The sequence below is a fragment of the Chryseobacterium takakiae genome, assembly GCF_900129385.1.
In the GTDB taxonomy this organism is placed as follows: domain Bacteria; phylum Bacteroidota; class Bacteroidia; order Flavobacteriales; family Weeksellaceae; genus Chryseobacterium; species Chryseobacterium takakiae.
This window is the reverse complement of the sequence record NZ_FQVO01000014.1, coordinates 1-57,671: the sequence shown is the minus strand read 5'-3', so window position 1 is coordinate 57,671 and position 57,671 is coordinate 1. Positions and strand designations below refer to the sequence as shown.

50 protein-coding genes and 1 tRNA gene (1 of these 51 running past the window's edge) are annotated in these 57,671 nt (G+C 37.2%); 24 read left to right on the top strand and 27 right to left on the bottom strand.

All coding sequences use genetic code 11. The features are described from left to right. A protein-coding gene (gene dnaG / locus BUA76_RS15995) for a DNA primase (RefSeq protein ID WP_072885798.1) crosses the window boundary here: on the bottom strand, nt 1–188 show its start. The gene continues 1,792 nt to the left of window position 1, outside the view; only the first 188 of its 1,980 coding nucleotides appear in the window; it begins with the start codon at nt 186–188; the stop codon falls past the left edge of the window. 124 nt (nt 189–312) lie between these two features. On the opposite strand from dnaG, the gene BUA76_RS15990 reads away from it, so the two are divergent. The 9 genes from BUA76_RS15990 (at nt 313) to BUA76_RS15950 (ending at nt 8,549) form a co-directional block, all read left to right on the top strand. After that, nucleotides 313–927, top strand: coding sequence for a transglycosylase domain-containing protein (locus BUA76_RS15990; RefSeq protein WP_072885797.1), 615 nt, complete (start codon nt 313–315; stop codon nt 925–927). Nucleotides 928–1,033: 106 nt separating this feature from the next. Then, the gene (gene tsaE / locus BUA76_RS15985; protein WP_072885796.1) at nt 1,034–1,441 is read left to right on the top strand and encodes a tRNA (adenosine(37)-N6)-threonylcarbamoyltransferase complex ATPase subunit type 1 TsaE; all 408 of its coding nucleotides are present in this window, start codon (nt 1,034–1,036) and stop codon (nt 1,439–1,441) included. Nucleotides 1,442–1,510: 69 nt separating this feature from the next. Next, a complete protein-coding gene (locus BUA76_RS15980) occupies nt 1,511–2,704 on the top strand; it encodes an alanine dehydrogenase (RefSeq protein WP_072885795.1) in 1,194 nt (397 codons plus the stop codon). After that, on the top strand, nt 2,704–3,075 hold the full coding sequence (locus BUA76_RS15975) for a hypothetical protein (protein ID WP_072885794.1): 372 nt from the start codon (nt 2,704–2,706) through the stop codon (nt 3,073–3,075). The genes BUA76_RS15980 and BUA76_RS15975 overlap by 1 nt, the downstream gene beginning before the upstream one ends. A gap of 22 nt (nt 3,076–3,097) precedes the next feature. Further along, entirely contained in the window at nt 3,098–3,592 is a 495-nt protein-coding gene (locus BUA76_RS15970; RefSeq protein ID WP_072885793.1) for a hypothetical protein, read from the top strand. Between the two features lie 6 nt (nt 3,593–3,598). Continuing rightward, the gene (locus tag BUA76_RS15965; protein ID WP_083573250.1) at nt 3,599–4,369 is read left to right on the top strand and encodes a histidine kinase; all 771 of its coding nucleotides are present in this window, start codon (nt 3,599–3,601) and stop codon (nt 4,367–4,369) included. Continuing rightward, the gene (locus tag BUA76_RS15960) at nt 4,347–5,054 is read left to right on the top strand and encodes a LytR/AlgR family response regulator transcription factor (RefSeq protein WP_072885792.1); all 708 of its coding nucleotides are present in this window, start codon (nt 4,347–4,349) and stop codon (nt 5,052–5,054) included. The genes BUA76_RS15965 and BUA76_RS15960 overlap by 23 nt, the downstream gene beginning before the upstream one ends. A gap of 93 nt (nt 5,055–5,147) precedes the next feature. Further along, nucleotides 5,148–7,427 carry a cation:proton antiporter gene (locus BUA76_RS15955; protein WP_072885791.1) on the top strand — a complete coding sequence of 760 codons (2,280 nt, stop codon included), beginning with the start codon at nt 5,148–5,150 and terminating at the stop codon, nt 7,425–7,427. Between the two features lie 276 nt (nt 7,428–7,703). Further along, nucleotides 7,704–8,549 carry a prephenate dehydrogenase gene (locus BUA76_RS15950; protein WP_072885790.1) on the top strand — a complete coding sequence of 282 codons (846 nt, stop codon included), beginning with the start codon at nt 7,704–7,706 and terminating at the stop codon, nt 8,547–8,549. 144 nt (nt 8,550–8,693) lie between these two features. Here the strand turns inward: BUA76_RS15950 and BUA76_RS15945 are convergent, their stop codons facing one another. From BUA76_RS15945 to BUA76_RS15910, 8 genes are all read right to left on the bottom strand, one after another. After that, complete coding sequence (locus BUA76_RS15945; protein WP_072885789.1) at nt 8,694–10,112, bottom strand: L-serine ammonia-lyase; 1,419 nt, start codon at nt 10,110–10,112, stop codon at nt 8,694–8,696. 224 nt (nt 10,113–10,336) lie between these two features. Next, nucleotides 10,337–11,680, bottom strand: coding sequence for an ammonium transporter (locus tag BUA76_RS15940; RefSeq protein WP_072885788.1), 1,344 nt, complete (start codon nt 11,678–11,680; stop codon nt 10,337–10,339). Nucleotides 11,681–11,789: 109 nt separating this feature from the next. Continuing rightward, nucleotides 11,790–12,431: an alpha/beta hydrolase gene (locus BUA76_RS15935; protein WP_072885787.1), complete on the bottom strand. Its 642-nt coding sequence runs from the start codon at nt 12,429–12,431 to the stop codon at nt 11,790–11,792. A gap of 51 nt (nt 12,432–12,482) precedes the next feature. Further along, entirely contained in the window at nt 12,483–13,265 is a 783-nt protein-coding gene (locus BUA76_RS15930) for a hypothetical protein (protein WP_072885786.1), read from the bottom strand. 259 nt (nt 13,266–13,524) lie between these two features. Further along, entirely contained in the window at nt 13,525–14,160 is a 636-nt protein-coding gene (locus BUA76_RS15925; protein ID WP_072885785.1) for a YceI family protein, read from the bottom strand. A 78-nt stretch (nt 14,161–14,238) separates the two neighbouring features. Further along, nucleotides 14,239–14,805 (bottom strand): YceI family protein, encoded by a 567-nt coding sequence (locus BUA76_RS15920; RefSeq protein WP_072885784.1) that lies wholly within the window; start codon nt 14,803–14,805, stop codon nt 14,239–14,241. Nucleotides 14,806–14,942: 137 nt separating this feature from the next. Continuing rightward, nucleotides 14,943–15,992: a glucokinase gene (locus BUA76_RS15915; RefSeq protein ID WP_072885783.1), complete on the bottom strand. Its 1,050-nt coding sequence runs from the start codon at nt 15,990–15,992 to the stop codon at nt 14,943–14,945. Nucleotides 15,993–16,106: 114 nt separating this feature from the next. After that, entirely contained in the window at nt 16,107–16,670 is a 564-nt protein-coding gene (locus BUA76_RS15910; protein WP_072885782.1) for a hypothetical protein, read from the bottom strand. A 238-nt stretch (nt 16,671–16,908) separates the two neighbouring features. Between BUA76_RS15910 and BUA76_RS15905 the strand changes: the two genes are divergently transcribed. Both BUA76_RS15905 and BUA76_RS15900 read left to right on the top strand, forming a co-directional pair. Beyond that, nucleotides 16,909–18,285 (top strand): DUF1800 domain-containing protein, encoded by a 1,377-nt coding sequence (locus BUA76_RS15905; RefSeq protein ID WP_072885821.1) that lies wholly within the window; start codon nt 16,909–16,911, stop codon nt 18,283–18,285. A gap of 39 nt (nt 18,286–18,324) precedes the next feature. Continuing rightward, nucleotides 18,325–19,509, top strand: coding sequence for a DUF1501 domain-containing protein (locus tag BUA76_RS15900; protein WP_072885781.1), 1,185 nt, complete (start codon nt 18,325–18,327; stop codon nt 19,507–19,509). Between the two features lie 52 nt (nt 19,510–19,561). Here the strand turns inward: BUA76_RS15900 and BUA76_RS19305 are convergent, their stop codons facing one another. The 4 genes from BUA76_RS19305 to BUA76_RS15880 all read right to left on the bottom strand — a co-directional run bounded on the left by BUA76_RS19305 (nt 19,562) and on the right by BUA76_RS15880 (nt 21,593). Continuing rightward, nucleotides 19,562–19,702, bottom strand: a complete 141-nt coding sequence (locus tag BUA76_RS19305; RefSeq protein ID WP_178337351.1) for a hypothetical protein — start codon at nt 19,700–19,702, stop codon at nt 19,562–19,564. 54 nt (nt 19,703–19,756) lie between these two features. Then, a complete protein-coding gene (locus BUA76_RS15890; protein WP_072885779.1) occupies nt 19,757–20,776 on the bottom strand; it encodes a helix-turn-helix transcriptional regulator in 1,020 nt (339 codons plus the stop codon). Nucleotides 20,777–20,879: 103 nt separating this feature from the next. Further along, nucleotides 20,880–21,155 carry a hypothetical protein gene (locus BUA76_RS15885; protein WP_228408499.1) on the bottom strand — a complete coding sequence of 92 codons (276 nt, stop codon included), beginning with the start codon at nt 21,153–21,155 and terminating at the stop codon, nt 20,880–20,882. Between the two features lie 108 nt (nt 21,156–21,263). Continuing rightward, nucleotides 21,264–21,593 (bottom strand): HopJ type III effector protein, encoded by a 330-nt coding sequence (locus tag BUA76_RS15880; RefSeq protein ID WP_072885777.1) that lies wholly within the window; start codon nt 21,591–21,593, stop codon nt 21,264–21,266. 97 nt (nt 21,594–21,690) lie between these two features. On the opposite strand from BUA76_RS15880, the gene BUA76_RS15875 reads away from it, so the two are divergent. The 8 genes from BUA76_RS15875 to BUA76_RS15850 all read left to right on the top strand — a co-directional run bounded on the left by BUA76_RS15875 (nt 21,691) and on the right by BUA76_RS15850 (nt 28,995). After that, the gene (locus BUA76_RS15875) at nt 21,691–23,073 is read left to right on the top strand and encodes an RtcB family protein (RefSeq protein WP_072885776.1); all 1,383 of its coding nucleotides are present in this window, start codon (nt 21,691–21,693) and stop codon (nt 23,071–23,073) included. 341 nt (nt 23,074–23,414) lie between these two features. Continuing rightward, nucleotides 23,415–23,524, top strand: a tRNA-OTHER gene (locus BUA76_RS19300). A gap of 167 nt (nt 23,525–23,691) precedes the next feature. After that, nucleotides 23,692–25,443, top strand: coding sequence for a hypothetical protein (locus BUA76_RS15870; protein WP_072885775.1), 1,752 nt, complete (start codon nt 23,692–23,694; stop codon nt 25,441–25,443). A 289-nt stretch (nt 25,444–25,732) separates the two neighbouring features. Next, complete coding sequence (locus BUA76_RS15865) at nt 25,733–26,482, top strand: nucleotidyltransferase domain-containing protein (protein ID WP_072885774.1); 750 nt, start codon at nt 25,733–25,735, stop codon at nt 26,480–26,482. 12 nt (nt 26,483–26,494) lie between these two features. Next, nucleotides 26,495–27,136, top strand: coding sequence for a hypothetical protein (locus BUA76_RS15860; protein WP_072885773.1), 642 nt, complete (start codon nt 26,495–26,497; stop codon nt 27,134–27,136). A gap of 22 nt (nt 27,137–27,158) precedes the next feature. Further along, nucleotides 27,159–27,332, top strand: a complete 174-nt coding sequence (locus BUA76_RS19295; RefSeq protein WP_178337350.1) for a hypothetical protein — start codon at nt 27,159–27,161, stop codon at nt 27,330–27,332. Nucleotides 27,333–27,428: 96 nt separating this feature from the next. Further along, a complete protein-coding gene (locus BUA76_RS15855) occupies nt 27,429–27,860 on the top strand; it encodes an ATP-grasp domain-containing protein (protein WP_083573249.1) in 432 nt (143 codons plus the stop codon). Nucleotides 27,861–27,909: 49 nt separating this feature from the next. Next, entirely contained in the window at nt 27,910–28,995 is a 1,086-nt protein-coding gene (locus BUA76_RS15850) for a nucleotidyltransferase domain-containing protein (RefSeq protein WP_072885771.1), read from the top strand. Between the two features lie 81 nt (nt 28,996–29,076). Here the strand turns inward: BUA76_RS15850 and BUA76_RS15845 are convergent, their stop codons facing one another. The 8 genes from BUA76_RS15845 to BUA76_RS15810 form a co-directional block, all read right to left on the bottom strand. Next, nucleotides 29,077–31,449 (bottom strand): choice-of-anchor L domain-containing protein, encoded by a 2,373-nt coding sequence (locus BUA76_RS15845; RefSeq protein ID WP_072885770.1) that lies wholly within the window; start codon nt 31,447–31,449, stop codon nt 29,077–29,079. 119 nt (nt 31,450–31,568) lie between these two features. Beyond that, nucleotides 31,569–35,150, bottom strand: a complete 3,582-nt coding sequence (locus BUA76_RS15840; protein ID WP_072885769.1) for a choice-of-anchor L domain-containing protein — start codon at nt 35,148–35,150, stop codon at nt 31,569–31,571. Between the two features lie 183 nt (nt 35,151–35,333). Next, the gene (locus BUA76_RS15835) at nt 35,334–37,709 is read right to left on the bottom strand and encodes a choice-of-anchor L domain-containing protein (protein WP_072885768.1); all 2,376 of its coding nucleotides are present in this window, start codon (nt 37,707–37,709) and stop codon (nt 35,334–35,336) included. A gap of 192 nt (nt 37,710–37,901) precedes the next feature. Next, nucleotides 37,902–38,432 (bottom strand): DUF1003 domain-containing protein, encoded by a 531-nt coding sequence (locus BUA76_RS15830; RefSeq protein WP_072885767.1) that lies wholly within the window; start codon nt 38,430–38,432, stop codon nt 37,902–37,904. Between the two features lie 12 nt (nt 38,433–38,444). Next, complete coding sequence (locus BUA76_RS15825; protein ID WP_072885820.1) at nt 38,445–39,215, bottom strand: TIGR02757 family protein; 771 nt, start codon at nt 39,213–39,215, stop codon at nt 38,445–38,447. A gap of 8 nt (nt 39,216–39,223) precedes the next feature. Further along, nucleotides 39,224–40,138 (bottom strand): ribonuclease Z, encoded by a 915-nt coding sequence (locus tag BUA76_RS15820; RefSeq protein WP_072885766.1) that lies wholly within the window; start codon nt 40,136–40,138, stop codon nt 39,224–39,226. A gap of 196 nt (nt 40,139–40,334) precedes the next feature. After that, nucleotides 40,335–40,904, bottom strand: a complete 570-nt coding sequence (gene rdgB / locus BUA76_RS15815) for an RdgB/HAM1 family non-canonical purine NTP pyrophosphatase (protein ID WP_228408498.1) — start codon at nt 40,902–40,904, stop codon at nt 40,335–40,337. A 257-nt stretch (nt 40,905–41,161) separates the two neighbouring features. Next, nucleotides 41,162–41,992 (bottom strand): CPBP family intramembrane glutamic endopeptidase, encoded by an 831-nt coding sequence (locus BUA76_RS15810; RefSeq protein WP_072885764.1) that lies wholly within the window; start codon nt 41,990–41,992, stop codon nt 41,162–41,164. Between the two features lie 175 nt (nt 41,993–42,167). Here BUA76_RS15810 and BUA76_RS15805 point away from each other — a divergent pair, with 175 nt between their 5' ends. Together BUA76_RS15805 and BUA76_RS15800 are read left to right on the top strand one after the other, a co-directional pair. Continuing rightward, nucleotides 42,168–43,763 (top strand): peptide chain release factor 3, encoded by a 1,596-nt coding sequence (locus BUA76_RS15805; RefSeq protein ID WP_072885819.1) that lies wholly within the window; start codon nt 42,168–42,170, stop codon nt 43,761–43,763. Between the two features lie 559 nt (nt 43,764–44,322). Continuing rightward, complete coding sequence (locus BUA76_RS15800) at nt 44,323–45,240, top strand: DUF4349 domain-containing protein (RefSeq protein WP_072885763.1); 918 nt, start codon at nt 44,323–44,325, stop codon at nt 45,238–45,240. Nucleotides 45,241–45,477: 237 nt separating this feature from the next. Here BUA76_RS15800 and BUA76_RS15795 read toward each other — a convergent pair whose 3' ends face one another. Beyond that, nucleotides 45,478–46,617, bottom strand: a complete 1,140-nt coding sequence (locus BUA76_RS15795) for an acyl-CoA dehydrogenase (RefSeq protein WP_072885762.1) — start codon at nt 46,615–46,617, stop codon at nt 45,478–45,480. A 276-nt stretch (nt 46,618–46,893) separates the two neighbouring features. Between BUA76_RS15795 and BUA76_RS15790 the strand changes: the two genes are divergently transcribed. Beyond that, on the top strand, nt 46,894–48,672 hold the full coding sequence (locus tag BUA76_RS15790; RefSeq protein ID WP_072885761.1) for an AMP-dependent synthetase/ligase: 1,779 nt from the start codon (nt 46,894–46,896) through the stop codon (nt 48,670–48,672). Between the two features lie 128 nt (nt 48,673–48,800). On the opposite strand, the gene BUA76_RS15785 is transcribed toward BUA76_RS15790, so the two are convergent. From BUA76_RS15785 to BUA76_RS15775, 3 genes are all read right to left on the bottom strand, one after another. Further along, nucleotides 48,801–49,652, bottom strand: coding sequence for a GLPGLI family protein (locus BUA76_RS15785; RefSeq protein ID WP_072885760.1), 852 nt, complete (start codon nt 49,650–49,652; stop codon nt 48,801–48,803). 403 nt (nt 49,653–50,055) lie between these two features. Then, entirely contained in the window at nt 50,056–50,832 is a 777-nt protein-coding gene (locus BUA76_RS15780; protein ID WP_072885759.1) for a zinc ribbon domain-containing protein, read from the bottom strand. Nucleotides 50,833–50,835: 3 nt separating this feature from the next. Further along, nucleotides 50,836–51,933 (bottom strand): Nif3-like dinuclear metal center hexameric protein, encoded by a 1,098-nt coding sequence (locus BUA76_RS15775; protein ID WP_072885758.1) that lies wholly within the window; start codon nt 51,931–51,933, stop codon nt 50,836–50,838. A gap of 60 nt (nt 51,934–51,993) precedes the next feature. On the opposite strand from BUA76_RS15775, the gene BUA76_RS15770 reads away from it, so the two are divergent. Then, nucleotides 51,994–52,821 (top strand): ion transporter, encoded by an 828-nt coding sequence (locus tag BUA76_RS15770; RefSeq protein ID WP_072885757.1) that lies wholly within the window; start codon nt 51,994–51,996, stop codon nt 52,819–52,821. 43 nt (nt 52,822–52,864) lie between these two features. Continuing rightward, nucleotides 52,865–53,026, top strand: coding sequence for a hypothetical protein (locus BUA76_RS19290; RefSeq protein ID WP_178337349.1), 162 nt, complete (start codon nt 52,865–52,867; stop codon nt 53,024–53,026). Between the two features lie 75 nt (nt 53,027–53,101). Here the strand turns inward: BUA76_RS19290 and BUA76_RS15765 are convergent, their stop codons facing one another. Continuing rightward, the gene (locus tag BUA76_RS15765) at nt 53,102–55,075 is read right to left on the bottom strand and encodes a T9SS type A sorting domain-containing protein (protein ID WP_083573248.1); all 1,974 of its coding nucleotides are present in this window, start codon (nt 55,073–55,075) and stop codon (nt 53,102–53,104) included. Nucleotides 55,076–55,391: 316 nt separating this feature from the next. Next, nucleotides 55,392–57,335, bottom strand: a complete 1,944-nt coding sequence (locus BUA76_RS15760) for a T9SS type A sorting domain-containing protein (RefSeq protein WP_083573247.1) — start codon at nt 57,333–57,335, stop codon at nt 55,392–55,394. Nucleotides 57,336–57,671 lie beyond the last annotated feature (336 nt).

Below are 57,671 nucleotides of genomic sequence, written 5' to 3'. Positions count from 1 at the left end.
TTTCCCGTAGAAAAATCTTTCCAGATCTGCTTGCTGGCAGAAACCACAAAACTCGGCGTTTTTTCGTCATGAAACGGACTGAGTCCTTTGTAATTAGACCCTGCCCTCTTCAGCTGCACATACTCTCCCACAATCTCTTCTACACGGATCGTTGAGAATATTTTATCGATGGTCTGTTTGGAAATCATGATGCAAAAATATACAAAAAAATGTTCTTAATATAATACAGCAAAGTAACAAGATTAATTCCTGCTTAAAGTGATTTTAGAGTTTTATTTTAATTATTTTTGAATAAAATAGCTCCATTTTTATATGATCAAATATTTAAAAATCTCGATAGCTTTAGCTTTTGCAGCACTTGTTTTACTGTTTTTATATGTTGAGTTTGGCGGAAAATTTATCATTGGTAATTCTGATAAACGAATGATTCATCACGAAATAAGAAGCAGAGAAAAGCTGCCGGAAAATTTCACCAATTTTTACAATACCCTTTACCCGAATGCGCTGCATGAAAATTCGTGGCATTTGTTATTGCAATCAGTAATAAATAAAAATAATCAAAGAAAGGAATGCCCTTGCAATATTACTGCTTTTCAACTGACACCCATTTTAGCTATTAAGGGCAAAAAAAGTATTGATCAATTTGTTGTTGCAAGATATCTTGAGCATCACTACCGTCAGGAAGAATGTCTTTCATTTAATTTTAGCCACTTTGATTTTCTGGAAAACAGAAAAGGTATTTCCAACCTTTCGCAATCGTTATTTAAAAAAGATATTAAAGATTTACAGTCTATTGAAATGGCAGAAATTGTGTCGCTTTATGAAAACCCCGTAAAAAATAACCGCTTCAGAAACCCTGAAAGAGCAAAAACACGGGCAAAATTTTTAAATCAGGTTTACAATAATAATCTAAAAAATAACAAATAGTTTTTATATTCGGATCGTAATTAAAAACCATCAATAAAACGAGAATTTCTTCAGTATTTTTTGTTTATAAATAATTTATTGTAATTAATTATCTTTGTTTAAAAATATGCAATTCACGATTCATGATATGGACGACTGGCAACATATTGCAGAAAAAGTCGCTTCAGAATTAGAGCACAACATCCTCCTCTTAAAAGGCAATCTCGGAGCAGGGAAAACCACGTTCACACAGTTTTTACTTAACAAATTAGGCAGTGAAGACGAGGTAAGTTCGCCAACGTATTCTATTGTTAACGAATACAATACACCACAGGGAAAAGTTTTTCATTTTGATCTTTATCGGTTAAAAAATATTGATGAAGTATATGACATTGGAATTGAAGAATACCTTGACAATGCTTTTTTATGCATTATCGAATGGCCCGAAGTGTATGAAGATGATCTCTATGGACTTAAATACCATGAAATGAGCATCATAAATACAGGTATACAAAGAGAAATTTCATTCGAGTAAATATTATGTATCTTTGTTTCTGAAATTGAATGTAAAATAACGGTCTGTAAGAATTTAATTATTTAAAGGATGAGTACTACAAATATTTTTACTCCTTTTACCGAAGAGGAACTGATGCCGAAAGAAGAAAAGCTGGAGGTTATCAAAAAAGGAAAACAATTCAGCATAGGAATTCCGAAAGAAACATCCCTGAATGAAAGAAGAACCTGCATGACACCCGATGCTGTACAGGTTTTGGTAGAAAGTGGTCATGAAATTATTATAGAATCCGGTGCCGGCCTCGGTTCTTTTTTTACAGATCTTCAGTATTCCGAATCGGGAGCGAAGATAACCAACGATCCCAAAGAAGCCTTTTCGCAGGATCTTATCCTGAAAGTTAATCCTCCAACTGAAGAGGAAATAGAATACATGCGGCCCAATACGTACCTCGTATCTGCCCTTCAGATCAATCTTAGAGATAAAAATTATTTCCTGAAGCTTGCCGAAAAGAAAGTAAATGCCATCGCTTTTGAATTTATCGTTGATGAATATAAGCAACTGGCTTTAGTAAGGCTCGTGGGCGAAATTGCAGGAACGGTTTCCATTCTGTATGCCTCCGAATTATTAGCCTTATCAAACGGACTGATGCTGGGAGGAATTACAGGAGTAAGACCCGCCGAAGTCGTTATTCTGGGTGCAGGAATCGTAGGAGAATTTGCCACTAAAGCAGCCATTGGACTCGGTGCAAGTGTAAGGGTTTTTGATAATTCTCTTTCAAAGCTCAGAAGGCTTCATACCTTGGTAGATAGCAGAGTACCAACATCTATTATTGATCCTAAAGAATTAAAAAAAGCTCTGCGAAGAGCCGACGTAGTAATCGGAGCGTTACCAAGACTTAATATGACCCCGATTGTGACCGAAGATATGGTCATGAAAATGAAAAAAGGCAGTGTCATCATTGATATTACCATTGATAACGGAAAGGTAATCGAAACATCAGAGCTGACAACCATGGAAGATCCATACATCATCAAACACGGCGTCATCCACTGCGGGCTTCCGAATCTTACTTCAAGAATGCCTAGAACCACAACCAAAGCCATCTCCAATTTCTTCCTCTCCTATATCCTTCACTATGATGAAGAAGGCGGTTTTGAAAACATGCTGGTCAGAAAAAATGAAATGAAGCAAAGCCTTTACATGTACAAAGGACGGCACACCAAGAAAATCATCTGCGACCGTTTCGGGCTTACGTATCACGATATCAATCTTTTAATCTTCTAATGAAAAAACTCAAATTTTATATGATAGGTCTTATTCCGGGACTTATTATCGTATTTTTTATCTTAAACAAAAAAGGCGCAAGCTGCAGCGGGTACCTTCCCAACAGCCGCGTTATTGCAGAAACACTGTCTAAGGATTTTACCTATTCCGATCAGTTTAAAGCTGAAATGGCTGCATTGAATGTCAATGAAAAATTCTTAAAAGACAGCATCATCACCAAAGGAAAAATTGATTTTGATAAAAGTCACGCCCAGAAAAAACCCTGTCCTGATTATCTCTTAATATATCCTGAAGAGAATCCTGCTTACGAAATCACATTTGAAAAGTGTGAGGAAAAAGCAACAATGACATCTCTGAAGAAGCTGAAGTAGACTATTTTTATATGAATTTAAAATGAAAATAAGAAACAGATTATCCGCATTTTTTTGTTTTTTATCTGCAATGGTACTCAGTTCCTGCGAGGCTATATTACATTACGAAGGAAATGTTTATAATCATAAACACGAACCGATAGAAAATGCTTATATCGCTTTGATTCTCGACAATAAAGACACCATAACAGAAGCAGGAGATAAATTTGATCCCATTTCGCTTGCAAAAAGAAAAGAATTGCGAAAAAAAGGAGTAAAAGATAATTTCAGGTATACTAATAAAGGACTATCTGAACCCGTAAGATTATACACCGATAAAAATGGATACTTTACAACAACTCCTTTTTTAGTAAGCTGTCTTTTTAAGTGTCCTAAAGTAAAAATGCTTGTGCAAAAAGATAAGCTGTCAAAAGAATTTACAATAGAATCCCTTGAAAAAATTCATGTAAAAAATGATTCTATAAAACGTGGCACCTTCAGAGAAAATATATCGGAAAAATATCTAATTTTTTTATAAAACTTAATGGAAGGCAATTACTACATGATTCATGATTATCTGATATTCATCGGGGTTTTTGCTATTTTCTTTTTTTTGACGGTAAGTATTTATCTGTTCAGTCAGAACCAGAAGTTTAAGATTAATAATGCAAAACTTTCGGAAGCCAATAAAATGATCCAGCAGCGGCTGAACGAAGTGCAGCTGGAACACATCGGTACAAAACTGAACCCGCATTTATTCAAAAACATTCTTAATTCCGTACAGTCCCATGCCTATCAGACGTATATGTCGCTGGATAAGCTGGCGAATGTTCTGGATTATATTTTATATGAAAGCAATAGCAAATTTGTAAGCCCTAAAGAAGAATTAAATTTTGCTTTAAGCTTAATTGAGATTAATAAAATAAAGATCAATCCGCTTTTTGATTTCCGGATTAAATCTAAAATCGATAAATCAGATGCCATATTTGAAGAAAAGGTTTTTGCGCCGCTCATTTCGGTTGATTTGATTGAAAATGCTTTCAAGCATACGGATTTTTTGGCTCAGGATTCATTCATTTCTGTTCAGATGGAGTTGCAGCAGGGGATTTTTTCCATGAAGGTCAGCAATAAAGCTTCGCTGAAAAACACCCTGCAAAAAGAAAAGAGCGGCTTCGGAAGCCAGTCGCTGGATCAACGTCTGAAAATGATCTACAATAATTTTTACACGCTGCATAAAAATTCAAAAAACGGGATCTTCACCGCAGAATTAACCATCAACTTAGGAGAATTTTATGATAAAATGCATTATTCTTGATGATGAATTATTAGCCATCAGCTACTTGAAGCTTCTTTGCGAGCAGATCGAAAACGTAGAAGTGGTAAAGGCATTCAATGATCCCAAAGTTTTTGTGAATGAAATCGGAAACATTGACTGCAATGTCTGCATTCTGGATATTGAAATGCCGGGAATGAACGGCCTTCAGGTTGCAGAACTACTTCCTGATTCAAAGAAAATTATTTTTACCACAGCTTACAAAGAATATGCAGCAGAAGCTTTTGACCTGAATGTTGTTGATTATGTTCGAAAGCCCATCAAAAAAGAAAGGCTCATTCAGGCATTCGAAAAAGCCGCGGAGCTTATTGGCAAAAAACAAAAAAAAGATTTTATCGAGTGGAATACCAATATCGGTAAAACGGTCATCTTTACAGAACAGATTGCTTATATCAAAACTTCGGAAATCGACAGCCGCGACAAGGATATCATCCTCAGGGACGGAACAACCATCTTACTGAAAAACCTCAACTTTAAAAACCTTCTGGAGATGCTTCCTGCAAAAAATTTTGCACAGGTGAATAAAAAAGAAATCATTGCGCTCTCTTCTGTAAAAGTTTTTTCAACCAACGAAATTATCACTACTATTGCCCTTGACACCGGTTTCCTGAAACTCCAGATTGGAGAAATATATAAAAAGAGGCTTTCCGACCTATTTGGAAAATAATTTTACTGCATTTTTTATTGCTTTTATTACATTTAAAAGAGAAGAGTATCTGTTATAAGTTTATTCTTACCAATTTTGCAAAAAATCGGGACTATGAAACTTGGAAAATACAGGAATATTATTTTTTACGTAAGCACAATTGCATTTTTTTCGATGCTGATGTACTGGTTTTTTGTTGAAGGAAAAACACTGGAAATCAGAGAAAATATTACCCCGCCTAAAAACACAGGTTCTACCATGTGGCAAAGTTTTACAGAATCCTTCCTAGAAAACCTCCATCATCCGTTAGCACTATTATTGGCGCAGATTGTTACTATCATTCTTGTCGCAAGACTTTTCGGATGGATCTGCATCAAGATCAAACAACCGTCCGTAATCGGTGAAATGATTGCCGGAATCGTTTTGGGACCTTCACTGGTAGGAATGTACTTCCCTGAATTTTCAGCATTTCTTTTCCCGAAAGAATCATTAGGGAATTTACAGTTTTTAAGCCAGATCGGGCTAATTCTATTTATGTATATCGTAGGTATGGAACTGGACCTCAGTGTATTGAGAAAAAAAGCACATGATGCTGTAGTGATAAGCCACGCCAGCATTATTATTCCTTTTGCTCTGGGAGTAGGTTTGTCTTATTTTATTTACCGGGAATTTGCTCCTGACGGAATCCAGTTTACCTCTTTTGCCTTATTCATAGCGATTGCCATGAGCATTACCGCTTTTCCGGTTTTGGCAAGGATCGTTCAGGAAAGAAATCTTCAGAAAACCAAGCTGGGAACCGTAGTGATTACTTGTGCTGCGGCAGATGATATTACAGCCTGGTGTATTTTGGCTGCGGTAATTGCTATTGTAAAAGCAGGATCTTTTGCCAGCTCGATTTACGTGATTTTAATGGCAATAGCCTATGTATTTCTTATGATAAAAATCGTAAGGCCTTTTTTAAAAAGAATCGGAGATCTTCAGGCCGGAAAAAATACGATCAACAAACCCATGGTCGCTATCTTTTTTTTAACTTTAATTCTTTCAGCATACACTACTGAAGTTATTGGTATTCATGCATTATTCGGGGCTTTTATGGCCGGTGCCATCATGCCGGAAAATACTAAATTCCGAACGATGTTTATTGAAAAAATAGAAGATGTTGCACTCGTGCTTTTGCTTCCGTTGTTCTTCGTTTTTACCGGGCTTCGTACACAGATAGGACTTCTGAATGACGGTCACCTCTGGATTACGGCAGGATTTATTATCCTCACCGCTGTTGTAGGGAAATTTGCAGGCAGTACATTAACGGCTAAATTTTTAGGTATCAACTGGAAAGAAAGTCTTACCATCGGAGCATTAATGAATACGAGAGGTCTGATGGAATTAATTGTTCTGAATATAGGATATGATCTTGGCGTTTTAAGTCCTGAAATCTTTGCCATGATGGTAATTATGGCTTTATTTACCACTTTTATGACCGGACCAGCACTGGATTTTATCAATTTTATTTTTAAATCTAAAAAAGAAGATGAAAATAAAGTTGATGATGATGTGCAATACAGAGTTTTACTCTCTTTTGATAATCCCGAATCCGGAAGTACGCTCCTGAAGCTTGCGCATGATTTCACAAAAAAAATGAACGCCAATAAGAACATCACCGCAATGAATATTGCCCCGGTAAACGAAATGCATGCCTACGATATCAATGAATATGAAAACGAACAGTTCAGAAATGTAATTGATACCTCACAGGAACTCAATCTGAAAGTGACTACTCTTTTCAAAGCTTCTACAGACATTGAAAGTGATCTTACCCATATTTCAAACAAAGGAAATTATGATCTCCTGCTCATTATGTTGGGAAAATCGATGTATGAAGGAAGTTTACTCGGAAGACTATTAGGGTTCACCACCAAGATCATCAATCCCGAAAAGCTGCTCAATACCGTAAAAGGAAAAGGCAATATCTTCAACACCTCTCCTTTTGATGATTTTACCCTTCAGATTTTAGATAAAACCAATATCCCGGTAGGCATCATGGTGGATAAAAATTTCAGATCGGCAGACAAAGTATTCGTTCCGATATTTAATCTTAGCGATTTCTATCTTCTTGAATATGCCAAAAGGCTTATCAACAATAACAATTCCCAGATCATCATCCTTGATGTTGCCGGACAGATCCGAAGCAATATTGAAGTAAAAGAACTGATCCGAAGTATTGAGCAGGTTGCCCCCAATCACATCACTTTATATAATGAGAAGAAAATTGAAAAAGAATTTCTCACTTCTCAGGACTTAATGCTGATCAGTAGCAAAAGCTGGAAAAATCTGATCGACAGTAAGAGCCTATGGCTGTCCGATATTCCTTCAACACTGATCATCAGTAATCCTTAAAAGTCAATGGTGAATTTGCTTTGCAAGTCAATTGTCAATTCTTTACATTCACATGAATTATTCAGTAATGCTAATTGACAACGAAGTTAATTGACTTTAAAATTCACCATTCACTTTTTAATTTCAATTAAAAAAATTGTTACCTTTGTCTCGTGATTACAAAAAACGGAACATATTATTACGGAATTTTTAGCTCAGCTTTGGGATAAGGATTTCTTATATAGATAAACATAACCTCGTCCTTGGGCGGGGTTTTTTATTTTTAAATTTAAATAGATGAAAATAAGTATTGTAGGAGTAGGCCTTATTGGAGGATCAATTGCCTTGAAACTGAAATCGAAGGAAATAGCAGACTTTATCTATGGAATCGATAATAGCATTGATCATTTGAATGAAGCATTAAAATTAAATATCATTGATGCCCATGCAGATCTTGAATACGGAATCAGCAATTCCGATCTCATTATCCTTGCGATTCCGGTGGATGCGGCAAGAAAAATATTGCCCCAAGTGTTGGATCTTACTTCTGAAAATCAGACTGTGATGGATACCGGATCTACCAAAGCCGGAATTGTACAGGCTGTAAAAAACCATCCCAACAGATCAAGATTTGTTGCCTTTCACCCAATGTGGGGAACGGAAAACAGCGGTCCGAAAGCTGCTGTGTCAGAAAGTTTTGCCGGAAAAGCAGGAGTAATCTGCAATAAGGAAGAATCTTCGGAAGACGCCCTGAAAACAGTGGAGAAAATTGTTGAAAGCCTGGATATGCATACGATTTATATGAATGCAGAAGATCATGACGTTCACACGGCATATATTTCCCATATTTCCCATATCACTTCCTACGCTTTGGCGAATACTGTTTTAGAAAAGGAAAAAGAAGAAGAAACGATTTTCCAGCTTGCAAGCTCGGGGTTTTCCAGTACCGTCCGACTGGCAAAATCGCACCCGGAAATGTGGGTTCCTATCTTTAAGCAAAATAAAGAAAATGTTCTTGATGTGCTTAATGAGCATATTTCGCAGTTAAGAAAATTCAAATCGGCTTTAGAAAAAGAAAATTACGAATATCTTGGAGAACTGATTTCCAATGCCAATAAAATAAGGGGAATTTTGGATAAATAAATAATAATTTTAAACAAGAACTTCGTTTGGGGAAGCCTGATATTACGGTGAAAAAGTAAGTAAAGTCACCTGAATTACAATATTAATTGAAAATCCTCAGAAATATTCATTCTGAGGATTTTTTATTTTTAATTTAAATTAACCTTAACATTCCGCCACGTTCACAGCTATCGCCAAACCACCTTCGGAGGTTTCTTTAAAACGGTCATTCATCGATAAAGCAGTTTCCCACATGGTCTGGATGACCTGGTCCAAACTTACCTTTGCTTTCGCCGGATCACTTTCCAGCGCGATATTTGCCGCAGTGATTGCTTTGATGGCGCCCATTGTATTTCTTTCAATACACGGAATCTGCACCAATCCTTTGATCGGGTCGCAGGTCATTCCCAAGTGATGTTCCATAGCGATTTCAGCCGCCATAAGAACCTGTCCTACACTGCCGCCAAGAATTTCCGTAAGCCCTGCTGCAGCCATTGCAGATGAAACGCCAACTTCAGCCTGACAGCCGCCCATCGCCGCGGAAATGGTTGCATTTTTCTTAAATAAAGTACCAATTTCTCCTGCCACCAGCAAAAACCGGATGATATCGTCTTCACTCGTGAAAGGGGTAAAGGCCTGCGCATACATCAACACCGCCGGAATAACGCCGCTGGCGCCGTTCGTGGGTGCCGTGATGATTCTTCCGAAGCTTGCATTTTCTTCATTTACCGCCAATGCAAAACATGAAATCCATTTATTGATATTGGTGAAATTTTCTTCCGCATCTACCACCTGCTGAAACCATTCATCTTTGTTTTTATAGATTTTATCTCCTAATAATTTTCTGTTGATCCCGGCTGCTCTGCGGGAAACATTAAGTCCGCCCGGAAGTACACCTTCTTTGTTGACTCCTTTATAGATACATTCTTTGATCTGCTGCCAGATATACAACGCTTCTTTTTTCGTTTCTTCCTGAGACCTCCAGCTTTCTTCATTCATTAAAATAAGATCTGAAATTCTGGTAAGGCCGAGTTTCTCACAATATTTTACAATATCTGAAGATTTATGACACGGATATAAGGTACGGATACAATGCTTTTCAATAGATTTTTTCTCCTGGCTCATAATGAAACCTCCTCCTACAGAATAAAAATCCTGAACCAATTCAGTTCCGTCCTCAAAAATGGCTTTAAAGATCATTCCGTTCGGATGATAATCCAGCGACTGTTTCATATTTAAAACCAGGTGATGCCCGTATATAAAGGGAATTTCTTTTTCGCCACCGAGGTTGATTTTTTGAGAACTTTTAATCTGATCTATTTTTTCATCAATTTTGGTGGTATCAATCGTTTTAAAATCTTCGCCATTTAATCCTAACATTCCGGCAATATCAGTTCCGTGTCCGATACCCGTTTTAGCCAGGGAGCCAAAAAATTCAAGGAACACTTCTTTTACCTCTGCAATTGATCTTTCCCTTTTTATAATTCTGATAAATGCTGAAGCCGCATTCCACGGACCCATTGTATGAGAACTGGACGGGCCAATCCCCACTTTTATAATTTCAAAAACCGATATTGATTCCATATAGAAATTCTTCCTTTTTCTTTATCACAAAGATACATGATAAATCCAAATGCAAAAGCCGGAGATGAAAAATCAGCTCCGGCTTTCTAATTAAAACTATATGAACACTAGTAGATTTTTTTATGTCAATGGTGAATTGTCAATTCGCTTCGCTGTCAATGTAAATCCACATCTCAATAGATTCACAATTCACTATTGACAATTCACTCTATACACATCTTCCTTTAACACAGGCTTTCTTCGTGTTGGGAAATGTCTAATCCAAGATCTTCCGATTCTTCCGAAACCCTCAGGGTAATAATACTGTTTGTTATTTTATATAAAAGCAGTGATCCGAAAAAGGTAAATACGGAAACCAACAGCAAAGCCGCCATGTGATGTGCAAAAACTTCCAGTCCGCCATGAAGAAGGCTCGCATTTTCTCCATGTGCGAAAATTGCGGTAAGGATCATTCCCATAATTCCGCCGACTCCATGACAGGCAAATACATCCAGCGTATCATCTATTTTTTTCAGCGCTTTCCAGTTGAGCATCAGATTAGAAACAATTGCGGCAATAAATCCTATGAATAAACTTTCCGAAACCGAAACAAAGCCACATCCCGGAGTAATTGCTACCAAACCTACCACAGCACCGATGCAGGCTCCTAAAGCAGAAACCTTTCTTTTATTGATACGGTCGAAGAAAATCCAGGTCATCATCGCAGAAGCAGAGGCAATTGTTGTGGTTCCGAATGCTGTCGCAGCTGTAGCATTGGCACTAAGTGCCGAACCGGCATTGAATCCGAACCATCCGAACCAAAGCATTCCGGTTCCCAGGATTACATAGGAAATATTAGAAGGCTCATGATGCGGTCTTTTTCTGTTTCCTACAACTAAAGCACCGGCTAACGCCGCGAAGCCTGCACTCATATGAACAACCGTTCCTCCTGCAAAGTCTTTCACCCCGAAGTATTTGTTGAGAAGTCCGTCCGGATGCCAAACCATGTGACAAAGCGGAGTATAGATAAAGATGCTGAAAAGCACCATGAATAAAAGATATGAGATGAAACGTACCCGCTCTGCAAAAGATCCGGTAATCAAAGCAGGGGTGATAACGGCAAATTTCATCTGGAATAAAGCAAACAAAATAAACGGAATGGTAGAAGCCATATATTTATGAGGCAACACTCCTACTCTGCTGAAAAAAGGATAACTTAATGGATTTCCGATAATTCCGTAATGTTCACCATTTAATGTGAAGCCAATAGAATCTCCGAAGGATAAAGAAAAACCGATGACTACCCAAAGAATCGAGATCACTCCCAACGCGATAAAGCTCTGCAACATCGTAGAAATTACATTCTTTTTGCCGACCATTCCTCCGTAGAAGAAAGAAAGCCCGGGAGTCATGAGAAGCACCAGTCCTGCAGCAGCAAGAATCCATGCGACATCGGCACCTACAATATTTTCTTCAGCCAGGAATTCGCCGGTATTCGGAAAATCTGCGATGGGGCTCCAGAATAATCCGCCAACGGCAACAAGTGTAATAATGCAAAATGAAACGATCCATTTTAAACCAACTGTCATACAATTTATGTTTTACCCCTCCAAAAGTAAGCATAAATTTTCAAAATAACATAAAAAAAATACTTTAACCCCTACTTCTTAACGCAATATTTACAAATAATTAATAAAATTATTTAAACACCCCCTTTAAAATATAGGACACTTCCTTAGATTTTGTTGCAGGAAACAAATGAGTGCCCCCTTTAATAATATAATCAGGACGGCAGTTTTTGATTGGGAAAACGATGTCTTTATCTCCGAGAATCTGTATAACATCAGGATTTTCTTCAAACTTCCAATCAGATATTTTTTCAATAGACCATTTAAGGTAGTATGGATCTCTCACCTGAAAATACTGCAAAATCCTTGGATTTTTGGGATCAAAAAATTTACGAAATATAGAATAAATGTTTGTTGTCTTTTCATTGAAAAACCTTACAGGTAAAAGTTTCGGGATTCTGGTCACCTGTCCGGTCTTTATTAAAACTGACTTCTCCTTATCTGATCTGATACTTCCCATAATCACTACTTTTCTCGCAGGCTTCAGTTTGTTTATTTCCTGAACCAGAATTCCGCCAAACGAATATCCCAAGAGATAAAATGGTTCCGAATCATCAATTTTTCCTGCCATTCTATGCACGTAATGCTGAAATTCCTCATTCTGCTCCGGAATCAGCCAGTCAATAAAAACCACTTCATGCTGCTTTGGAAATTGTATTTTTTCCAGCACCTTAAAATCTGCGCCAAGACCGCTTACTACATATATTTTCATACTACTAAAATATAAAAAAGCATCAAGACATGATTTTATATGATATAAAAATTAATCTTTATGATTAGAAATTCTTGTAACGCTATCAATATTTAAGGTTGTAATATCATCAGAGGCTACCCATTCTAATATATACCCGTTACCTGTACCGAAAGGACTTGGAAGGCTCGCCTGGTCTGCAATTGATGTAAAATTGTATACAAGAATACCACTCGTTTTACCTGATGGAATAACACCACTAACTTCAAGCCTGAAACCTGAAGAAGGATTTCGTAAAATGAATCTGATATCCTGACTTAATATATTTGAGCTTTTGGTATAATTGACAATAACTCTCCATTGATGCACCTGCCCTAAAACTTCATTTTCTAAAAATCGTCCTCCGTTATAGATCTTAATGTCGCTAACTGTAGAGTTTTCCGGCCAGCTTGTTGTAGGAGAAGAAGCATATACTAAGGGCGACGAATAAGTAACCTGTCGTGTGGTATTAGCCGGAGTATTGTTCCAACTCGGTTTTACGCCACCACTAGATCCACCAGCATTAATCTTCACCACTCCTTCATTAGGTTTCGTGAGCTGCGTACTGTATATTAACGTATTCCATGTACTACCGTCAAAATATCTTATTGCTTTGTTGGTTGAATCATATAATATCATCCCTGCGACCGGAGTAACAACCGATACAGGATCTGCAAGTCTTGGAAGAACCACTGCTGAATTTGCAGAAGTAATATCCAAAACTCCTTTTGGATTTGTTGTGTTAATACCAACCTGTGCATTATTAATGCTAAAATTAATTGTAAATAAGAATAAAAGAATAGTTTTAATTTTCATGATCGTGTAATTTTAATATAATTATTTCAATGTTATCAATAGCAAATATGTAACAATAGATTGGGAAATCAAAAAAATAATCCAAAAAAAAAAGATATACTTGGATTAGACTAAAATATTATTCAGAACAAAATCAACAATATCTTAAGTTATTAAGTATATAAATCACTTAAAAAACAAGAGTCGTATTCCGCAAGTAAAATTATACTAAAAAAGTGACTTCAAATGAAGTCACTTTTTTAGTATAATTTTAATGTAATTATTTCTTCTTCTTTACCGGAGTTCTGTTTTCATTATCCAATTTTTCAGTAGAAATTTTAAACTGAATATCCATTTCGTTTTTAATGAAATAATCTTTAAGAGAAGATTGGTAGAATACTTTGAAATCTCTTCTGTTTAAGGAGAATTTTGCAGATTCTATCACCACAGTGAACTGTGTAATATAAACATTTGCAGGGAAGGTGATGGTTTTTCTAACACCTTTTATGGTTACATCTCCGTAAACTGTAGAGTTATACTCGCTGTTTGCCAAAGGAATAATTTTCGTTAAGTGAAATTTTGCCAACGGAAACTTTTTAACATCAAAGAAATTTGAACTTTTAAGATCATTCGTTAGTTTTACCATATCTTCATCCTGGCTTGAAACATCACCTGCCATAATTGACTTCATATCGATCACGAATTCTCCATCGATAAGAACGGTTTTGTCAAAAGTAAACTTTCCGCTTTTCAGCTTTACCGTCCCCGAGTGCGTTGTAGGAACCGTTTTCACCACTTTATATCCCCACCATCTGATCTCCGACGATGTTACTTTTACCACTTTATCTCCTTTCTTCTGACCGAAAACAAATGACATGCATACACACATCATCGCAAACAATAGTAATCTTTTCATTCTTTTTTATTTACAATTCAACAAAAATAAAAAAAAGTGTAGAACTTCTACACTTTTAACAATCTTTTTTTGATTAAATTATTTTGCTGTTACTTTTACCTGCAAATCCATATCATCTTTCACAAGTACATCCTGCATAGTAGATTTGTAAGCAACATCAAATTTTTGTCTGTCGATAGAGAATTTTTTTGATGCCAGACTAACGGTTCCGTTAGCATACGTAATCTTCGCCGGGAAAGAAATAGTATTGGTTTTTCCTTTAACCGTTAAATTACCTGTTACCAAAGAATTGTACACTTTATCGTTGTTTTTCTTAATGCCAGTGATTTTAAAAGTCGCAGTAGGATATTTTTCTACTTCGAAGAAATCCCCGTTTTTAAGGTGTCCGTTTAGCTTTTGCTGATATTCTCCGGAAAGATCGGTTGCATTGATAGAATTCATGTCCAACACAAAAGTACCACCCACCAATTGATTTCCTTTCATTACCATTTCACCGGATTTTACCTTTACGGTTCCATAGTGTGAGCTTGATTCAGATTTTGCAATTTTATAGCCCCACCACTGCACATCAGAGCTCACCACTTTTTTTGTCTGTCCGAATGCTAGACCACTCGCTAATACTGCTAATAAAAATATTTTTTTCATTCTGATAAAAATTATTTGCTTGTTTATTATTTACTGATGCAAATGTAATCAACAGAAATGATAGATTTCATTGATGTATATCAATTAATACAATAATTTTATTCATAAAAAAACTCCGGAAAACCCGGAGCTTAAAGTTAGTCTTGGTAATAAGCAGTGTATAGCGCTGCGCCATTCAAAGCTGTATTTTCGTTTTTATTGAGATAAATAGGAATATTTCTCAGCATTTCTTCCATTTTATCACTAATCTTGAATTTTTCGTAGAACTTGTCTTTATCAATATAGGATCTGATTTCCTGTGGAATATCCCCTGAAATTAACAATCCTCCCGTTGCTTTCAGTTTTAAGGTAAGGTTATTCGCCTCTCTTGCCAGGAACTCCAGGAAGGTATCCAGCGTAATTTTACAGATCAATACATCATCTTCAACAGCTGCCTTGTACAATTCCTGAACAAAATTTCCTTCAGACAGTCTTTGAGCAAGCCATTCAGGTTCAGGATGTCTTTTCACATCTCTTAAAAAACGATAAATATTGAATAATCCTGTTTTTGACAATACATTTTCCCAGCTTACAATGCCGTAGATATTATTCAGGAACTGATAAAATTCTACCTCAACATTGGTTCTTGGAGAAAATTCTGAGTGCCCTCCTTCTGTTGCAAACGGTCTTATATACTTTCCGTCAAAGAAATACCCTGCTTCTCCAAGCCCATTTCCGGGAGCGAGGATGGCCACATTTCCTTTTTCGAGATTTCCGCTGGTATAAATGGGATCAAGATCAGAATCTTCCAGAAGTCCCATTCCGTAGGCAGAAGCTTCCTGATCATTAAGCATATCTGCTCTCTCGAAATTAAAATCTTTTTTAAGCTCTTCAATATCAAGGTTCCATCCCAATCGTATCGGATTACTTTTGCCGTTGAGCACCGGTCCGGGAACTGCAAGACTGAGTCTTTTAACGTTCTCAAGTTGATTATCCTGAATGAATTTCCTTAAAATATCTCCAAATGAAGCATATTCTTTGGTAGGATATATATTCTGGATTTCAAGTTTAAGGCCTTCGTTGGCGGAAATAAAATAGCCTAAAGTCGTAATATCTTCACGAAGGTTTGCGCCAATGATAGAAATGTTATCATTGCCGGCATTTTTTACTCCTGGTAAATAAAGCGGAAATTTCGGATTCAAAATCATAACCTCAAATTTTATCAAATATAATAATACTTTTCGTAAATTTTCGTTAGAAATAAAAAACCTTCTCAAAAACTCGAAAAGGTTTGGCTAATAATTGCTTATATTTAAATCTAACTACTTTCCTAAAGGAATATTGTAGGAAAATCCTACGCCAATGTTACCCACATTGTAGTCCTGGCCCGGCAAATCTCCTTTGCTTCCCACAAATACCTTCTGATATTGTACAAAGAAGTTCCAGTCCTGATTGTGATAGCCGATCTCCGGTTTTAGGTAAAAACCACCGCTTGGCCTGTCCAGGGTTGTATTAGATGCTACCTTATCATCTCCAACAAGAAAGCCGTACCCTAAATCTGTTCCAAAATAAAACCCGGTTTGCTTCGGATAAATTCTCAATAAGGCAGCTACAGGAACTACACCTACATCGTTATTGCTATATCCGTTGTTATCTTTTCCGAAATAATGGGAATATCCTGTAGCGATACCTAATCCGAATCCCGGAGTTACCAGATTCTGATAGGCTACATCTACACCTACAGCCATAGAAGTGTTATCAGACGGAACTGCTAAACCTACATTTGCTCCTACTTTAATCATATTATTCATCTGCGCACTTTGTGCACTCAAGGCTCCAGCAGTAAAAATCCCGGCAAATAAAATTGCGTGTTTTAACATTTTCATAACTCTGATTTTTTAATTTTACTAAACTGAAAACTGTAAAAATCGTGCCAACCACGGTGTTTCCGGACAATTTACATCTTCTTTAAATTACAAAATAATGATTTTCAATTCATTAAATTTAAATGATTGTTTAAATTATTTCATGCGTAAATAAGTTCATCTCCAATATTAACAATTATTAACCGTTATTCTATTTAACATTATTATTACGACACCATCCAAAATGCAAATTAAAGCTATGGCAACTGAGTCCGTTATCCGAAATAAACATCTTCTCTGGCGCGCAGGTTTTGGCGCCGGGATTCACCAGTTTGAAGATCTTACCAATAAAAGCTCAAAAAATTTTCTTGACGATTTGCTGAAGGAAGAAGCTTTTACTTATATCAATTATGATACTCCGGATACGGAAACGCTGGATTATATGAATGACAAATCCCCTGCGGAAAGAAGAAAAGAAATACAAAAAATCAACCGCCGGCAGAATGAAGAGCTTAATCTTAACTTCCTGTATAAAATGGTTACAGGAGAACAGCTTAGGGAAAAAATGGCGTTCTTCTGGCACGGACATTTTGCTTCGAGAGTACAGAATCCGAAATTCAACCGGCAAATCCTGAATGTCATCCGAAAAAATGCGCTCGGAAATTTCAGGGAACTCTTGTTTGAGGTAGGTCAGGCTCCTGCAATGCTGAATTTTCTTAACAATCAGCAAAATAAAAAAGACCACCCCAATGAAAATTTTGCCCGTGAAGTAATGGAACTTTTTACCATGGGAAGAGGAAATTATACCGAAAAAGATATCCGGGAAGGAGCAAGAGCTTTTACAGGCTGGGGTTATGATAAAGAAGGAAATTTCCAGGAAAGAAAAAAGCTTCATGATGAAGGTATCAAAACATTTTTAGGTAAAACCGGAAACTTTACGGGAAGCGAAGTTTTAGATATTATTCTTAAGCAGAAAGCAACCTCACGATTTATTACTGCAAAAATTTACCGTTTTTTTGTCAATGAAATTGAAGATAAAGCAATTATTGACCAGCTTGCAGATCATTTTTACGAATCCGGCTATGATATTAAAAAACTGATGATCGAAATATTCTCAAGCTCGTGGTTTTATGATCAGAAAAATATCGGCAACAGAATAAAATCGCCGATAGAACTGATGGCCGGAATCATGCGTACGCTGCCGATGAACATCCAGAATCCCGAAAACCTGATTGTTTACCAGAAGCTTTTGGGACAAATGCTGCTTTATCCTCCGAATGTTTCCGGCTGGCCGAACGGAAAATCCTGGATCGACAGCTCCACGCTGATGTTAAGGCTCCAGATCCCGCAGATCTGGTCGGGCTTACGGCCTTTAGAATACAGTCCGCGGCCGGATGATGATATTGACATGGGAATGAAATCCCGTGAAAATGCTTTAAACAAAGCTTTTAAAAATCCTAATATAACCATCGACTGGGATCGTGTGGAAAAAGTTTTCAGCGGAAAAAACCCTGCAGAATATCTGATTCAGAATTCAAAATCTTTAGACATGAATTCTGTTAAAAATTTTTCGGATAGCAGCATTAAAATGAACGTTATTAATTTAATGTCCACCCCTGAATATCAGCTCATGTAATTTAACCTGCTTGCAGTCTTTAACTCAAAACCTGACTTTATGTTAATCAAAAGAAGAGAATTCCTGAAAATAAGTTCGTTGGCTACCGCTTCATTGCTGATGCCGAATTTCCTTAAAGCGATGACCTTGGATGATGCGCTGGAATCTAATCAGAAAATCCTGATCGTACTGCAGTTTACGGGAGGAAATGATGGACTGAATACAATAATCCCGGTTCGGAATGATATTTATTTTAAAGAGAGAAGCAGCATTGCCATCAACAATTCATTGTCTCTGAATGACGAAACGGGGATTAATCCTGCCCTTTCTTATTTTAAGGAGCTGCACGACAACGGCGAACTTTCGGTAATGAATAATGTTGGATACCCGAATCCCGACAAATCCCATTTCAGAAGCATGGATATCTGGCATTCCGCCAGCAAAAGTGATGAATACCTGGAAACCGGCTGGCTCGGAAGATTTCTCGATGAAGAATGCTACCGCTGCGAACATCCCACCCAGGCTCTGGAAGTAGATGATATACTCAGTCTTGCATTAAAAGGTGAAAAAAATAAAGCTTTTGCATTTAAAGACCCCAAAAGACTGTACCAAACCAGCCAGGAGAAATATTTTAAATCGCTCTATGATCATCATCATGATGATGAAACCGTTTCTTATCTTTACCAGACATTGGGTTCTACCATCAACAATGCCGGATATATTTTTGAAAAAAGCAAAGCGAAACAAACCACACAAACGTATCCTAATTCTCAGTTGGGGAAAGATTTTAAAACGGTCGCTTCATTAATTAAATCAGATATCAATACACGGGTGTATTACCTTTCCATCGGAAGCTTTGATACGCACGTTAATCAGAATGAAAGACAGCAGAAACTTTTCAATGATATTAATGAAGCCGTTAAATCTTTTGTGGCAGATATGAAAAGCAATGGCCTTTTTGATAATATTTTACTGATGACCTTTTCGGAATTCGGGAGACGGGTTGCCCAGAATGCAAGCAAAGGAACCGATCACGGAACCGCCAACCAGATGTTTTTTATCAGCGGCGGACTTAAGAAAAAAGGAATTTTGAATACATTACCCGACCTTACCAGGCTGAATGAAGGCGATCTTATCTATTCCGAAGATTTCAGGAAAGTATACGCTACTGTTCTTAAAAACTGGCTCAAAGCAGATTCTTCTAAAGTTCTGGGCTGGAAAAATGGAATCTACGATTTTATATAAAAAAAGAGGCTGTTTTTTTATTAAAGCCTCTTTTTCACAATATTAAATCTAACTACTCCCAGTTTTGTACGGGAACCCGTTTTTTATCTTCTGCCGGTTTTTCATCAAACTTTTCAGCGATTTTTTTAATAACAAATTCTATCACCAAAGGTGCTACCACAGCTACCACAGCTTTTAATATTCTTGATTTCATATTATTATTTTTGTGTTTTGGGTAATACAATTTCCAAGCCATTCAGAATTCGGTTTAGTTTTCATCATCTAAATGCAGGTTCTTATAATTATTAAATCCCGATCTGAATTTCTCCTCCATTCTCATTCTCAGTTTCTTTGGTTGATGCACAATAAGACATTCCCCGAAACCTAATAACAGGCGTTCCAGTTCATAGTTAATCTGCACACAGATTCTGAATATTGTTCCTTCTTCGGTCTCGCTGATAATTTGCTGGCTTTTATGAAACGGTTTTGTTTTAACATAAGGTGCGTTGGATGAATCTACAAAAAAAACAACATGTCGTGGTTTCATGGTCTCGGAAACAGTTACCCCTACAATATCCTTGAAATACTCATCGCCATCAAGATCCCGGTCTATATATTCTGCTTTTTCTTCCTGTTCAATTTGTTCCATGCGGTCCAGCGCCAGATTGAACATTTTGCCTTTGTAAACACAAATCAGGAACCAGCGGTTGTTATATTCTTTTAGAAGCTGCGGATGAACGGTAAAACTGTTAGCTTCCCTTGCTGTAAAGCTTTTGTATAGAATACGGAGCACTTTTTTACTGACAATACTTTCATAAATAATATCAATATGCTCCAGCCCTTTCAGCTGTTCGTTTTTATCAAGATGAATAATTGACTTATGGCTGGTAGCATGGATGGAATCTTCCAGTTTCTGGATGACCCCGTTCATTTCTTTAAACATGGAAAAATCCTTAAACTGCTTCAGAATCTGCACAGCATTGTTCATGGCTTTCAGATCGCTTTCGTTCACGGAAATATTGTGAATGCTGTAATCCGGATCACTGTAGCGGTAATACTTCCGTTCATACACTTCAATCGGAGCCTCATACCCGAATTTTTCACTGCGCATATTCTGCAAGTCAAGCTGTACCGTGCGTCTGCTTACGAAAGATTCTTTTCCTTCGTATTCAAACAATGCTTCGGAACATTCGTTGATCAGATCTTCCAGCGTGTATTTCCGGTATTTGTTTTTCAGGCATTTATCCAGGGTTTTATAGCGGATCAGGGCGTTTTTGTTGGATGACATCGTTTTTAAATTAATGGTATGTTTTTATTACAGCTCAAACCTTATAGGTTTTAAAAACCTATAAGGTTTCTTCAAGGTTTCTCCATCAAAAAAATTACAGTATTTACGTAAAATCTTCTCCTGTAATGGTTTTATAAAAATAATCGGTTGAATAAATCCTTTCTTCATATTTGAATCTTTTAGAAAATGGATCTATTTCTACTGAATAATATTTTGAGCCATCAGGATAAATCCTAAACTTTATTTTCAAAATCCCTTCATTTACTTCTTCAATAGTATCAAGATTAAAATGGGAAAGTAATGGAAGAATTTGTTCACCTGTCAGTGCATTTTCCAATCCGAAACCGTTAATCCATAAAGACATTCTAAACTCGTTCATTTCTGTAATAAGTTTGAAATTTCCATTGCAAAATATTTTCTCTTGCCTGTATCTCATTTATATTGGCTTTCTTAAAGGAATTATTAAATCTATATTGTATATAAATTTCTATTTTCTTTGTAGAGCCTTTCCCTCAAAAGAAATTCCTTCCCAGCCGGATTCCATAAAATTTCTGATATTCTGGTGGTCAATTCCGTCAGGATTTTTCAGGACATCTTCTCTGTAGAACTCTCCGAAAAGGGTCAATGTTTCCTCTTTTGAAAGATCATTCAATTGGGCAAAACTGAAGATCTTGCACGATCCATTATTTTGCCCGGCTTCATTTACCGTATTTCCGTTGATAAATTTCGTCGGCGTAAAATCATAATGTTCGTCAATAAAAGCAATAACATCTTTAAATTCTACGGTTTCCGGAGCTCTTTCTAATTGTTCAAACATTTTATATAATTTTTTCAAAAATAATGAAAATAATTACAACTGCGCAAAAACATTGCATACTTATGTTATTACTTTGCATCAACAAAAAGATAAAAACATGGAATTTAACGGAACGAATTTAATTGAATTAGGATACCGACCAGGAAAATGGTTTAAAGAAGCAATCGAATTCATTAATGAAAATAATTTAGACGAAAATCAAATCAAAATATATCTGGAGCAATTTAAGCAGCCTGAGCTGATTCCGCTTCACGAAACGGCAAAAGATTTTGTGATCAATATCAGAGCAGAACATGAAAGCGAAAACGATAATGTGGAAAAGGTAATCAACACCATGGAGGTTTTGATGAAAACGCCGACCCTGCTTAACGGAGCAATCATGCCGGATGCCTGTCCGACAGGTCCTGCCGGTCATATCCCTGTTGGCGGAGTGGTTATTGCTAAAAATGCGATTCACCCTGGATTTCACAGCGCCGATATCTGCTGTTCGGTAATGCTGACGGATTTTGGAAAAGCAGATCCTAAAGAAGTGCTGGATGTTGCCCATTCTGTAACCCATTTCGGATACGGAGGAAGACCGAGAGGCGAACAGATGCCGATGTCGCAGGAACTCATGGATGCTTTCAGAGAAAATGATTTTTTGAATGACGAAAAATTAATCAGCATTGCGCGTTCGCATATGGGAACTCAGGGCGACGGAAATCATTTCCTGTTTGTCGGAATTTCAAAAAATACCGGAAATACGATGCTGGTAACCCATCACGGTTCAAGAGCTCCGGGAGCTGCTTTGTATGATAAAGGAATGAAAGTGGCCAACAAATTCAGGATGGAAATCTCTCCGGAAACGTTAAAGGAAAACGCATGGATTCCTTACGACACGCAAGAAGGAAAATCATACTGGGAAGCCTTGCAATTAATAAGAGCATGGACGAAAGAAAACCATATTTCTATTCACGATGCGGTTTTAAACAAAATGGAAATCGAGAAAGAAGACCGATACTGGAATGAGCATAATTTCGTTTTCAAAGAAGGAGATTTGTTCTACCACGCTAAAGGAGCAACGCCTTTGGATGATAAATTTCTGCCGGATATTACAGGTCCGAGATTAATTCCGCTGAATATGGCAGAACCGGTATTGATTGTACAGGGAACAACCAACGAGAGAAACCTGGGTTTTGCACCGCACGGAGCAGGAAGAAATTTCAGCAGAAGCCAGCATAAAAGATCCCTGGTCCATAAAACGATTGAAGAAGTTTTTGAAGAAGAAACCAAAGGATTAGACATCCGTTTCTTTACAAATGATATTGATATTTCAGAACTTCCGACCGCTTATAAAAGTGCAAAAAATGTACGTGCACAAATTGAAGAATACGGATTATGTGTAGTATTGGATGAGGTAATGCCTTACGGATGTATTATGGCAGGTGATGTGCAGAAGAATGCGCCCTGGAAGAAAAAGAAGAAGTTTAGAAAGGCATAGAATTTCTTTTGTCTTGAAACAAAAGAAACAAAAGTTCAAGACTTGGAAACTTACGCTAAAAATTAAAACTCAATCCTAAAATTCCCAAAACTTGCGCGAATTCAAGATAAGTTCTTCGGTTCAAAATTGTAGTCGCGCTTCAGGCAATGGAAATTTTTTAACGGATTAAATTTTAATTTTCTTAACGCTCCATTTTCCGAGGTCGGATTATTAAGATTAGGAATTCAAAATTATCCGTAAAAACAGATTAAGAACAATACGTTAACAAAAAGAAAACTAATACCCGAACCTTGTAGGTGTAAAAGCCTGTAGGGTTTAATGAAAACCTTAATCATAAGGTAGGAACAGTAGCTCAGATGGTAGAGCAACAGATTACTTTTCGCTTTTTGGCAAATAAAGTTCCTGTAAACGTCAAAGTTGTGGGTCGCAGGTTCGAGTCCTGCCTGTTCCTCAAAACAAAATTTAGGTAAAATTTAAAAAACTTTAAGGCAAAGGGAGTTCCTATAATTTTGGAAAATTACTCCCCGCTTTTTTTAGAAACTATTAGGTAAAAGGAGTTCCTATAACACTTCACTTTTAATGAATCTTACTCCTCACTTATTTTTTAAACTAAAAACAATGAAAACATTAAAATTATTCAACGCTGTACTGGCAAAAGAGTTGGATGCCGAAGTATTTATTTCACAGGATGGCTTCATCATTGAACCTCATGCAATGTGGGCAAAAAAAGAAATTATTTCTTACTACGCTAAAGAAAAGCTGAATGGAAATGATCTCAACAAAACCTTCCATAAATCGTGGCAGAAGATTAAAGAAAGTACAAGATTCGAACTGTTAATGGAGCAGATATTTCATTATTTTTCCACCTACGAAAGTAAATTTCAGGGAGAAGACTATATTCCGGATGAAGTATTGAATATCCCGGATCTGAAGCTGAATTTCAAAGTAATTAAAGCATATTCCGAAGAAGAACTTCAGGAAAAATGTCTTGCTCTTCTGAGATCAGGAATTGCTTTGAAAGAAGAAACGATTGATGACTTGCTGCATATTTTGCATCACGAGTTGGAATATGATTTCACAGGAAAAGAACACATTAGAAACAAGGAAGCGATTATAAAAATTGCTGACCGTTACGATGTTTATCCCGAAAATAATGTTGAATTTTTGCGTTATGTGATCTACAAAACCACAAGAGAAACATTATTAATTAAAAACGGCGATTTAATTAATGATATCAAGCAAAGCAAATTCAATCCGACGTATCTTTTTGAAAATTTCGGATTGGAAAAAATGGCGGAAATTTTCAACCGTTTTAAACCTCTATTTTTAGCCTATAAAAACAGATCACCTAAAACGATCAATAAAATTTCGAAACTGTCAAAAATTTACCACAAACCATTAATTTCCAACCCATTGAATAACGCAACCAATATGTTACTGGAAAACAGCGATCTGCATTGGCTCGAAAATGCCACTCCGTTTGCTTTGTTTAAAGCTTTATCGGCTTGTTATTCAAGAATGTACGGTCAGGATACTTTTGTGTACAGAATCCGAAACGGGAAATCATGGACGAAAAAATCAATTGCAACTTCCGTGAATGAACTGAACTATGATTTTATTTTAAATTATTTAAAATCAAAGTATCATTTTGAAGGAAAAAAATTCTATTTCCCTAAAGACGTAGAATTTGCGTTACCGACTTCTGAAAAGATGTTTGTAGGAAATATTCCGACGGGAACAAGATTCTTTGGTGAAAGATTAGCTATAGGAATTTACTGGGACAACGCTTGGGGAGCTTATGATCTTGACCTTTCGGGATTAAATATTGCCGGAAAAATCGGATGGAATGCAGCTTATAACCAAAATTCAGGTCAATTGATGTATTCGGGAGATATGACTTCTGCGCCAAACGGTGCCGTAGAATATCTTTACGCGAACAGAGGTTTAATGGCTCCCACTCTGGTGATGAACAACGTCTTCTATGGAAACAGCGACTGCGGATACAAAATTATTATCGGAAAAGGCGATGCCGTTTCTTACGATTATATGATGAATCCGAACAACCTTTTTGCGGAAGCAAAATGTAATTCTGTACAAAAGCAGACCGTTTTAGGAATGTTGTTGCCAAAAGACGGAAAACAGTGTTTCGTATTGCTGAATTTCGGAGCGGGACACGCTCATGTTTCAGGAAGTACGGAAATTTCCCTGATGGCGACGAACGCATTGTATCAGCAATGGTACGAATCTCTATCCTTTAATTTTTTGATGTCGGAATTGGGGGCCGAAATCGTTTCTGATAAAGAAGAAGCTGACTTTGATTTTTCTTTGGAAAGTCTGGAGAAAAATAGTTTTACAAGTATTTTCGCATAGTTAATTCAGGCTAAATCTGCATGATATTTGTACCATAAGAACGTAACGCAAAATCTCATTTTCTACTGCATCTATCAAAGAGAGCATAGAATGGATCAGCAAGCTGATCTGATTAGACGAATGTCTATACGTAAGCTTCATCAAAGGCTTTACCGTCATGCTTTTCTCCTTAGGAGTAAAGAGATTTTAGCAAAAACTTTGCGTTACTAGAAGTATAACATGAAAAAAATAATCCTGCGTAAAAAGATTGCGCAGGATGTTTTTTATTTTGTATCAAATTTAAAAAATCATGACACCAAAAATATTAGAAAAACTAAAAGAAGTCGAGGAAAAACACGGTGTTGAAATACTTCTTGCCGTAGAATCGGGAAGCCGTGCTTGGGGATTTGCTTCTCCGGACAGCGATTATGATATACGCTTCATATACAGACACAAAAAAGACTGGTATCTTTCTCCCTGGGATAAGGACGAAACCATAGAATTCATGACCGAGGACGACCTTGACGGTTCCGGATGGGATCTCAGGAAAACTTTTCATCTATTGTTGAAATCGAATGCGGCTTTGCTGAGCTGGTTCTACTCTCCTATCATTTATGTAAAAAATGAAGAATTTTATGACCTGTTCAAACCTTTAGCAGATGAGTGCTTTTCTCCGATAGCTGTTTCATATCATTATCTGAGCATGAGCAAAAAATACCTGGATGCCTGCAGAAATGATGAAGTAAAACTGAAATCTTATTTTTATTGCCTTCGCACTGCCTTAACCGGAAAATGGATCCTGGAAAAAGGAACCGTGCCTCCCGTTCTGTTCAGTGAATTGTTGGTCTTAGTTGATGATGTTATGAGAAATAAAATAGAAAATTTAATAACTTTAAAAGCGACTAAAGGAGAATCCTATTACCATCCGAATGATTGGGAACTTTTCGGGTTATTAGAAAAAACAATACTGGATAATGAAGAAAGAGCGAAAAAGCTGAAAGGAGGAAATGCGGATAAAAATGAGATGGAGCGGGTTTTTAGGGAAATATTAGCAATATAAATCAAGGTAATCATGAAGCAACTATCTGAAAGAGCAATAAAGTTCATTGAAAAAGCCGGAAAAAATAAAGATTATGAAATTGATTCGCACCTTTTGGAAAAACATTTAAGATTTTATCATCTCAAGAATTCTTCTGAAATTATAAAATTTCAGGATAAATTTGCCGGACTTAAAATTCAGGATATTGTTATTCACATTTTTACTCAAAAACAAATAAAAGAAAATAAAACAGTTATCACTTACCATTGGGAAGGACAAGTTCTTTTTCCCATTAATGACAGCTTTTATATTGCAGAAAATGGAGAGATTGCTGTTAGAGACTGTGGTTGTGATTCGTATGATTTTTATATTTATTACGAAAATTTTGAAACATTTATTGAACAACAGGCATTTTTTGAAAAGCATCAGTATTATAAGAATCTCCCTGCTTTTAGCTATGAAATTTCTGATCTAGGAGCGTTTTCAAAGTATATGTCTGATTATGATTTTTTAGATGAATGTTCAGATAAATATAATCTTATATGGAAAAACGATGTAAATATTGTACATGCTACCAACAGCTCAAACGAATGGAGTCTTGTTGTTGATAGTATTTCTGAACAAAACTATCATCTTTTAATTCGTAATTTAATCGAAAAAAAATTAATTACATGAAAAACATCATCGCCTCTCTCCTATGTACACGGAAGACAGCAACAATCTGAAAAAAGCTTCCCTCAATTCACCCTACGAGTTGAGCCTATTTAATGCAAAATGGAATGTTCCCGAAGAATTTGGTGCGGATGTAATTGCGGTATATGGCGAAGACATCTATGCTGAAATTGTAGCCGAACAATGCATCTTACCTTAACAAAACCTGATGACAATTGGCTTTCAAAAGTTCGGAAGAATTTACCAAAAGGAAAATTTCCTATGGAAAGCTTAAAGATTTCGTACATGAAAAAATATTTTCATCAAATGTTCCGATTTTAAAAGTTTTAAAGCCGGAGTTATGGATAAAGTCACCAATATCAAAGGTTTTGATACGCTGGATCTGGAAAGCATGGTTTTCACTTCCGAAGTGGTAGAATGGGAACTCGAAGTAAGATGTTTTGTGTTAAATAATCAACTAATTACCCATTCTTCTTATTGGCGAAATGATGCTTTTGACACCAGCCCGCTTTCCGGATCAGAGCAAAAAGAACTTTTTGATTTTTTCGAAAATTTCATTCAGCAATATGGCGAAACGCTTCCCAAAGCCATTGTTCTGGATTTTGGGATCATCAAAGGAAAAGGCTGGGCTTTGATTGAAGCGAATCCAGCCTGGTGTTCCGATTTGTACACGTGTGATGCGGAAAAAGCATTAGAGGTGATTGTGAAAAGTTGTTTTAAGAATTAGGTAGTTACAGGAATCCGTTCTAACACAAAAATTAAAATATAGATTTTAAATGACCATCCAAGACATAAAAGCCAAAAACCTCATCCTTTTCGAAGCTATCTCCGGAAGCCGTGCTTTCGGGTTGGCTACGGAAAACTCCGATACAGATATTCGAGGCATGTATTATTTACCGAAAGAAGATTTTTTTGGGTTAAATTATACTCCGCAGATTTCCAATGAAACGAATGACATCACCTATTATGAAATCGGAAGATTTGTAGAACTTCTTCAGAAAAACAATCCCAATATTCTCGAAATCCTGGCAAGTCTGGAAGATTGTATTTTGCAGAAAAATCCATTGATGGATCTCCTGAAAACCGAAGATTTCCTGTCGAAATTGTGCAAAGATACGTTTGCAGGATATGCCATTTCACAGATCAAAAAAGCAAAAGGACTCAACAAAAAAATACTGAATCCTGTTGATAAAGAAAGGAAATCAATTCTTGATTTTTGCTATATTTTAAAGGATCAGGGCTCCGTTCCGTTGAAAAAGTGGTTGCGGGAATTCCCCTCCTCCGAAGGACGGGGTGGTTTATTACAGGAAAAATGCGGCCTGGTAAATATTGACAATACCAAAGGAATGTTTGCGCTTTTTTATGATGAATCGGGAAAGTTACAGTATAAAGGAATTATCCATAATGAAGATGCCAATCAGGTTTCCGTTTCATCAGTCCCGAAAGAAGAAAAGCCTATTGCTTATTTATTTTGTAACCTCGATGCCTATTCCATCTACTGCAAAGATTATCGCGAATACTGGAAGTGGGTTTCCGAGCGTAATGAAGACCGATATAATGTCAACCAACAGCATGGACAAAACTATGACAGTAAAAACATGATGCATACCATCCGCCTCCTCCAGTCATGCGAGCAGATTTTTAAAAACGGTTCTCTGAACATTCGTGTGCAAAACCGTGATGAACTGTTGGACATTAAAGCCGGAAACCGGACATACGATGCCATTATGAAAAAAGCGGAAGATCTTATCAGATCAATAGAATTTCATTATTCAGGCTCGAAACTTCCGGACTTTCCTGATGTTCATAAGACAACAAAAACACTGACAGAAATCCGGGAAGCACTTTATATAAAACAATAACTTTATTTTAATGCTGTTAATAAAAATCCCCGGAAAGTTAAACTTTTCGGGGACTCTTTATTTGAAACCTATCAGCTGATATTATTCTCTGTTTTTAAGCATAATCCATCCGGACTGGCTCATCGTGGATTTTGTTTTAGGATACTGGAAGTTGAATTTATACCAGTACGTTGCAGTCGGTAATTTTTTACCACCAACGGTACCGTTCCAGATCGGATTTTCTTTTGAGAACCTGAACATTTCAGAACCATAACGATCATAGATAGATCCTGTAAAGTTGTTGAAACCTCCAAGTGCTGTAAGATCAAGCGTATCGTTGATACCGTCATCATTCGGAGTGATAATATTTTTCACCTGGAAAGTAAAGAATTCCAACGCTCCCACACAATGTGTTCCTACGGATCTCACCTGGATGTTATACGTTGTATTGTCCTGAACGTTGGTGAATACATTAGAATCCTGCCAAGAGATACCACCGTCGATAGAATATTCTGCTGTTTGAGGGATATTATTGATCGTTGGAACTTCTGCCGTAATGGTTAAGGTATTGTTGCTGTAATCAACATTCGAAACAAATGGAGATGCTGCACCCATTACATTAACCGTGAAAGTTTTTTCACAATATCCGTTATCGATTTTCACCGTATAAACGCCCCAGTTATCTACGTTAATAGTCTGTGTAACTTCACCGGTGCTCCATAGGTAACTGTAGTTTGGTCCTGCTCCTGCATCAAGAGTAATTCTGTCACCCTGACACATTTCCACATCTCTTAGTGGAGACGTAAGCTCCGGTACTACTTCTACCGTTACTTTAGCCGGTAATGAAGACTGACATCCTTTTGCTCCTAAAGCATATACTGAAAAAGTTGTTGTATTATAAACCGTTGCCGTTTGTACACTTCCTGTTCCCTGGAAATTAGCCCATTCATAAGTAGATCCACCTGTTGCAGTAAGTTCTACGGTTGATCCCGGACAAACTTTAAGTTTCGATGCTACTAAGCTTACAGTTGGTCTTGTTTCTTTCAATAATGTTAACTCAACCATGGTACTACAGAAACTTCCATTGGAAACAACGACATAAAGGGTCTGTCCGTCATTGCCAGTATAATGTAGAACATCCTGAATATAATCATTATTCTGCGCCAGTGCGTCTGCCTGATCTTCGTAAAAATGGAATACTGCACCCGGAGTTGTACTGATGGACGGCATAGCATCTGTCAGGTCAAACCAGGTAACATCAGGAGTTGAACATAATAACAATGATGCATCAACTGCCGAAGGGGTTGCTCCCCCGTTAATTTTAATACTTGCTTTTCCAGGGCAAGGATTCCCTGGGAATGTTACCTGAATTTCATAACTTCCCGGCTGTGTAGCAGTAATCGTAGGAGTGGTTGCTCCTTGGATGGCAACACCGTTAAAGAACCACTGGTAGTTCATGTTCGGGTCATTAACAGAAGCCGTAATTACCTGAGGAGCATTATTACATACATTGATTTCTTCCGGTAGGGTTCCTCCATTAGGATCTAATAATTCAACACCGATATTAAATGATCCTCCTTCCAGAAATACCGCAGAATCATAGCTGCTGTCTATCGCATCTGCTAAAACCATCTTAAAGTGGTAAGACTGTCCCGGAACGACTGTTGCCGTTGCCTGTAATGGCACTGTTCTACCATTAAAGTTGGTTTCAATATTTGTGGTATTATATCCTCCGAAAAAAGCAACATTCGGTGCTCCGCATCCCATATCAAATCCAGCAAAACTGTTTTGTGGGTGAATATTGGTAACGCTCACCGGTCCTGTTCCCGGAGCTGGCAATACCGCCATATTCACATAAGGTCCCCCTGCTGTTGGTCTTAACAATAATGCGAAAGCATCAGAAAAACTACAAGGAAACGATCCTGTATATTCCTCGGAAGCAAATAAATAATTGAACTTCACCTGAGAAGAGGTCGGAACGAAATCAAATTCCAAAATAACAGCGTCATTGAGCGTTGCTGTTGGATTTGTAGCAGCCACTAGATCCGGATCACTTCCGGTAGGTAAATCATCTCCTAAAGTAGTGTCTATATAGCTATTTCCTGCTTTATTTGCATAACCCGTAGTAAGCACAATACCATCTTTAAAAGGAAAATTGGTTGTTCCTTTGTGAAAGTAACCCCAGGATCTCTGAACATTACCTGCCGGTAAATTCGGGCTTACCTGAACATTGGATACAGTTGGTGTTACACAAGAATTTGTTCCTGAAGAAATCAGTATATCTTTTACCAATTGTAAAGGGGTGTAATCGGTAGGTGCATATCCCGCAGCATTTACATCAATAAAAGCACCAGCTTTCATTGTTAAATTAGATGCTTTTTCTTTCTGAGGTTTTCTCGGAGTAATATGTTGTGAATAAAAGAGACTCGACGACGAGACCGCGAATAAGGAAAACAATAGTAGGTATCTCTTCATAAATAAATTGTTTCAACAAATTTAATTTTTTTTTATAAATAAATATACTAATTTAACTTTTTTCTATCAAAAAAACAAATAAACCTCCCAAATTGAGAGGTTTATTATATTTATAACTATTAATTTCTGTTTTTTAACAAAATCCATCCACTGCGCTGCTCAAGTTTCTTACTGGCAGGGTTTTCCCATTGTACCCGATACCAATAGGTAGCAGTTGGAAGTATAAGACTTCCCCTAAGTAATCCGTGCCAGCTTGTTTCATTTTTACTTGCTTTAAATACCTCCTGTCCGTACCTGTCAAATATAGAGGCTGCAAAATTATTATACTTGCTGATTCCGGAAAAATCTACAGTATCATTTTTACCATCGGAATTAGGAGTAATAGCGTTTATCACTACAAAAGTAAAGAAGGATAATGTAGTACCGCATTTCGCATCTTTCACACGAACCATAAGGCTGTAATTATTATTATCCAGCATATTGTAAAATATGTTGGAAGCCTGCCATGTCACTCCTCCGTTTGAAGAATATTCAAGCTCTCCTCCTGTAGGATTTGTTGCTGATATGGTTAACACATGATTTTCGTAGGTAACGTTTGTAAACTGCGGGAGTGTTGGATTGATTAATTGAGCACTGAATACTTTGGAGCACGTACCATTGTTGATCGTTACGGAATACGTTCCAGGAGTATTTACAGAAATAGTTTGGGTAGTTGCCCCCGTATTCCAGAGGTACGTATAATTTGGACCTGAACCCGCATCCAGAATTCCGGAGTCACCGGCACATGCGTACACATCCTTTAGTGTTGACTCAATAGCAGGTACAACTTCAATGGTAATGGATGTAGGAGTTGCCACTTTGCATCCGTTTCCACCTAAAGCAAAAACAGAATACGTGGTGGTAGCTGTAGGAGAAACAACCTGAGTACTTCCGTTACCCGGTAAACCTACCCATTCATAGGTAACACCACCTGTAGCTGTTAATGTAACTGATTCTCCCACACAAATTTTAGATTTTGATGCTGCCAGTATCGCCACAGGTGGCCCCACTACGATTGTAATGGTCGCAGGATTGGCAGAGATACATCCATTTGCACCTACCGCAAAAACCTGGTATACAGTAGTGTTGGCAGGAGAAACGACTTGGGTATTTCCATTCCCTGTAAGATTAACCCAGTTATAGGTAGCCCCTCCGGTTGCCGTTAAGGTAACAGATTCACCCGGACAGATTTGTTGTACAGGTGCTGTTACTGTTGCTACCGGAAGCGTAGTATTCTGCGTAACTGTAACATTGGAAGTGTAAGTACAGTTTAAATTTCCTGGCTGATTTACATTGGTCACCGTTAATGTATAGGTTCCTCCTGCATTAACAATAGGAGTTAATGTATTGGCTCCGGAAACAATATTTCCTCCGCCGGCTGCAGTCCATGCAATAGTAGAACCTGCCGGAATTACAGAAGCAGAAGCATTAAGTGTAACTTGTGGTGTATTACAGGTAATCTGCTGAGGCTGAGCTATTGTTAAAGTTGTTTCAGGAGTTGCCAGTAACTGTAAATTTACAACATATCTGCATCCTCCACTTATAACCAGCACATAAATTGTCTGATTTCCTGTACTGTTAAACGATGCCGGATTGGCTATTGTATTCATATTCCCTGCATTGGCATCGGAAACATTCAGATAATATGAGAATGTAACACCAGGAGCAGTGGTTATCTGCGTTTGTGCCTGTGTTAAATCATAATTGATTCCACCGGCCTGATAACATTTTAATAAAGTAGCATTCTGAACTGCAATCGGCTGAGAGACCTGTATTGTAATCGTTGCCGGTGTCTGAGATACGCATCCATTTGCTCCGACTGCCGTAACCGTGTAGGTTGTATTTGCAGTTGGTGAAACGGTTTGTGTATTTCCATTGCCGGGAAGGCCTACCCAGTTATAAGTTACTCCGCCGGATGCAGTTAATGTTACAGATTCTCCGGAACATATTAATATTTTAGAGGCCGTTAAACCTGTTGTCGGCGGTGCGCTGTCACCAGTTACCGTTACGTTTGCTGTTGCCGTACAAGTTAAGTTTCCCGGCTGATAAGTATTTGAAATGGTTAAAGTATAGGTTCCTGCCGTATTTACTACTGGATTAAGAGTATTAGCTCCGGACACAATGTTACCGTTTGCAGTTGTCCATGCGAAAGTAGATCCCGCAGGATAAGTTGAACCGGAAGCATTCAGTGTGGCCTGCGAGTTGGTACAGGTTAATGTAGCAGGTGTTGCTATCGTGGCAGTTATCTCAGGAGCTTTAATCAATTGTAATTCTGCAACTTTTGAACAGAATCCATTTTTCACCAGAACGTAAACTGTTTGTCCGGCACTCTGGAAAACCGTTGGATTTGCGATCGTGTTACCATTCCCGGCTAAGGCATCAGACTGGTTAATATAATAACTGAAAGTTGCTCCGGGTGTCGTACTTATTGAAGTTTGCGCAGAGGTAAGGTTGAATGTTGCGTTACCCTGTGTATAACAAGCCGTTAACGTAGCATTCTGTACAGTTGGTGAAGTTCCGCCCACTATATTTACCGAAGCTGTTCCCGGACATGTATTTCCCGGTAAAAAGACCTGAACTGTATATAATCCGGGCTGTGTTGCCGTATATGAGGCACTTGTTGCTCCCGGAATAGGATTCGTTCCCAATAACCACTGGTAAGTTGCGCCACCTCCCTGAACCGAAGCTGTAAGAACCTGTGGTGCATTATCGCATACATTGATGGATGAAGGCAGCTGCACACCGGCAGGGTTGAGAAGCTGAACGCCAATATCAAAAGATCCTGCTTCCAGAAAAACAGCCGAGTCAAAGTTTGAATCCTGATAATCTGCCAGGACCATTTTAAAATGATAAGTCTGTCCCGGAATTACAGTTGCCGTTGCCGTAAGGGGAATCGTACGTCCGTCAAAATTAGTTTCAATCTGAGGGTTATTGATTCCTGCAAAATACTGAACATTTTTAGGTCCGCAAGGCAGGTTTGCAGGGATAATATTGGTAACACTTACGGGATCACCGTTGGGAAGTAGTGCCAAATTGGTATAGGTAGGATCTCCTACTTTTTTCAGTAACAGTGCAAACCCGTCTGAAATATTGCATGTAAAATTACTCTGATACTCTTTGGAGGCAAACAAATACCTGAAAGTAACTTTAGTTGAAGCCGGTACAAAATCAAATTCTATATATGTAGCGTCCCTTAAACTTAAATTGTTTACATTTAAAGCTGTTGCAAGATCTATATCTCCTCCGGAACCAAGTCCGTCACTTAGGTTTCCCTGAAAAGTATTTCCGGCTTTTCTGGCGTATCCGGTAGTCAGAACAATACCTTTGGCAAAGGGAAAGTTGGTAGTTGCTTTATTAAAATACCCCCAGCTTCTATTCTGATCGGTTACTGCAAGATTCGGAGAGACAACTACATTGCTTACATTGGCAGCCGAACATGTAGATCCGCCACTGATAAGTACATCTTTTACCAGTTGCGTAATACTGTAAGCCGATTCCGGATAACCGGCAGCATTCACATCAATAAAGACCCCTGCCTTCATACTTGCGGCCGTCGGTTTTTTAGCCAATACTTTGCTTTGCCTATCCTGGGCAAATGCAAGAGACCCCATAAAAACTAAAAATAAAGCCAAAAGTAAATTTCTTGTCCTCCTATTTAACATTTTTATATTATTTTAAACAAAAATACTATTTTTTTTGATTAAATATCAATTCAAAACAAATTACATTATTAGTAATACAATTCTTATGATTTTGCAATATTTATTCAATTACTATAAAGAACGAAAAAAAGACCAACAAATTGTCGGTCTTTCTTTGAATATTTAAAAATTATTATTTCATTATTATTCTATATTCTTAAGCAGGATCCATCCTGTTTTCAATGCAGGTTTTTTACTTGCAGGATCTTCAAAACTCACCTGATACCAATATGATGATGTAGGCAGACGTTTCCCCTGGAAATAGCCGTCCCAATATGGCTGAAGACTGCTTGCTTTATACACTTCTTTTCCGTAACGGTCAAAAATAGATGCCTTGAAATCTTTATTCTGATTCACACCTCTGAAATCGATGATATCATTGATATTATCTCCATTCGGTGTTATTACATTCTGCATTACAAAAGTAAAATACTGAAGGAAACCAACACAGCTTGTTTTTTTAACTCTTACTCTAATAGAAACAACGGTATTTCTCGGCACATTACTGAAAGTATTGGAGTTTTGCCAGGTAAGACCATTATCTATTGAGTATTCCAATGCTCCGTTGCTTGGGTTACTTGCGGTAAGGATCATGGTTCCGTTCTCATTATAATTTACATTGATAATCTCAGGAATAATAGCCTGAATCACCTGCGTTGTAAATATTTTTGAACAAACCCCGTTATTAATTGTTACAGAATAGGTTCCCGGAGTTCCTACAGAAATTGTCTGTGACGTATCTCCTGTGTTCCATAGATAGCTGTAATTTGGTCCGGACCCTGCGTCAAGAGTGATTACATCCCCTTGGCAGATCATTCCACCGGAAAGATTTGAGGTAATGGCAGGAACTACTTCTATCGTAATAGACGCCGGCTGAAGTGATTTACATCCTTGTGCACCGATAGCATAAACAGAATAAGTTGTTGTCTGAGTTGGAGAAACCGTTTGTGTTGCTCCTGTTCCCGTCATTCCTACCCATTCGTAAGTAGCACCGTTGGCTGCTGTAAGAGTTGTAGATTCTCCCACGCACAATCTTACTTTAGTAGCCGTAAGCTGTGCAATTGGTGTTGCCTCTTTTCTTAGAGTTAATGTAACCATTTTACTACAGAAAGCGCCGTTGGAAACAACAACGTACAATACCTGTCCGTCAGTACCATTATAACTGCTTACTGCAGAAGTATTCAGGAAATTATTATTTTGTGCAACCGCATCAGCCTGATTAACATAATAACGTACAACAGCAGTAGTTGATGTAGTAATTAGAGGTGTTGCATCATTTAAATTAAATGTAGAAACCGAAGGAGTTGTACACAGCTTCAGTGTTGCATTTTGTGCGGGTGGAGTAGTTCCTCCAACAATGGTTATTACTGCGGAAGCAGGACATTGATTTCCCGGTACAGAAACCTTCACTTCGTAAGCGCCCGGAGATGTTGCTGTATAAGAAACATTGGTAGCACCATTGATTGCCACGCCATCCTTATACCATTGGAAAGTCATTCCCGGAGATACGGTAAGCAAAGCTGTTAACACCTGTGGCGTATTGTCACACATGTTTACCGTATCAGGCAAAACAACACCATTAGCATCTACAATTTTAATTCCTATATCAAAAGAACCCCCTTCAAGAAAAACGGCAGAATCTAAAGTCTGATCATTATAATCTGCAAGAACCATTTTAAAGTGGTAGGCAACGCCCGGAGTTACATCCGCAATAGCAGTTAACGGCACTACCCTTCCGTTGTAATTGGTTTCGATACTTGTTGTGTTATATCCTGCGAAATAAGTAGGATTCAATGCACCGCAGGTAAGTGCACCACCTCCAAACTGGGTTGCAGGACGTATATTCGTAACACTTACAGGACCTGCTCCTCCCGGAAGAATGGCAACATTTGTGTAAGCACCTCCCGCTACGGGCTTGATAAGCAACGCAAATGCATCCGAATAATTACACGGAAAGCCTCCGGTATACTCCTCGGAAGCAAATATGTAATTAAACTTTACCTGATTGGAGTTGGGTACGAAATCAAATTCCAATGCCACGGCATCACGCTGATTGGAGATATTGGTATTGGTTGCAGCAGCAAGATCCGCATCACCACCTTCGGAAATGAGACCTGCAAGATTGGCGGCAATTGCAGCATTACCAGCTTGTCTTGCATAGCCTGTAGTTAAAACAATTCCATCTTCAAAAGGAAAATTGGTTGTTCCTTTATGAAAATACCCCCAAAACCTGTCGGGATTAGTCACTGGATGGTTAGGTGTTACCGTTACATTGCTTACATTCGGTGTTGCACAGCTTGATGTTCCGTTGATGAGAACCTGCTGAACGAGCTGCTGAATGTTATAAGATGATTCCGGGTAAGGAGCAACATTAACATCAATAAAAGCGCCCGCTTTCATACTTTCTGAAGTTAATTTTACTTTACCATTTTTTCTTGATGCATGCTGAGCAGCAACAGAACCTGAAACCAAAAGCAACACTAAAAAGAAGAAGTAGTTTTTCAATCTATAATTTAACATTTTGTTGTTGTTTGTTCAAAAATAATATTTTTTTTGATTAAAATTTGATTAAAAATGAAATAATTGCAGTAAAAACCTATTCTATTTCATCAAATCCATACTTATCAGATAATATATCTGTAATAATATGAAAAAAAGACATTTTTTTATTAGCCTTTTTGTAAGAGTTATTTGAATAAATCTAAATTTAAATCATTTATTTTTAAGCTCATTAATTTTATCCTGGAGTTCCAGAATTTTATCCTTCAGCGCTTTGATTTCATTTTTATTTGAACTTACATTGCTTTTCAGCATTACATTTCTTGCACGCTCACTGTGATCGTCTTCTTCATCTTCTTCATTAATTTCCTCAATATCTTCCTGAATATCTTCAATATCTTCATTAATTTCTTCAATATCTTCGCTGATTTCCTCTATATCTTCGCTAATTTCTTCAATATCTTCCTGGATATCCTCAATATCTTCCTGAATATCTTCAATTTTCTCATGGCTTTTATTTACGGACATCTGAATAAAGATAGCAAGATATATCGCTTCCAGAGAAACTACCGTTGTAAGAATCAGCAACATTTTATCAAATTCCACCAAACCCAACAGCGGTAAAACAAATGATATGATAAAAAACAATGTATGTGCAATCAGAGACGGTATAGAACCTATCCACCAGGTAATTCCGTTGGCAATCTTTTCTAAAGCCTCAGTTCTTTCTTCGTACTTTTTCATTATGTTCTGCTTTTATAATAATTCTTTGGTAACTCCCAACCCGAACAATGCAAAATCATATTTTGCGGGATCATTCTCATTAAACTTTCTGATTACGGCATCCAGCTCTTCTACCGTTTTCCAGTCGTTCTGCGTTCTTGAAATCAACCCTAATTTCCTTGAAATATTTCCTGTGTGTACATCCAGCGGAATGGAAAGATATTGCTGTCCTGTATTTTCCCAGATACCAAAATCTACGCCACGCTTATCCTTCCGCACCATCCAACGGAGAAACATAATAATTCTTTTGGTGGATGAATTTTTATACGGCGAACTTACATGTTTATGACTCCTGTGTTTTTCAGCACCTAAAAAACTGCTTCTGAACCGTTCAACAGAATGCAGAAAACTGGTTTCCGATTCGTGGAGTCTGAATAAGCTTTCAAGACTTTGATTTTCATGGTAAATCCTGCTAAACTGCTTCATAAAATACACAAAATCTTCTCCATTAAAAGTACGGTGAATGCTTTTATTTTCAATTGATTTTAAATCTTTTTCCGAATGATTCAATACGAAATCATAAGGAGCATTTCCCATGATATCCAACATTTTTTCAGCAGATTTTATGATTGCTTTCCGGTTTCCCCAGGAGATCGTTGCTGCCAGAAAACCCGCTATTTCAATATCCTGTTTAAGGGTAAACCGATGTGGGATCTGTATCGGGTCATTCTCAATAAAATCCGGATGATTATACTGATCTGCTTTTTCATCCAGAAAGATTTTCAGTTCTTCAAATTTCAACATCATTTATTTTAAATTTTCACAGGCTCCAGTGCTTTTGGTAAGAAAGTATTCGGGAAAATGGTTCTCGCTTCATCAGTGAATACGGTAAGATCTGCATACCTGTTGGAAAAGTGTCCTAAAATAAGTTTTCCTACTTCAGCCTTTCTGGCAATCATTGCCGCTTCCAGTGCGGTTGTATGTCCGGTATAATCTGCCATATCCTTTAAATCATGTAAAAACGTGGATTCATGATAAAGGACGCTAACGTTTTTAATAACAGGAATCACATTTTCAAGATAGCGCGTATCGCTGCAAAATGCGTAAGAAACCGGAGGAACCGGATCTGTGGTTAGAATTTCATTTTTGAGAACATATCCATCGCTCAGCACAAAATCTTTTCCGGCCTTGATATTGTGGTAATCGCAGGTTTCAATCTCTTTATATTTTGAAATTTCCTGCATATTCAGGTGTCTTTCTTTCGGTTTTTCCTTAAAGAGATATCCGTTGCAATAAATCCTGTGGTCAAGAGGAATGGTATATACCTCTACCCTGTTGTCTTCATAAATTTTTTCGGAATAATCCTTATCCAGTTCGTGATAAACCACTTCAAAACCACGGTGTGTTTCGGTAATGGTAAAGATGGTTTCAAGCATTTTTTTTATTCCCTTCGGGCCGTACACATGCAGCGGTGTTTCTCTTCCCAAAAGACGGAATGAAGCAATAAGTCCCGGAAGTCCGAAACAGTGGTCTCCGTGAAGATGGGAAATGAAAATATGATTAATCCTTGAAAATTTCGCTTTTGCTTTTCTCAGCTGTACCTGCGTTCCTTCGCCGCAGTCGATCAGAAAAGACCGCTCTTCCATTTCCAGGAATTGTGCGGTAGGAGAAGAATTAATGGTAGGAATTGCTGAGTTAAAGCCTAATATCGTTAAATAAGTACTCAAATCTATCGTTTATTATACAGACAAATGTACGGAATTTAGGCTTAAGATTGAGCTTGAGACTGAGTCTATGGCTGAGGTTAAGATTAAATAAATATATTAAAATAGCTAAGAAGAAGTATGATCTCTTTTTTAGCAGTATTCATTTAAAATTGATCTACATTTTAATAATCTTATTCTTCACCTCAACCTTAGTCTATTAATCTTTCAGAAAATCAAGGAACAGATCCAGCGCCTGCTTTCTGTGGCTGATTTTGTTTTTATCTTGAGGGTCCATTTCTGCAAAGGTTTTATCGTATCCTTCAGGAACGAAGATCGGATCATAGCCGAAACCTTTGAAACCTTTATTTTCATTCAATAAGTTTCCATGCACTCTCCCGTCAAAATATTTTGCTCCGTTTTCATCATAATAGCATAAAACGGTGATGAAGTATGCTTTTCTGTTTTCAACACCTTCCATTTCGGCCAATACTTTTTCGATATTTTTGGCAAAATCATGATCGCCTGCATAGCGCGCGGAAAATATTCCTGGTCTTCCATCCAAAGATTCTACAACAAGACCGCTGTCGTCTCCCAGACTTGGAATGCCTGTTTTTTCAAAGCAATATTTAGCCTTAATCAGAGCATTGGCATTGAAAGAATCACCGTCTTCCACAATTTCTTCGTGAATATTGTAATCCGTAAGACTTTTTACGATAAAGCGATCTCCCAGAATCTGTTGGATTTCTTCTTTCTTGTGTATGTTGTGGGTTGCTACCAGTAACTCCATTTCCTTGTTCATTTTATTTTTATTGTTAAGCTTAGATACATAAATATTTTGTGAATACGTAAAGCCTGTTTAAATTTTATAATTTATTTTCATTAAGAAATTAAGCTTTTTAGGTCAAAGACTTAATAAAGCCAACTTATTATCACCTAATCAGAATCCTATTAACCCATTGAAATTCTTACTATTAAACTTAAGAATAAACAAAGTTTATTTTAATTTAGAAAATTAAGAAAGTTCTAAACAAAATATGTTTCTATTTAAATCTCAGAATAATGTACTTTATATTTCCTTGTAAAAAGATAATAAAATACTGAAAAAAGTATAATTCCACCGGCAAGGATCATCCATTCCGGGATTTTAAAAGCATCTGCGAAGCTTTCATTTTTTGTGTAAACAATCAATATGGTGGAACATAAATTATTGAAACCATGCAGCAACATTGGCAACAATAAAGATTTGGTTTTGTAATATACCAGCCCCAAAACACAGCCCAATAAAACAGCTCCTACAAACTGCCATGGATTCCCATGAACCAAACCGAAAATAACGGATGCCATAAGAATCGCATTCACCGGCTTTACTCCTTTATTGATCAATCCTTTCTGGATAATTCCGCGGAAAACAATTTCTTCAAATATCGGTGCACAAATCACCGCGGTGATGATCATTACTACCGGATCGTCCGTGAGCTGTTCCATCAGTTTGATGAAAAAGTCATAATATTTCCCGAAAAAAGGTCCTGTTGTAGGTATTTGTGAGGTGATAAATTCCGCGATGAGCATCATCCCGAACATCATAGGAAAAATCAATAAATAGGTGTAAAAATTAGTGGGTGAAAAATTGAAATTCAGTTTTTTACCGGTATTTGGTCTTACAATAAAAAAATCAAAAAAAGCAATAGCGGTAAGAAATCCGCCTGCATTGAGCAGCATCAAAAACCACTCTTTATACTGCAGATTTTCTTTAAAAGCAAACATCCAGAAGACATTAAAAAATGCCACGGCCATGTTTCCTATAAAAAATCCGGCCACGAGGACAAGTCCTCCTATCCATGTAAATGTAAATTTCGGATACCTGCTGTTTTCCATATTGTATGCTCAGATTTATCGGGCAAATATAAAAGTTTTTGAGAAGTTTCTTTATTGTTTGAATAATGAAGTAAAAAAAACATCTGCATTTTTTGGATGTGCATATCTCTTTCCTGAACGAAATCACTTTCAGATTCCATTAAAAATTACGATTTTTGCAACTTCAAAATACGATATGTCAGACTTAATCAAAGAAATAGAGAAAAGAAAAACTTTCGGGATTATTTCTCACCCCGATGCCGGAAAGACGACGCTCACTGAAAAGCTACTTCTTTTCGGAGGGGCCATCCAGGAAGCGGGAGCGGTAAAATCCAACAAAATAAAAAAGGGAGCTACCTCTGACTTCATGGAAATTGAAAGACAGAGAGGGATTTCCGTGGCAACTTCCGTACTTGCTTTTGAATACAGGGATCATAAAATCAATATCCTGGATACTCCGGGACACAAGGATTTTGCGGAAGATACTTACAGAACTTTGACGGCCGTAGATTCGGTGATTGTTGTCATAGACGTTGCAAAAGGGGTGGAAGAGCAGACTGAAAAGCTTGTACAGGTTTGCAGAATGAGAAATATACCCATGCTGGTTTTCATTAATAAGCTTGACCGTGAGGGTAAAGATGCTTTTGATCTTTTGGACGAGGTTGAACAGAAACTAGGATTAACAGTGGTTCCGCTTTCATTACCTATCGGTATGGGAAGTGATTTCCAGGGAATTTATAACATTTGGGAAAACAACATCCAGTTGTTTTTGGAGGAGAAAAAGCAGAAAGTTGGAGAAGCGGTTAAGTTTGATGACATTAATGACCCTGCGATTGATGAATTAATCGGCGAAAAAGCGGCCGCTACGCTTCGTGAGGAGCTTGATCTTGTACAGTCGGTCTATCCTGAATTCAGCCGTGAAGATTATATGAAAGGTGATCTTCAGCCTGTTTTCTTCGGATCTGCTTTAAATAATTTCGGAGTACGCGAATTACTGGATGCTTTTATTGATATTGCACCGATGCCGCAGCCGAAGGAAAGTGATACGCGTCTGGTAAAGCCTGAGGAAAATCAGTTTACCGGTTTTGTGTTCAAGATTCATGCGAATATGGATCCGAAACACAGGGACCGACTGGCTTTCGTAAAAATCGTTTCTGGAACTTTTAAGAGAAATGAAAATTACTTACTGGTAAGAGAGGGTAAAAAAATGAAGTTCTCGTCACCCAATGCTTTCTTTGCCGATAAAAAAGAGGTGGTGGAAGAAAGCTTTCCGGGAGATATTGTAGGGCTTCATGATACGGGAAGCTTCAGGATCGGTGATACGTTAACCGGAGGTGAAAAGCTGAATTTCAAAGGAATTCCGAGCTTCTCTCCTGAACATTTCAGATATATCAATAATAATGATCCGTTGAAGGCAAAACAACTGGCAAAAGGTATCGACCAATTGATGGATGAAGGTGTGGCACAGCTTTTTACGCTTGAAATGAACGGAAGGAAGATCATCGGAACGGTGGGAGCTCTTCAGTATGAGGTAATCCAGTACCGTCTGGAACATGAATACGGTGCAAAATGTACTTATGAACCACTTTCGATGCATAAAGCCTGCTGGGTTGAAGCGGATGAAAAGTCTGAAGAATTTAAAGAATTTGCTAGATTAAAGCAGCGATTTTTAGCAAGAGACAAATACAACCAACTGGTTTTCCTTGCTGATTCTTCTTTTACAATTCACATGACGCAGGAAAAATTCCCGAATGTGAAGCTGCATTTCATCAGTGAATTTAGGAATGCTTAAGAAAATAATTATTAAATATTTAATCCGCGGAAAGTTTCTGCGGATTTTTTTGTTGAACCAAATTAAAATTTTTATACATAAGTTGTTTAAAGTAAAAGATTTTTGCACCTGTAGGAGCAGAATCTGTGTAGCAATAAGAACAAGTATATTAATCAATCCATAGAATTAATATCTATAATTCGTGCTGAATTTTCTAAAGATAGCGTTCCTACGGAACGCCAAACGCCTTCCGAATATGATGTCTACACAGATAAAACTCCATAGAGTTTTCTAACATTTACCTTACAATTTTACCCTGAAGAGTCTTTTAAAATTGAGTTATTTGAAGTTTTTCGACTTCCCGTTGTTTTGTTCAAAATGACAGTTTCATAAATTAAATTTAGATAAGATTCATTAACAGAAATGACGAAACTTTAAAAAAACTTTGTAAAAAACAGTTTTTCAATTTTACAAAAATCTAAAAATCAAACCCTTAACAATTTACACCTTTAAAACAATTCTTTTACAATCTTTACAACAGTTCCGCTCCTAATTTTACCTCATCGAAAAAATTAATCGTATGAAAAAATTCATTTTACTTGTTGCCGTATCGGGAACATTCATCATGTGCAAAAAGGGAGAAGCTGCAACATCAACGCTGGAAAACGCCATCAGTTCGGCCGACAGCACCGTTTCTGACGCTTCGGAAAAAATCAGTGAAATTGATGAAAAAGCGAATGCCGCCCTGGATTCTGCCAATGTAAAGATCAAAGATTTTCAACGGGCAGGAAATGAGATCAAAGAGAATATTGAAAATACATCAAAAGTTGTGGATTCTCTATCTGAAAAAATCTCATCCGTAAAACTGGAATCCAAAACGGAAAAGAAAGATTCTGCAAAAGAAAATAAAATTGTTGTAAATGTTCCTGCCCCGAAAGTGATTAAGGAAACTAAAATCGTTTATAAAAATGCTCCGAAGAAAGAAAATCCTGAACTCATTCAGCAGAACAGATTCATCAAAAAAGGGACATTAGAAATTAGCGTAAATGATGCGGAAACCGCAAAAGAAATTGTAAAGGATGAAGTTGCCAAATACAACGGTTTTGTAAGAAGCGAAAGTGTTTCCCTACAAAATGACGATAAAAAAACAGCATACCTTAAAGTGAAAGTTCCTATCCAAAAATTTGATTACCTGATGTCTGATCTCAACTATAACCTGGGAATGGTGGAAAATATGAATATTGAAACTTCCGGCCGTGATATTGTTGAAAATACGATGTGTGAGATTGACATTACCCTATACGGAAAGGAAGGAACTGTTGCTGAGGGCAAAAACCCTGAAACACTGGGAGCGCAATCCTTTGCCGCCATTTCTTCAGGATGGAATGTCATTACATCAATTTTCCTGTTTATTCTTCCGCTTTGGCCGTTATTTGTGATTGCAGGAATCGGATATTATTTTTATAAAAAAAGAAAGACTACAGATAAAAATCTTTAAGAAAGAATATTCGGATAAATTTTTAATAATATTTTAATTAGAATTACGTTATTCCGGAAAATGATATTCCTAACTTTACTTCATTGATTATTAATTTACATCCATCATTTAACTTAAGCTAAAAAAGTTAATCAAAACAATAGTTAAAACAATATATTATTAATATTTTGTGGTTCGTGTGAAAGTAAAAAGGCTCCCATTTTTGAGAGCCTTTTACTATTTTATTTTAGTAAGCGATTACTTTGCAATGCTTCTTGAGATAACAATCTTCTGGATTTCAGAAGTTCCTTCGTAGATCTGTGTGATTTTTGCATCTCTCATCATTCTTTCCACGTGGTATTCTTTAACATATCCATATCCGCCGTGGATCTGTACCGCTTCAATCGTTGTATCCATTGCCACCTGAGATGCGTACAACTTGGCCATTGCTCCGCTTTCTGAAATATCTTTTCCGGCATCTTTTTCTACTGCAGCCTTGAAGCAAAGCATTCTTGCCGCTGTAATCTGCGTTGCCATATCCGCCAGTTTGAATGCAATAGCCTGGTGGTTGATGATCTCCGTTTTAAAAGCTTTTCTTGTTTTAGCATATTTTAACGCCAGTTCGTAAGCTCCTGAGGCAATACCTAATGCCTGGGAAGCAATCCCGATTCTTCCTCCGTTCAGAACAGCCATCGCAAAATTGAAACCGAAACCATCTTCCCCGATTCTGTTTTCTTTCGGCACTTTCACATTGTTGAAGATCAAAGAATGCGTATCACTTCCTCTGATTCCCAGCTTGTCTTCTTTAGGTCCTATTTCAAATCCTTCCCATCCTCTTTCAACGATGAAAGCATTGATTCCTTTATGTTTTTTCTCAGGATCCGTTTGTGCAATTACAATATAATAGCTTGCCGTACCCCCGTTGGTGATCCAGTTTTTGATCCCATTCAGCAAATAATAATCTCCTTTATCTTCTGCAGTGGTTTTTTGTGAAGTAGCATCAGAACCTGCTTCCGGCTCAGACAATGCAAATGCCCCGATTACCTGTCCGCTTGCCAAAGGTGTAAGATATTTCACTTTCTGCTCTTCAGAAGCAAATTTCTCCAGTCCGGCACATACTAATGAATTGTTTACAGACATTACCACGGCTGCAGAAGCGTCTATTTTTGCAATCTCTTCCATGGCCAATACGTAAGAAACACTGTCCATCCCTGCACCTCCGTATTTAGGATCTACCATCATTCCCAAAAGCCCCATTTCACCCATTTTCTTTACCTGTTCTGCAGGAAACTTCTGATCGCGGTCTCTTTCGATTACTTCGGGTAATAATTCGTTTTGTGCAAAATCCCTTGCTGCCTGCTGAATCATCAGCTGTTCTTCCGATAAATTAAAGTCCATAAAATTGAATAATTAGATGGTCGCTAATTTACACTTTTTGATCAAATCTGAAAACAGAATTAAAACTTAAGTCTTACATTCTGAAAACCAGCTATTAAACAAATTTTAAAAATCAGATAAACTGATTAAATTATTGTTAAAAATTTTAGCTAAAAAACAAAAAAAAGTGATACATTATATATATAATCTTCTGTAAACGTAAATTTCAGAATGTGGTATTGCCAATTAAAAAAAATGCTTATATTTAAAATCCTATAACTAATTACTTTTACCATTATGACTATAAAAAGATTATTCGATATTCCCCATTATGCTTTAGAAACCTACCCAAAAACGGATATGTTTGTAACGAAGTATCAGGGAGAATGGAAAAAAACTTCTACCCAGGAATTTATCAATGAAGGCAATAAAATTTCCCGCGGACTTCTGAAACTGGGCATAAAACCCGGCGACAAAATCGCACTGATTACCACAAATTCCCGTACAGAATGGGCGATTATGGATTTGGGACTTTCCCAGATCGGGGTAGTTTCCGTGCCGGTTTATCCCAGCATTTCACCGGAAGATTATGAATTTATCTTTACGAATGCCGAGATCAAATACTGCTTTGTATCTGATAAAGATCTTTTGAATAAAGTAATGAAGGTAAAGCACAATATTCCTTCACTGCAGGGAATTTTCACCTTTGAGAATATCAGCGGAGCTGCCAACTGGAAAGAAGTGCTGGATCTTGGAGAAGACGATTCTACACAGGTTGAGGTAGAAGATCTTTCCAAAACCATCAATCCTGAAGATCTTGCTACCATTATTTATACTTCCGGAACTACGGGGAAGCCTAAGGGAGTGATGCTGACGCATCATAACATCGTCTCTAATGTTTTAGGCTCAATCCCGAGAATTCCTAAGAAAAAAGGAATGGATTATAAAGATACGAGAGTGCTGAGCTTTCTACCCATTTGTCATATTTTCGAGAGGATGCTTTTTTACCTTTTCCAGTATAACGGTTTCTCCATTTATTTTGCAGAAAGCATTGAAAAAATGGGTGAAAATGTGAAAGAAGTAAAACCGCATTACATGAGCGTTGTACCGAGGCTTGTGGAAAAGGTTTATGATAAAATTTATGCTACCGGGTCTTCAGCAGGAGGTCTCAAGCAAAAAATATTTTTCTGGGCACTGAATCTTATTTCTAAAAAGAAAACAGTTTCCAAACCTTCGGGTTTACAGGAAATTATTGCCGATAAACTGGTTTTCAAAAAGTGGCGCGAAGGATTGGGCGGCGAAATCATCACGTTGGTTTCCGGCTCTGCAGCCCTTTCCACAAGACTCAACCTGATGTTTCAGAATGCCGGGATTCCCATCCTGGAAGGATACGGTCTTACAGAAACGTCACCGGTTATTTCTGTGAATGCTTTTGGGAAAATGAAAATAGGAACTGTGGGACTTCCCTTGGACAATCTTCAGGTAAAAATTCAGGAAGACGGAGAAATTACCGTGAAAGGACCTTCTGTTTTTAAAGGGTATTTTAAAAATGAAGAAATGACAAAAGAAGTTTTTACCGAAGACGGATTCTTTAAAACAGGAGATATCGGGCATATTGACAGCGACGGATTTCTTCAGATCACAGACCGTAAAAAAGAGATGTTTAAAACTTCCGGCGGTAAGTATATTGCTCCCCAAACTATTGAAAATCTTGCAAAAGCATCGAAGTTTATCGAGCAGATCATGGTTGTTGGGGATGGCGAAAAAATGCCAACCGCCCTGGTACAGCCTGATTTTGAATTTGCCAAAAGCTGGGCTCAGAGAAATAACCTGAATATCGGTTCTACGCCAAAAGAAATTGCCAGCAGCAAGGAGCTTAAAGAAAGAATAGAAAAAGAAATTAACGGCATTAATGAACATTTAGGAAACTGGGAACAGATCAAAAAAATTGAACTGACTCCTGAAATCTGGAGCATTGATACGGGTCTTTTAACACCTACTTTAAAGCTGAAAAGAAAAGCTATTAAAGAGAAATTTATTGATCTTTATAATAAAATGTATGACCGTAAGGAATAATATTTAACCGCTTTTCTAAGTTTTTTCAAATTTCAACTTATAAATATGTTCACATTCTGATCAATGGAAACGGGCTAAAAGCCTGTTCCTACTGAATAAAATTAAAACCGCTTCTCTGAGGCGGTTTTTTACTCGCTTAGTTCAAGCGGATTTTTGTATTTTTCATTTTCATCCCTTGCTTTTTCTCTTTGCTTTAGCATTTCCTGCCCTTGCATAATTGTGGTTCCGTAGCTTGCCAGTACAGCGGCAGCATTTTCATCGGCTGTTTTTTGTGCCTGCTTTAATTTAGCCTGCGTTGTTTCTATAGCTCCGGTATATCTGCTTTTTTTGATATTGATGAATTTGCCTTTCAATTGAGAGACGGGCAATGATTTTACCAGTTCAAAATCAAAATCCTCCTTCTCGTCTGTTATTTTGATGATTAATCCAGGCAAACCGCTAAATTTCATAGGACCATACGGAAGCGGAATTTCCGGAGCATACCATGCGATCCAGTTTCTTCCCTTAAACTTCACTTTCGCTTTTTTACAGGTAATGGTATTGATTACTCTGGTTTCATCTGCAAGCTCCCAGTTTGATATTACAGGTTGTTTATAAGTAAATAGTGACATTGCTGCGGAATCAAAATACTGTATATTTTCATTGGTCTGGATGATAGTAAAATTGAAATTTGTCTTTGGAATTGTGACTCCTGTTTTCCAGCCGAGCGATATGCTTCCGTCTGCATTATGTGTTGTTGTACCGGATTTTGCCATTACAGAATCTCCTTTTAACGATACAATACTCGCAAAAAAAGCTCTTCTTTCTCCAACTTTCAGGACGAACAGCTCTTCATGGTATGTATTTATTCTTGTATCAAATTTAGCTTTTAAATTATACGTAAATTCCCCTTTTAAAGTATCATTTTTATACGATTTTGGGGAATACATCGTACTGTAAAAAAAGACCAAAAACCAAAATATTTTTTTGAAGTAATTCATAAGCAAATATCATTTATAAATATGCACTTACAGCAAAGAATTCCCACCATAAGTGCATAACATTTAAGATTAAGCGAGACTATTACTAGGTCCAGAGTGATAAGCGCTTGTGCTTTTCGGGATTAAATATAAAGAGAAATCATATGCTAAAAACAATAATCCTTCGTAATGAGAATTATATTCGCGACTTTATTACTCTTTAACTTTATTTATTCATGTAGAATTCATTATGAATGTAAATTGTCATTCAGAGCGGAACCTAGTATAATGTGGAATTTCAGTTTTTCAACGTATTCCATGATCTCTTGAACAAAAGATTGCTTCGTCGCGATGCTCCTCGTAATGACACAAAAAAAAGCCGCCTCCAATGAGACAGCTCTATATTCTGAAAAACCGTTGTTAATTAAAACTTAATTACCGATTTCATTTTCTCGTTTTCTTCCATTACCAACTCGTCATCTACAAGGATTTTTCCTGAATGCTCATCAATAATGATTTTCTTTCTCTGAGCGATTTCCATCTGCTTCTGAGGTGGAATCGTGAAGAATGAACCTTTTGGTGCGCCTCTCTCCAATCCTACTACCGCAAGTCCGTTTGGAGAATTGGTTCTGATTCTGTTGTAAGAAGCCAGCAATCTTTCATCGATTTTTGCAGCAAATTCTTTAGACTGCTCAATAAGATATTCTTCTTCTTTCTGTGTTTCAGAAATCAAACCTTCCAATTCTTCTTTTTTGAACTTCAGGTGGTTTTTAAGATCATCGATTTTTGCGTTAAGCTCATCCAGCGTTTCGTTTTTGTGGCTGATTTTAGCACCGAATTCCTTAATTCTTTTTTCAGCAAGCTGAATTTCAAGCTCCTGATATTCAACCTCTTTACTTAATGCTTCAAACTCTTTATTGTTTCTTACATTATCCTGCTGAGATTTGTATTTTTCAATTAAAGTTTTTGCATGGTTGATCACTTCATGCTTGGTTTTGATCTGATCTTCCTGATCTTTGATATCCGCATGAAATTTTTCAGCTCTTTTTTCAAGACCTTCGATTTCAATCTCAAGATCTTCTACTTCGATTGGCAATTCTCCTCTTGTATTTCGGATTTCGTCCAATCTGGAATCAATGATCTGCAAATCGTATAAAGCTCTTAACTTTTCTTCAACTGAAATATCGTTGGTTTTTGCCATATTTTAAATGAAATAATTTACCGGGTTCGTTTTCTCAATAGATTTTGAGATTGCAAATGTACTAAATTTTTGTGACAAAATTTCAAATAATTGTTGAGTAACAAATTGTTCTGATTCGAAATGGCCGATATCGCAAATCAGCATTTTAGATTCGGCAAGGAAAAAATCATGGTATTTTACATCTCCCGTGAGATAAGCATCACATTTTTTGGAGATTGCAGACTTGATACCGCTTGCCCCGGAGCCCCCTAAAACGCCTACTCTTTTTATTTTCTTCCCGGTAAAATCAGAATGCCTGATCACTTCAAGATTAAACTTTTCTTTAACAAATTTCAGAAAATCTTTTTCATCCATTGGTTCCTCAAAATCACCATACATTCCTAATCCGCTGTAATGATTCGTATTATCCAGGCTGTAAATCTGGTGGGCCACTTCTTCGTAAGGATGTGCCGATTTCATTGCTGCCACTACCTGTCCCTGTTTATATCCTTCAAAAATAACGGAAATCATATCTTCATCTGCATTTTCCCGAATCCCCAACTGTCCTGAAAATGGATCCGAGCCTTCTTTAGGACGAAAAGTTCCGTTCCCGTTTATGCTGAAACTGCACTCATCATAAAAACCTATATTGCCTGCTCCTGCTTCAAAAAGGGCTTCTTTTATCTTTTCAGAGTATTCTTTCGGAACAAAAACGGTGAGCTGCTTCAGATCATTTTTTTTAGGCTGAAGAATTTTAAGGTTTTTAAGTCCGAGCTGTTGACAGATTCCTGCATTAACACCAAAAAAATCATTATCGAAAGCCGTATGAATTGCATAAATGGCTATTTTATTTTCAATGGCCTTAATAACCGCTTTTTCAACATAATTTTTTCCTGTTAACGATTTTAAACCTGAGAAAATGATTGGATGAAAACATACAATAAGATTGCAGTTTTTAAAGATTGCTTCATCTACAACATTTTCAAGGGCATCATGGCAGACCAAGATCCCGCTAACATCTCGATCCCACAAACCACAGAGCAGTCCCACATTATCAAAATCTTCCGCCTGCTGAAGGGGAATACGCTTTTCTATCTTTGAAACGACCTCTCTAATTTTCATTTTATTCTGTATGTTTGTTACGAAAATAAGGATAATTTGTTATATTTAAAAAAACGTTAAATGGAAAGAGAACATAATCTTGTTCCGGAAGATGCATGGTGGAAACATTATCTCTACAGAATTATTTACCGATCTGATACAAAGCTCGGAAAGCTCTTTGATGTCATTCTGCTGCTGCTTATTCTAGTAAGTACCGCCATCATCATGATGGAAAGTATTCCCTGGCTTGATAAGCGGTACCATCTTACTTTTCTTATCTTGGAATGGATTATTTCCATTCTATTCTCGATAGAATATGCTACAAGAATTGCTGTTGTCAAAAATAAGCGTCATTATATTTTCAGTTTTTTCGGAATTATAGATTTTTTATCGCTGATTCCCTTTTATCTTAGCTTTTTCTTTCCTGTTACCAAATATTTCCTCATTTTCAGGATGCTTAGAATGCTTCGGGTTTTCAGGGTATTCAACCTGATGGATTTTATGAATGACGGGTCTGTCATTGTAAGAGCATTAAAGAACAGCTCAAGAAAAATCTATATTTTCCTGCTATTCCTGATCATTTTTTCAGTAATTGTAGGTTCTATGATGTTTATGGTGGAAGGCGGAAGGCCGGGATTTGAAACAATTCCGCAATCTATTTATTGGGCGGTGGTCACTGTAACTACAGTCGGTTATGGTGATGTTTCTCCGATTACGCCTATGGGAAAGTTTTTCGCAGTGGTTCTGATGCTTGCCGGTTATTCCATCATCGCTGTTCCTACAGGAATTGTAACTGCGGAAATGCGGAACAAGAGACAGAATCTTGAAAAGATATGCGATCGCTGCGGAAATGAAGATATTGATGATGATGCAAGGTACTGCAAGCAATGTGGCAAGAAATTAGCTTAGTGTAAAATATTATAATATTTCTATTAACTAAAATACAAACATCATGGAACCAAAAAAGAAAAATAAGCCCAATACTTTAGTAGTCATACTATTTTCTTTAATTGTATTAATGGTCATTGTTTATTTCATTCTCGTTACTTTCTTCCCGGCGGTTTTTGAAAGTCTTAATACCGGAAATTTACAGCCTGTTCCTGAAAACAGATAATTTGATAAAATTTTTAATATTCAATAAAAAAGGCGATCCGTTGGATCGCCTTAATTGTATTAAAGTTGGGTATCGTTATTTCTTAATCGTTTTGATCGTTTGTTTAGAACCATCTTTCATAATAAGTGTCAACAAATACATTCCCTGTCTTAATTCACTCAAATGAATTGAAGATCCGGGGTTATCAATGACTTTTATTAGTCTTCCGGAAAGATCGGACACTGAAATTGATTTCACATTGGCAGCATCGGAAATATTTATCACATCTGTAAATGGATTAGGATATGCTTTGATATTTTTCTTTTCCGTCTTGACATCAGAAGTTCCCAGTACACCTTTTGAAATATTAATGGTGAACGCTCCTTCCGGTTCATCAGACCATCCGCTGTAGTATCCAACATTTACATAGTAGGTATTTCCTGAAAGTGTTGGGATTGAAAGTGTTTCAGTAACTCCTGTCCCTCCTGAATCTTCAGAATCTTCACATGACAATGCAGAGCAGGTTCCGCTGTAGACTCCGATCTTAGGATCAAAATCACTTCCTGCAGGCATTGTAACGGTGATATTAAATGTATCTCCATCTCCCACGAAGGTAAACCATGTACCGTCATTCATATCGTTATTGGTACAAGCAGTAACCATACCGCCGTTATTTGTAGCCGCTTCTCCGTCGTTCTGTACAAAAGTATATGGGAATGTAGCTGCTACAAGAGCTCCGCTGCATTCATCATTTGCAGGTGGCGGCGGGAACGTTCCTACACAGATATCAAAACTCTGATTGCTTCCTGTATCATAATAGCTGTATACTCTTACCAGATATGTTTCACCCACAGTAAGACCTGTAACAGTTCCCGAAGCAGGATCTGAGCAATAAATACTGGACAGTGCGCCACATCCTCCACTGAATACCTGGAAATAAGTATCCGTATCATTTTGTGTAGTTCCTACCGACTGAATATTTAAAAGAGATATTTTATGAGTAGTTGCTGTTGCTACGAACTTAAACCATACATCATCATCAGGGTTTCCATAGCATGGATCCGGTATCATTCCTGAATCGGTAGCACCAATAGTATAACCAGGAGTTACGGTTCCACAGCTAAGGTCCGGGTTTACCGTCAATGTAACCGCAGTAGCACATTCATCATTCGTAGGTGGCGGCGGCGCTGTTGTAAACACAACTTCTGAGCAGCCGGAAGATTCACCTCCGGATCCTACAGCCACTACTTTTAAATAAAGTGTTGTATTAGGCGCAAATGGCGCTGCCGGTGTAAAGCTGTTTGTGGTTACAGCCACCTGGTTGGCTATGTCAGTTCCACCGGAAGTGGTTCCGATAGAAACTTTATATCCTGTTGCTCCTGAAGAGTTAACCCAAGTAATTGTTGAAGCTAAAGGAACAAAAGTTGAATTGTTTGAAGGATAAGAAACTACCGGGCAGAGAGGAATGGGATTAGCGGTAAGGCCTGTAAAAGTAGTAACGGATTTATAATCTTTCAGATCTCCTGAAGAAGGAGGCGAAGCAGGATCCGGATCGTTATAATCATTTTTATAATTAAGTGTAGAGTTCGCTGCTGACGGATAAACATACATTGCTTCATCATAATCGTTGCTGTCATAGCCTGAAGAGTTTTCTTCGGCGGCTAACACCAGATTGGCAACGTTATCATAGGCGAAAGGAGTTGCAAAGGTAATCTCTATAACCCCGTTATTATTGGTAACGGCTCCTGAAAAAACCTGTGTCAGCTGGGAAAGAGGAATCCAGTCAGAATCCGATGCAAATGTCGTTTTTGAAGTCTGACCCAGATAGACTACCCATTCTGATGAGCTTGCAATAGACATGGAAGGATCCAGATAAAATTTTAATCCCGTAATGTTTCCTGCAGCATTAGCATTAATTTCCTGTTTTGTAAAAATCTGCTGTGTGTAAGAATAACCATAATATGTACTTATCGGGGCTGTCCCGACATTCGTACTTCCTGCACCCAAAGTTATTTGTGCATTAAACATCATACTTAAAAATAATAAGCATGAAAGTAGAAATTTTGTCATAAATTTATTTTTGCTGATTAATACACTAATTTAGGAATAATACTGTTATTTCATCATAAAAAACACCACTTTTTTTTAATAATTTTAATAAACTTGAAAATAAAAAGATATATAAATAAAATTTTACAATTCAATTATCCGCATAAAATAGCATATATTCTATTAAAATTTAATTTTTAAATCAACATTTAATGGCTTTTTTACAATACAAAAAAGACAAGATTCACATCATTAATTCACATGATTTAGAAATAATATCAATTAAAAAAATAGCGGCTGATATTAGCCGCTACTTTTATCTTAATACAATAAAAAATTATTTTTTAATTGCCTTAATAGTTTGCTTAGAACCATCTTTCATTTCTAAGGTCACTAAATACATTCCTTGTTTTAAATCTCCTAAATGAAGTTCATTACCAGGATTTGCAATAGTTTTCAACAATCTTCCAGAACCATCTGTTATCTGAACATTTTTCACATCAGAAGCATCAGAGATATTTAATACTTCGGAGAATGGGTTTGGATAAATCTTAATGTTATTTTTAGCATTAGAAACCTCCGAAACAGCCAGTACAGGCATAGGCTCTACCACAAAATTATCAATATAGAAATTATAGTCTTCAGCATCATCTACTGTTCCATCACTTCCATAGAATGCAAAAATTGTATTAGCGCCTGTATAACCAGTTAAGTCTAGTGAATACGTATTTGATGTATTCGATGGTCCATTAGCTTTGTTCCAGGTTTGCAAAACCGTCCAGGTATTTCCTCCATCCTGTGACACCACAAACTGAACGACATCATCAGAACCCATTGCAGAAGCAGCAGTACCTGAATATGTTGTTACAGCATAATCAAATTTCACTCTATATCCTCCAGCTGATAAATTTAAAGGAGGCATTCTAAGCCATCCAGATACATTAGTAAAAAACAAATTCATTCTCATCGATCCTGTTCCAGTATTAGCTGCAGGTGTATTTAACCAGTTATTCTGTACCCAATTAGCAGTTGCCCCTGTTGGTGCCGTTCCCGTAGGAGAGCCTCCAGAAGCTTGTGAGGTACATGCACCTGCTGTTGATGTGAAATTATTTGTGTAGGATGGTACAATAGCAGAGCATACCGTTGTAAAATTTCTCACTGTACAACTTGATGAAATAGAACCAGCAGAATAGGCATTTAATGTATAATAATACTGCGTACTATTTATTAAAGGAGTGCTAAAAGAATAAGAGGTCACATTTCCCAGATCAACATTATTCAGTACATCAGTACCTCCAGATGTAGTTCCTACTGATAATTTATATCCTGTAGCACCAGACAGAGCCGTCCATGTAATAGTTGGTGTCAAACTAACACCTGTTGCAGCTGATGCTGGAGCCGTTACAGTTGGACAAGGTATTGTTACGGTTGTGAAACTTGTCTCTATACATCCTGTTGCCGACCCAAAGCTATTCTTAGGTATTATAGTAATATAATACATTGTAGAATAGGCCAATGTAGCAGCAGGAACCGTGTATGATGTAGTATTACCTACGTCCATTCCTGCCATTACCTGCGTACCACCTGGAGTTATACCCATATTGATAACATAGCTGGAAGCACCTGCCGCATTAGGCCATGTAATTGTAGGAGTTAATGAAACACCAGTAGCAGCATTGGCAGGGCTTGAAATAGCAACACAACTCGGAGCTGTTGTAGCAACTTGCGAAAGCACTACATCATCAAATCCCATATAAAAATCTCCAGTTGTAGTGCTGGTACTTTTAAGTCTCAATTTAAAGTTCGCACCTGCCGGTATCGTTCCTGCCGGTATCGTTCCGGAAACCGTTGTACATGGTATTGGAGTTGCATTAGGACTATTAAGAGTAACAGGTGCTAACAAATCACTCCATGTTGTTCCACCGTCTACCGAATAATCTGCTGCCACACTTCCACTAATATTGCCTGTAGTGGAGAATCCTTTTGCTAGATACTTAAAAGAGTAGTTTAAAGCTGTTGCATTAGAAGCTGTAGAAGAATAGGTCATATACCAACTTGTGTAAGTTGTACCATAAATGTTTTTATATACAGCTTTTGATCCAGCACATGGAGTGCCTGCCGAAGCCCCATAACCTGAAGGAGCAGATGAAAACCCCGAACCTGTAATTGAACTTACCCACCCAGCAGGCAAAGTTGTACCTTCAAAACTTTCAGATACTGTAATCTGAGCAGACATTAATGTACCTAAAAATAAGAGGTACATAAGTAAATGTTTTTTCATACTTGTTTGAATTAAATTTGTGGGTTAAAAATATAAATTTATGCAATATCACACAAAAAAATAATAAAATCATCAAATAAATCAAGTAAAAACCATACAATACTTAAAAAAATCAAACATTTATTTAAATTTCAATAAAATAATAGAAAATTTTAATTATTTCAACATGCTTATTTTCAATATTTTATAAAAAACTATTTAACATAATTAAATCCCAACCTTTCCATTTAACATAAAAAAAAAGAAGCCGTCTCATTTCACGAGTCGGCTTCATTTTTTGATATTATTGTTATTCAAATTATTTTGGAAATTTTCTTTGCGATCATTGAAAATGGC

What these genes read in the sequence shown, in the direction of transcription:
- BUA76_RS15940 (WP_072885788.1), bottom strand. Translation starts at nt 11,680, where the DNA reads ATGACAGTTGGTTTAAAATGGATCGTTTCATTTTGCATTATTACACTT.
- BUA76_RS15905 (WP_072885821.1), top strand. Translation starts at nt 16,909, where the DNA reads ATGGCAACTGAGTCCGTTATCCGAAATAAACATCTTCTCTGGCGCGCA.
- BUA76_RS15845 (WP_072885770.1), bottom strand. Translation starts at nt 31,449, where the DNA reads ATGAAGAGATACCTACTATTGTTTTCCTTATTCGCGGTCTCGTCGTCG.
- BUA76_RS19290 (WP_178337349.1), top strand. Translation starts at nt 52,865, where the DNA reads ATGGAACCAAAAAAGAAAAATAAGCCCAATACTTTAGTAGTCATACTA.
- BUA76_RS15805 (WP_072885819.1), top strand. Translation starts at nt 42,168, where the DNA reads ATGTCAGACTTAATCAAAGAAATAGAGAAAAGAAAAACTTTCGGGATT.
- BUA76_RS15925 (WP_072885785.1), bottom strand. Translation starts at nt 14,160, where the DNA reads ATGAAAAGATTACTATTGTTTGCGATGATGTGTGTATGCATGTCATTT.
- BUA76_RS15955 (WP_072885791.1), top strand. Translation starts at nt 5,148, where the DNA reads ATGAAACTTGGAAAATACAGGAATATTATTTTTTACGTAAGCACAATT.
- BUA76_RS15775 (WP_072885758.1), bottom strand. Translation starts at nt 51,933, where the DNA reads ATGAAAATTAGAGAGGTCGTTTCAAAGATAGAAAAGCGTATTCCCCTT.
- BUA76_RS15945 (WP_072885789.1), bottom strand. Translation starts at nt 10,112, where the DNA reads ATGGAATCAATATCGGTTTTTGAAATTATAAAAGTGGGGATTGGCCCG.
- BUA76_RS15765 (WP_083573248.1), bottom strand. Translation starts at nt 55,075, where the DNA reads ATGACAAAATTTCTACTTTCATGCTTATTATTTTTAAGTATGATGTTT.
- BUA76_RS15885 (WP_228408499.1), bottom strand. Translation starts at nt 21,155, where the DNA reads ATGAACGAGTTTAGAATGTCTTTATGGATTAACGGTTTCGGATTGGAA.
- BUA76_RS15810 (WP_072885764.1), bottom strand. Translation starts at nt 41,992, where the DNA reads ATGGAAAACAGCAGGTATCCGAAATTTACATTTACATGGATAGGAGGA.
- BUA76_RS15950 (WP_072885790.1), top strand. Translation starts at nt 7,704, where the DNA reads ATGAAAATAAGTATTGTAGGAGTAGGCCTTATTGGAGGATCAATTGCC.
- BUA76_RS15880 (WP_072885777.1), bottom strand. Translation starts at nt 21,593, where the DNA reads ATGTTTGAACAATTAGAAAGAGCTCCGGAAACCGTAGAATTTAAAGAT.
- BUA76_RS15930 (WP_072885786.1), bottom strand. Translation starts at nt 13,265, where the DNA reads ATGAAAATTAAAACTATTCTTTTATTCTTATTTACAATTAATTTTAGC.
- BUA76_RS15790 (WP_072885761.1), top strand. Translation starts at nt 46,894, where the DNA reads ATGACTATAAAAAGATTATTCGATATTCCCCATTATGCTTTAGAAACC.
- BUA76_RS15770 (WP_072885757.1), top strand. Translation starts at nt 51,994, where the DNA reads ATGGAAAGAGAACATAATCTTGTTCCGGAAGATGCATGGTGGAAACAT.
- BUA76_RS19305 (WP_178337351.1), bottom strand. Translation starts at nt 19,702, where the DNA reads ATGAAATCAAGAATATTAAAAGCTGTGGTAGCTGTGGTAGCACCTTTG.
- BUA76_RS15875 (WP_072885776.1), top strand. Translation starts at nt 21,691, where the DNA reads ATGGAATTTAACGGAACGAATTTAATTGAATTAGGATACCGACCAGGA.
- BUA76_RS15860 (WP_072885773.1), top strand. Translation starts at nt 26,495, where the DNA reads ATGAAGCAACTATCTGAAAGAGCAATAAAGTTCATTGAAAAAGCCGGA.
- BUA76_RS15830 (WP_072885767.1), bottom strand. Translation starts at nt 38,432, where the DNA reads ATGAAAAAGTACGAAGAAAGAACTGAGGCTTTAGAAAAGATTGCCAAC.
- BUA76_RS15850 (WP_072885771.1), top strand. Translation starts at nt 27,910, where the DNA reads ATGACCATCCAAGACATAAAAGCCAAAAACCTCATCCTTTTCGAAGCT.
- rdgB (WP_228408498.1), bottom strand. Translation starts at nt 40,904, where the DNA reads ATGGAGTTACTGGTAGCAACCCACAACATACACAAGAAAGAAGAAATC.
- BUA76_RS15760 (WP_083573247.1), bottom strand. Translation starts at nt 57,335, where the DNA reads ATGAAAAAACATTTACTTATGTACCTCTTATTTTTAGGTACATTAATG.
- BUA76_RS15990 (WP_072885797.1), top strand. Translation starts at nt 313, where the DNA reads ATGATCAAATATTTAAAAATCTCGATAGCTTTAGCTTTTGCAGCACTT.
- BUA76_RS15840 (WP_072885769.1), bottom strand. Translation starts at nt 35,150, where the DNA reads ATGTTAAATAGGAGGACAAGAAATTTACTTTTGGCTTTATTTTTAGTT.
- BUA76_RS15865 (WP_072885774.1), top strand. Translation starts at nt 25,733, where the DNA reads ATGACACCAAAAATATTAGAAAAACTAAAAGAAGTCGAGGAAAAACAC.
- BUA76_RS15935 (WP_072885787.1), bottom strand. Translation starts at nt 12,431, where the DNA reads ATGAAAATATATGTAGTAAGCGGTCTTGGCGCAGATTTTAAGGTGCTG.
- BUA76_RS15890 (WP_072885779.1), bottom strand. Translation starts at nt 20,776, where the DNA reads ATGTCATCCAACAAAAACGCCCTGATCCGCTATAAAACCCTGGATAAA.
- BUA76_RS15900 (WP_072885781.1), top strand. Translation starts at nt 18,325, where the DNA reads ATGTTAATCAAAAGAAGAGAATTCCTGAAAATAAGTTCGTTGGCTACC.
- BUA76_RS15975 (WP_072885794.1), top strand. Translation starts at nt 2,704, where the DNA reads ATGAAAAAACTCAAATTTTATATGATAGGTCTTATTCCGGGACTTATT.
- BUA76_RS15980 (WP_072885795.1), top strand. Translation starts at nt 1,511, where the DNA reads ATGAGTACTACAAATATTTTTACTCCTTTTACCGAAGAGGAACTGATG.
- BUA76_RS15970 (WP_072885793.1), top strand. Translation starts at nt 3,098, where the DNA reads ATGAAAATAAGAAACAGATTATCCGCATTTTTTTGTTTTTTATCTGCA.
- BUA76_RS15965 (WP_083573250.1), top strand. Translation starts at nt 3,599, where the DNA reads ATGGAAGGCAATTACTACATGATTCATGATTATCTGATATTCATCGGG.
- BUA76_RS15785 (WP_072885760.1), bottom strand. Translation starts at nt 49,652, where the DNA reads ATGAATTACTTCAAAAAAATATTTTGGTTTTTGGTCTTTTTTTACAGT.
- BUA76_RS15800 (WP_072885763.1), top strand. Translation starts at nt 44,323, where the DNA reads ATGAAAAAATTCATTTTACTTGTTGCCGTATCGGGAACATTCATCATG.
- tsaE (WP_072885796.1), top strand. Translation starts at nt 1,034, where the DNA reads ATGCAATTCACGATTCATGATATGGACGACTGGCAACATATTGCAGAA.
- BUA76_RS15920 (WP_072885784.1), bottom strand. Translation starts at nt 14,805, where the DNA reads ATGAAAAAAATATTTTTATTAGCAGTATTAGCGAGTGGTCTAGCATTC.
- BUA76_RS15825 (WP_072885820.1), bottom strand. Translation starts at nt 39,215, where the DNA reads ATGTTGAAATTTGAAGAACTGAAAATCTTTCTGGATGAAAAAGCAGAT.
- BUA76_RS15835 (WP_072885768.1), bottom strand. Translation starts at nt 37,709, where the DNA reads ATGTTAAATTATAGATTGAAAAACTACTTCTTCTTTTTAGTGTTGCTT.
- BUA76_RS15915 (WP_072885783.1), bottom strand. Translation starts at nt 15,992, where the DNA reads ATGATTTTGAATCCGAAATTTCCGCTTTATTTACCAGGAGTAAAAAAT.
- BUA76_RS19295 (WP_178337350.1), top strand. Translation starts at nt 27,159, where the DNA reads ATGTACACGGAAGACAGCAACAATCTGAAAAAAGCTTCCCTCAATTCA.
- BUA76_RS15960 (WP_072885792.1), top strand. Translation starts at nt 4,347, where the DNA reads ATGATAAAATGCATTATTCTTGATGATGAATTATTAGCCATCAGCTAC.
- BUA76_RS15780 (WP_072885759.1), bottom strand. Translation starts at nt 50,832, where the DNA reads ATGGCAAAAACCAACGATATTTCAGTTGAAGAAAAGTTAAGAGCTTTA.
- BUA76_RS15910 (WP_072885782.1), bottom strand. Translation starts at nt 16,670, where the DNA reads ATGAAAATGTTAAAACACGCAATTTTATTTGCCGGGATTTTTACTGCT.
- BUA76_RS15795 (WP_072885762.1), bottom strand. Translation starts at nt 46,617, where the DNA reads ATGGACTTTAATTTATCGGAAGAACAGCTGATGATTCAGCAGGCAGCA.
- BUA76_RS15870 (WP_072885775.1), top strand. Translation starts at nt 23,692, where the DNA reads ATGAAAACATTAAAATTATTCAACGCTGTACTGGCAAAAGAGTTGGAT.